Annotated in this window: 54 protein-coding genes and 2 pseudogenes (1 of these 56 running past the window's edge); 30 read left to right on the plus strand and 26 right to left on the minus strand. The window is 37.9% G+C overall.

The genetic code is table 11. The features are described from left to right. Positions 1-50: 50 nt before the first annotated feature. The 9 genes from DHD80_RS18010 (at position 51) to DHD80_RS18050 (ending at position 9,142) form a co-directional block, all read left to right on the plus strand. Positions 51-815 carry an SDR family NAD(P)-dependent oxidoreductase gene (locus tag DHD80_RS18010; protein ID WP_251742933.1) on the plus strand — a complete coding sequence of 255 codons (765 nt, stop codon included), beginning with the start codon at positions 51-53 and terminating at the stop codon, positions 813-815. A 148-nt stretch (positions 816-963) separates the two neighbouring features. Then, a complete protein-coding gene (locus DHD80_RS18015; RefSeq protein ID WP_251742859.1) occupies positions 964-2,541 on the plus strand; it encodes an NADP-dependent glyceraldehyde-3-phosphate dehydrogenase in 1,578 nt (525 codons plus the stop codon). Between the two features lie 8 nt (positions 2,542-2,549). After that, positions 2,550-3,554: a sugar kinase gene (locus tag DHD80_RS18020; protein ID WP_251742860.1), complete on the plus strand. Its 1,005-nt coding sequence runs from the start codon at positions 2,550-2,552 to the stop codon at positions 3,552-3,554. Positions 3,555-3,619: 65 nt separating this feature from the next. Continuing rightward, on the plus strand, positions 3,620-4,291 hold the full coding sequence (locus DHD80_RS18025) for a bifunctional 4-hydroxy-2-oxoglutarate aldolase/2-dehydro-3-deoxy-phosphogluconate aldolase (protein WP_251742861.1): 672 nt from the start codon (positions 3,620-3,622) through the stop codon (positions 4,289-4,291). Next, entirely contained in the window at positions 4,288-5,274 is a 987-nt protein-coding gene (locus tag DHD80_RS18030) for a TRAP transporter substrate-binding protein (protein WP_251742862.1), read from the plus strand. Before DHD80_RS18025 ends, DHD80_RS18030 begins: the two co-directional genes overlap by 4 nt. Before the next feature lie 2 nt (positions 5,275-5,276). Further along, a complete protein-coding gene (locus tag DHD80_RS18035; protein WP_251742863.1) occupies positions 5,277-5,744 on the plus strand; it encodes a TRAP transporter small permease in 468 nt (155 codons plus the stop codon). Further along, entirely contained in the window at positions 5,741-7,030 is a 1,290-nt protein-coding gene (locus tag DHD80_RS18040; RefSeq protein ID WP_251742864.1) for a TRAP transporter large permease subunit, read from the plus strand. Before DHD80_RS18035 ends, DHD80_RS18040 begins: the two co-directional genes overlap by 4 nt. A gap of 88 nt (positions 7,031-7,118) precedes the next feature. Further along, complete coding sequence (gene fbp / locus DHD80_RS18045; protein ID WP_251742865.1) at positions 7,119-8,114, plus strand: class 1 fructose-bisphosphatase; 996 nt, start codon at positions 7,119-7,121, stop codon at positions 8,112-8,114. An 8-nt stretch (positions 8,115-8,122) separates the two neighbouring features. After that, entirely contained in the window at positions 8,123-9,142 is a 1,020-nt protein-coding gene (locus DHD80_RS18050) for a LacI family DNA-binding transcriptional regulator (protein ID WP_251742866.1), read from the plus strand. Between the two features lie 29 nt (positions 9,143-9,171). On the opposite strand, the gene DHD80_RS18055 is transcribed toward DHD80_RS18050, so the two are convergent. After that, positions 9,172-10,209, minus strand: a complete 1,038-nt coding sequence (locus tag DHD80_RS18055; protein ID WP_251742867.1) for a formylglycine-generating enzyme family protein — start codon at positions 10,207-10,209, stop codon at positions 9,172-9,174. Between the two features lie 769 nt (positions 10,210-10,978). Further along, positions 10,979-11,131, minus strand: coding sequence for a hypothetical protein (locus DHD80_RS18060; RefSeq protein ID WP_251742868.1), 153 nt, complete (start codon positions 11,129-11,131; stop codon positions 10,979-10,981). Positions 11,132-11,679: 548 nt separating this feature from the next. Between DHD80_RS18060 and DHD80_RS18065 the strand changes: the two genes are divergently transcribed. The 4 genes and pseudogenes from DHD80_RS18065 to DHD80_RS18080 all read left to right on the plus strand — a co-directional run bounded on the left by DHD80_RS18065 (position 11,680) and on the right by DHD80_RS18080 (position 14,190). Beyond that, positions 11,680-12,027, plus strand: coding sequence for an Arm DNA-binding domain-containing protein (locus tag DHD80_RS18065; RefSeq protein WP_251742869.1), 348 nt, complete (start codon positions 11,680-11,682; stop codon positions 12,025-12,027). Positions 12,028-12,117: 90 nt separating this feature from the next. Then, a complete protein-coding gene (locus DHD80_RS18070) occupies positions 12,118-12,648 on the plus strand; it encodes a hypothetical protein (protein WP_251742870.1) in 531 nt (176 codons plus the stop codon). A 684-nt stretch (positions 12,649-13,332) separates the two neighbouring features. Continuing rightward, positions 13,333-13,662, plus strand: coding sequence for a multidrug efflux SMR transporter (locus DHD80_RS18075; RefSeq protein ID WP_251742871.1), 330 nt, complete (start codon positions 13,333-13,335; stop codon positions 13,660-13,662). A gap of 69 nt (positions 13,663-13,731) precedes the next feature. Next, positions 13,732-14,190: pseudogene (locus DHD80_RS18080) on the plus strand (GNAT family N-acetyltransferase). Between the two features lie 243 nt (positions 14,191-14,433). Here the strand turns inward: DHD80_RS18080 and DHD80_RS18085 are convergent. Then, positions 14,434-14,820 carry a DUF302 domain-containing protein gene (locus DHD80_RS18085; RefSeq protein ID WP_251742872.1) on the minus strand — a complete coding sequence of 129 codons (387 nt, stop codon included), beginning with the start codon at positions 14,818-14,820 and terminating at the stop codon, positions 14,434-14,436. 108 nt (positions 14,821-14,928) lie between these two features. On the opposite strand from DHD80_RS18085, the gene DHD80_RS18090 reads away from it, so the two are divergent. Next, positions 14,929-15,210 (plus strand): hypothetical protein, encoded by a 282-nt coding sequence (locus tag DHD80_RS18090; protein WP_251742873.1) that lies wholly within the window; start codon positions 14,929-14,931, stop codon positions 15,208-15,210. A 66-nt stretch (positions 15,211-15,276) separates the two neighbouring features. Here the strand turns inward: DHD80_RS18090 and DHD80_RS18095 are convergent, their stop codons facing one another. The 14 genes from DHD80_RS18095 to DHD80_RS18155 all read right to left on the minus strand — a co-directional run bounded on the left by DHD80_RS18095 (position 15,277) and on the right by DHD80_RS18155 (position 31,637). Next, positions 15,277-16,674 (minus strand): alkaline phosphatase PhoX, encoded by a 1,398-nt coding sequence (locus tag DHD80_RS18095; RefSeq protein ID WP_251742874.1) that lies wholly within the window; start codon positions 16,672-16,674, stop codon positions 15,277-15,279. Positions 16,675-16,954: 280 nt separating this feature from the next. Further along, entirely contained in the window at positions 16,955-17,101 is a 147-nt protein-coding gene (locus tag DHD80_RS18100) for a hypothetical protein (protein WP_251742875.1), read from the minus strand. A 283-nt stretch (positions 17,102-17,384) separates the two neighbouring features. Further along, positions 17,385-17,846: a PepSY-like domain-containing protein gene (locus tag DHD80_RS18105; protein WP_251742876.1), complete on the minus strand. Its 462-nt coding sequence runs from the start codon at positions 17,844-17,846 to the stop codon at positions 17,385-17,387. 103 nt (positions 17,847-17,949) lie between these two features. After that, positions 17,950-18,603, minus strand: a complete 654-nt coding sequence (locus DHD80_RS18110) for a DedA family protein (protein WP_251742877.1) — start codon at positions 18,601-18,603, stop codon at positions 17,950-17,952. A 3-nt stretch (positions 18,604-18,606) separates the two neighbouring features. Further along, positions 18,607-21,615 carry an efflux RND transporter permease subunit gene (locus DHD80_RS18115; protein ID WP_251742878.1) on the minus strand — a complete coding sequence of 1,003 codons (3,009 nt, stop codon included), beginning with the start codon at positions 21,613-21,615 and terminating at the stop codon, positions 18,607-18,609. Further along, positions 21,612-22,535, minus strand: a complete 924-nt coding sequence (locus DHD80_RS18120; protein ID WP_251742879.1) for an HlyD family efflux transporter periplasmic adaptor subunit — start codon at positions 22,533-22,535, stop codon at positions 21,612-21,614. The genes DHD80_RS18115 and DHD80_RS18120 overlap by 4 nt, the downstream gene beginning before the upstream one ends. A 3-nt stretch (positions 22,536-22,538) precedes the next feature. Further along, complete coding sequence (locus tag DHD80_RS18125) at positions 22,539-23,828, minus strand: TolC family protein (protein ID WP_251742880.1); 1,290 nt, start codon at positions 23,826-23,828, stop codon at positions 22,539-22,541. Between the two features lie 544 nt (positions 23,829-24,372). Then, the gene (locus tag DHD80_RS18130; protein ID WP_251742881.1) at positions 24,373-25,062 is read right to left on the minus strand and encodes a VIT family protein; all 690 of its coding nucleotides are present in this window, start codon (positions 25,060-25,062) and stop codon (positions 24,373-24,375) included. Between the two features lie 91 nt (positions 25,063-25,153). Then, positions 25,154-27,577, minus strand: coding sequence for a TonB-dependent receptor (locus DHD80_RS18135; RefSeq protein WP_251742882.1), 2,424 nt, complete (start codon positions 27,575-27,577; stop codon positions 25,154-25,156). Between the two features lie 71 nt (positions 27,578-27,648). Next, positions 27,649-28,884, minus strand: coding sequence for a HAMP domain-containing sensor histidine kinase (locus tag DHD80_RS18140; RefSeq protein ID WP_251742883.1), 1,236 nt, complete (start codon positions 28,882-28,884; stop codon positions 27,649-27,651). Between the two features lie 73 nt (positions 28,885-28,957). Next, complete coding sequence (locus tag DHD80_RS18145) at positions 28,958-29,632, minus strand: response regulator transcription factor (protein WP_251742884.1); 675 nt, start codon at positions 29,630-29,632, stop codon at positions 28,958-28,960. A gap of 310 nt (positions 29,633-29,942) precedes the next feature. Further along, on the minus strand, positions 29,943-30,539 hold the full coding sequence (locus DHD80_RS18150) for a type ISP restriction/modification enzyme (RefSeq protein WP_347709983.1): 597 nt from the start codon (positions 30,537-30,539) through the stop codon (positions 29,943-29,945). 172 nt (positions 30,540-30,711) lie between these two features. Further along, positions 30,712-30,882 (minus strand): hypothetical protein, encoded by a 171-nt coding sequence (locus DHD80_RS20025; protein WP_347709982.1) that lies wholly within the window; start codon positions 30,880-30,882, stop codon positions 30,712-30,714. A gap of 305 nt (positions 30,883-31,187) precedes the next feature. Continuing rightward, positions 31,188-31,637 carry a hypothetical protein gene (locus DHD80_RS18155; RefSeq protein ID WP_251742886.1) on the minus strand — a complete coding sequence of 150 codons (450 nt, stop codon included), beginning with the start codon at positions 31,635-31,637 and terminating at the stop codon, positions 31,188-31,190. 514 nt (positions 31,638-32,151) lie between these two features. Here DHD80_RS18155 and DHD80_RS18160 point away from each other — a divergent pair. Next, positions 32,152-32,385 carry a hypothetical protein gene (locus DHD80_RS18160; RefSeq protein WP_251742887.1) on the plus strand — a complete coding sequence of 78 codons (234 nt, stop codon included), beginning with the start codon at positions 32,152-32,154 and terminating at the stop codon, positions 32,383-32,385. A 342-nt stretch (positions 32,386-32,727) separates the two neighbouring features. Here DHD80_RS18160 and DHD80_RS18165 read toward each other — a convergent pair whose 3' ends face one another. Next, complete coding sequence (locus tag DHD80_RS18165; protein ID WP_251742888.1) at positions 32,728-33,018, minus strand: hypothetical protein; 291 nt, start codon at positions 33,016-33,018, stop codon at positions 32,728-32,730. A 230-nt stretch (positions 33,019-33,248) separates the two neighbouring features. Then, positions 33,249-33,533: an AraC family transcriptional regulator ligand-binding domain-containing protein gene (locus tag DHD80_RS18170; protein ID WP_251742889.1), complete on the minus strand. Its 285-nt coding sequence runs from the start codon at positions 33,531-33,533 to the stop codon at positions 33,249-33,251. 181 nt (positions 33,534-33,714) lie between these two features. Here DHD80_RS18170 and DHD80_RS18175 point away from each other — a divergent pair, with 181 nt between their 5' ends. Both DHD80_RS18175 and DHD80_RS18180 read left to right on the plus strand, forming a co-directional pair. Beyond that, on the plus strand, positions 33,715-35,502 hold the full coding sequence (locus tag DHD80_RS18175) for a tyrosine/phenylalanine carboxypeptidase domain-containing protein (RefSeq protein WP_251742890.1): 1,788 nt from the start codon (positions 33,715-33,717) through the stop codon (positions 35,500-35,502). 263 nt (positions 35,503-35,765) lie between these two features. Further along, positions 35,766-36,854 (plus strand): DUF2652 domain-containing protein, encoded by a 1,089-nt coding sequence (locus DHD80_RS18180; protein ID WP_251742891.1) that lies wholly within the window; start codon positions 35,766-35,768, stop codon positions 36,852-36,854. Between the two features lie 124 nt (positions 36,855-36,978). Here DHD80_RS18180 and DHD80_RS18185 read toward each other — a convergent pair whose 3' ends face one another. The 6 genes from DHD80_RS18185 to DHD80_RS18210 all read right to left on the minus strand — a co-directional run bounded on the left by DHD80_RS18185 (position 36,979) and on the right by DHD80_RS18210 (position 46,165). Beyond that, positions 36,979-37,656 carry a TIGR04283 family arsenosugar biosynthesis glycosyltransferase gene (locus DHD80_RS18185; protein ID WP_251742892.1) on the minus strand — a complete coding sequence of 226 codons (678 nt, stop codon included), beginning with the start codon at positions 37,654-37,656 and terminating at the stop codon, positions 36,979-36,981. Next, the gene (locus DHD80_RS18190) at positions 37,653-39,089 is read right to left on the minus strand and encodes an FAD-dependent oxidoreductase (protein WP_251742893.1); all 1,437 of its coding nucleotides are present in this window, start codon (positions 39,087-39,089) and stop codon (positions 37,653-37,655) included. The genes DHD80_RS18185 and DHD80_RS18190 overlap by 4 nt, the downstream gene beginning before the upstream one ends. 15 nt (positions 39,090-39,104) lie before the next feature. After that, on the minus strand, positions 39,105-40,136 hold the full coding sequence (locus tag DHD80_RS18195) for a phosphotransferase (protein WP_251742894.1): 1,032 nt from the start codon (positions 40,134-40,136) through the stop codon (positions 39,105-39,107). 14 nt (positions 40,137-40,150) lie between these two features. Further along, a complete protein-coding gene (locus DHD80_RS18200) occupies positions 40,151-41,296 on the minus strand; it encodes a nucleoside hydrolase (protein WP_251742895.1) in 1,146 nt (381 codons plus the stop codon). A 196-nt stretch (positions 41,297-41,492) separates the two neighbouring features. Then, positions 41,493-42,935, minus strand: a complete 1,443-nt coding sequence (locus DHD80_RS18205) for a SusD/RagB family nutrient-binding outer membrane lipoprotein (RefSeq protein WP_251742896.1) — start codon at positions 42,933-42,935, stop codon at positions 41,493-41,495. An 11-nt stretch (positions 42,936-42,946) separates the two neighbouring features. After that, positions 42,947-46,165 (minus strand): SusC/RagA family TonB-linked outer membrane protein, encoded by a 3,219-nt coding sequence (locus DHD80_RS18210; RefSeq protein WP_251742897.1) that lies wholly within the window; start codon positions 46,163-46,165, stop codon positions 42,947-42,949. A gap of 312 nt (positions 46,166-46,477) precedes the next feature. Between DHD80_RS18210 and DHD80_RS18215 the strand changes: the two genes are divergently transcribed. The 3 genes and pseudogenes from DHD80_RS18215 (at position 46,478) to DHD80_RS18225 (ending at position 47,774) form a co-directional block, all read left to right on the plus strand. Further along, positions 46,478-47,173 (plus strand): DUF547 domain-containing protein, encoded by a 696-nt coding sequence (locus tag DHD80_RS18215; RefSeq protein WP_251742898.1) that lies wholly within the window; start codon positions 46,478-46,480, stop codon positions 47,171-47,173. 219 nt (positions 47,174-47,392) lie between these two features. Continuing rightward, a pseudogene (locus tag DHD80_RS18220) lies at positions 47,393-47,512 on the plus strand (FAD-dependent oxidoreductase); the annotation flags it as partial. Beyond that, entirely contained in the window at positions 47,481-47,774 is a 294-nt protein-coding gene (locus tag DHD80_RS18225) for a hypothetical protein (RefSeq protein WP_251742899.1), read from the plus strand. The pseudogene DHD80_RS18220 and the gene DHD80_RS18225, both read left to right, overlap by 32 nt. Here DHD80_RS18225 and DHD80_RS18230 read toward each other — a convergent pair. Next, positions 47,762-48,445, minus strand: coding sequence for a Crp/Fnr family transcriptional regulator (locus DHD80_RS18230; protein ID WP_251742900.1), 684 nt, complete (start codon positions 48,443-48,445; stop codon positions 47,762-47,764). The two genes, DHD80_RS18225 and DHD80_RS18230, sit on opposite strands and share 13 nt — an antisense overlap. A gap of 171 nt (positions 48,446-48,616) precedes the next feature. Here DHD80_RS18230 and egtD point away from each other — a divergent pair, with 171 nt between their 5' ends. From egtD to DHD80_RS18280, 10 genes are all read left to right on the plus strand, one after another. Beyond that, positions 48,617-49,597 carry an L-histidine N(alpha)-methyltransferase gene (gene egtD / locus DHD80_RS18235; protein ID WP_251742901.1) on the plus strand — a complete coding sequence of 327 codons (981 nt, stop codon included), beginning with the start codon at positions 48,617-48,619 and terminating at the stop codon, positions 49,595-49,597. 60 nt (positions 49,598-49,657) lie between these two features. Further along, entirely contained in the window at positions 49,658-50,389 is a 732-nt protein-coding gene (locus DHD80_RS18240) for a flavodoxin family protein (RefSeq protein ID WP_251742902.1), read from the plus strand. Between the two features lie 30 nt (positions 50,390-50,419). Further along, a complete protein-coding gene (locus tag DHD80_RS18245; protein WP_251742903.1) occupies positions 50,420-50,803 on the plus strand; it encodes a DoxX family protein in 384 nt (127 codons plus the stop codon). Positions 50,804-50,830: 27 nt separating this feature from the next. After that, the gene (locus DHD80_RS18250; RefSeq protein WP_251742904.1) at positions 50,831-52,321 is read left to right on the plus strand and encodes a thiamine pyrophosphate-binding protein; all 1,491 of its coding nucleotides are present in this window, start codon (positions 50,831-50,833) and stop codon (positions 52,319-52,321) included. A gap of 15 nt (positions 52,322-52,336) precedes the next feature. Beyond that, a complete protein-coding gene (locus tag DHD80_RS18255; RefSeq protein ID WP_251742905.1) occupies positions 52,337-52,576 on the plus strand; it encodes a hypothetical protein in 240 nt (79 codons plus the stop codon). Positions 52,577-52,586: 10 nt separating this feature from the next. After that, complete coding sequence (locus DHD80_RS18260; protein WP_251742906.1) at positions 52,587-53,426, plus strand: formate/nitrite transporter family protein; 840 nt, start codon at positions 52,587-52,589, stop codon at positions 53,424-53,426. A gap of 126 nt (positions 53,427-53,552) precedes the next feature. Next, positions 53,553-55,271 carry a glycoside hydrolase family 15 protein gene (locus DHD80_RS18265; protein ID WP_251742907.1) on the plus strand — a complete coding sequence of 573 codons (1,719 nt, stop codon included), beginning with the start codon at positions 53,553-53,555 and terminating at the stop codon, positions 55,269-55,271. 101 nt (positions 55,272-55,372) lie between these two features. After that, the gene (locus tag DHD80_RS18270) at positions 55,373-55,828 is read left to right on the plus strand and encodes a peroxidase-related enzyme (RefSeq protein WP_347709984.1); all 456 of its coding nucleotides are present in this window, start codon (positions 55,373-55,375) and stop codon (positions 55,826-55,828) included. A gap of 14 nt (positions 55,829-55,842) precedes the next feature. Next, complete coding sequence (locus DHD80_RS18275) at positions 55,843-57,210, plus strand: FAD-containing oxidoreductase (RefSeq protein ID WP_251742909.1); 1,368 nt, start codon at positions 55,843-55,845, stop codon at positions 57,208-57,210. A 331-nt stretch (positions 57,211-57,541) separates the two neighbouring features. Next, on the plus strand, positions 57,542-57,671 hold the beginning of the coding sequence (locus DHD80_RS18280) for a cysteine hydrolase (RefSeq protein ID WP_251742910.1). Its footprint extends 590 nt past the window's final position; 130 of the gene's 720 nt are visible here — the first part of the coding sequence; it begins with the start codon at positions 57,542-57,544; the stop codon falls past the right edge of the window.

Consider the following 57,671-nt stretch of genomic DNA (forward strand, 5'->3'; position numbering starts at 1 on the left):
GGATTATGGTGATATGGATAAAGTAGCAGTTGACGAATTGAAATAAAGAAATTATGGACTTATTTAAATTAGAAGGAAAAACAGCTTTAGTAACCGGTTGTAAACGCGGAATTGGTTTTGCCATGGCCGAAGCTTTGGCCGAAGCCGGTGCCGATATCCTTGGCGTTTCAGCCAGCCTGGAGCCTAAAGGTTCAAAAATTGAAAAAGCCGTTCAGGCTAAAGGCAGGAAATTTAAAGGCTATCAATGTGATTTTTCAGATAGAAAGTCCCTGTATGCATTTATTGAAAAGCTAAAATCAGAGAATCCACAGATTGATATCCTGGTTAATAATGCAGGTACAATTATGCGGAAACCTGCAGCAGAACATCCCGATGAATACTGGGACAAAGTGATTGAGGTAAACCAAAATGCCCAATTTATCCTTTCAAGAGAGCTCGGCAAGGAAATGATAAAAAGAGGGAGTGGGAAAGTGATTTTTACGGCTTCACTTTTAACTTTTCAGGGAGGAATTACCGTACCAGGCTATGCGGCTTCAAAAGGAGCGATAGGTCAATTAACAATGGCTTTGTCCAACGAGTGGGCTTCTCATGGCGTACAGGTAAATGCCATCGCACCCGGCTATATAGCAACCGATAATACCCAGGCCTTAAGAGACAATGAAGAGCGAAGTGAGGCTATACTTGCAAGGATCCCTGCGGACCGGTGGGGTGAGCCCAAAGATTTTAAAGGTCCCATTATTTTTCTGGCTTCCAAGGCCAGTGATTATATGAGCGGTGCAATTCTTACCATTGACGGGGGTTGGATGGGTAGATAATCTTATTCATTATCATTGAATAATAGATTATATTCTACATATCAAACAAGAGTAAGTAATAATCATAGTATGCTGGTTTTTTCTAAATCTGGCATACTATTGATTTCTCAGAACTATAACGAATACCAAACCATATAAAACCAAAATTATGTCAATACCCACGGAATTTCAAATATCAGAAGGCTTGCACCAGGAAACTTATCTTTCCAATGGTGAACTTCTCCAATGGAAAGGAAAACAAGATGAGGTCTATTCAACAATTTCCTCAACAGAGGACTATAAACCAACCTTGTTAGGAACCGTGCCACATATGGATGAGAGTTCCGCTCTGGAAGTTTTAGAAGCTGCCACCAAGGCTTTCGCCAAAGGACAAGGAGATTGGCCAACTATGAAAGTGGCCGATAGGATAGCCTGTATGGAAAATTTTGTTGAACAGATGAAAACCAAAAGGGAAAAGGTTGTAAAATATTTGATGTGGGAAATTGGAAAATCCCTGCCAGATTCCCGAAAAGAATTTGATCGTACTGTTGATTATATAATAGATACCATTGCAGATTATAAGCAACTGGATCGAGATAGCGCTAAATTTCATGAAAAAGATGGGGTCTATGCCCATATTCGACGCGGGCCTCTAGGAGTAGTTTTATGTTTAGGACCTTATAATTATCCTCTAAATGAAACATTTGCGTTATTGATCCCGGCTTTGATCATGGGTAACACAGTGGTATTTAAACCTGCAAAACATGGGGTTTTATTATTGTCCCCATTATTGGAGGCTTTTCGAAGTGCTTTTCCGAAGGGAGTAGTTAATGTCATTTACGGAAGGGGAAGGGAAGTTGCCGCTCCAATAATGAAAACCGGGAAGATTGATGTTTTAGCTTTAATTGGAAATAGTAAATCGGCTATTGTATTACAGGATCAACATCCCCATAAAAACAGGCTTAGACTCGTTTTGGGATTAGAAGCAAAAAATCCAGGAATTATTTTACCTGATGCAGACCTTGATCTTGCTGTTGAAGAATGTATTTCCGGTACCCTTTCCTTTAACGGACAACGTTGTACCGCTTTAAAAATTCTTCACGTTCACGAAGATATTCAGGAGGAGTTCAATAAACGTTATGCAAAACGGGTAGATGAGTTAAAATTCGGAAATCCCTGGGATGAAAATGTGATGCTTACGCCACTACCGGAACCCGATAAACCGGCATATATTCAAGAATTGATAGATGATGCTAAAAAGCATGGCGCCAAAATCCTTAATAAAAGGGGAGGAGAGACAACCGATAATTATATTTTTCCGGCAGTTCTTTATCCTGTGACTGAAGAAATGCGGGTTTATAAGGAAGAACAGTTTGGACCGGTAGTTCCTATAAAACCTTTTAATTCTATTGAAAAATTGCTCGATGAAATTTCCGATTCCAATTATGGCCAGCAAGTGAGTTTATTCGGAACCGGAATTGAAAAGATCGCTCCACTTATTGATACTTTGGTGAATCTCGTATGCCGTGTAAACCTTAATAGTTCCTGCCAGCGGGGGCCAGACGTTTTTCCATTTACCGGTAGAAAAGATTCCGCGGTTGGTACTTTAAGTGTCCATGATGCTTTGCGTTCATTTTCAATTAGAACTTTCGTGGCGAGTAAAGACAAAGCTTATAACAATCAAATCTTGAAAAAATTATTGGATAGTAAAAGTTCCAATTTTGTAAGTACAGATTATTTATTATAAACCCTATTATGAGTAAAGTAGTCACATTTGGAGAAGTTCTTATGCGTTTGTCCCCTTCGGAAAACCGAAAGTTGCGACAATCTCATCAATTGGAATTCTTCTTTGGCGGAACCGAGATGAATGTGGCGGCATCTTTGGTCAATTTTGAAATGAGGGTGCAGCAAGTAACCGCAGTTTCAAAAGATTTTGTCGGAGATTCTGCAATTGCTGCGATGAGACATCTTGGAATAGAAGTATCTACGGTGACCAAAGTAGATCACCCATTAGGACTTTATTTTCTGGAAATTGGGGCGGGAATGCGCCCCAGCCAGATTTCCTATAACCGACTTAATGCGGCCTTTGCCAATATAGATCCAGATACCATTAACTGGGAAGAAATATTGGAAGATGGCAGTTATTTTCATTGGACGGGTATTACTCCGGGAATTTCAGAAGCAGCTTATCGAACTTTAAGAAATGGACTGGAGATTGCCCAGAAAAAAGGCATAACAGTTACCGCAGACCCTTCTTATCGCAGCAATCTTTGGAAGTATGGAAAAGATGGTCAGCAGGTATTAGCCGAGCTTACGGGGCTTTCAAATATTTTTATTGGTGGTGTTAACGAGATCAATGAGATCTTAAAAACCGATTTTGAATTTACCGAAAACGGGTTTGTTGAGGCCAGTAAAAGGCTTATTAATACTTATCCTTCAATAGAAAAAGTTTTCGATAAGGTGAGGACGGGCGTTAGTGCTTCCTGGCAAAAAATCTATGCACAGGCCTGGACCGGAACTGAGTATATCACTACTGTAGAGCTGGAAATATCTAATGTAATAGATCGTATTGGCACCGGAGATGCTTATGCTGCCGGAATTATTTATGGTCTTAAAAATTATGAAGACCAAAAAACTCTGGAATTTGCGAATGCAGCTTGTGCTTTAAAACATACTATTTTGGGAGATAACAATTTGGTGAAGGTGAATGACGTATTGGAAATACTGGAAGGAAATACCCGAGGAAGGATAAAACGATAAGGAAAGATCTCGCAGGATTTTAAATCTATGAGGTTTAAAGATTTTTAAACTTAAGAATAATACAGATGGCAATATTTACAAGAATAGAAGTGGCTCAGACCACTAAAGAAACGGGAATTGTTCCAGTATTCTATCATAAAGATTTAGAAACCTGTAAAAAAGTAGTTAAAGCCTGCTACGATGGCGGAGCACGTGTTTTTGAATTTACTAATCGTGGTGATTATGCCCATGAGGTTTTTGGAGAACTCAATAAATATGTGAAGGAAAATTTTAAAGAAATGATTTTGGGTGTGGGATCGGTAATCGATTCTGGAACAACTTCCTTATATCTCCAATTGGGAGCAAATTTCATTGTATCACCAATTATAAATGCTGAGATGGCCAAAACCTGTAATCGAAGAAAAGTTGCCTGGATGCCGGGATGTGGTTCGGTTACAGAAATTTCTTATGCCGAAGAACTTGGGGCTGAAGTGGTGAAAATATTCCCCGGTAGCCAGGTAGGAGGTCCTTCTTTTGTAAAAGCCGTAAAAGGACCATTGCCATGGTCAAGTATAATGCCTACCGGAGGCGTTAGCCCAACCAAAGAAAACCTTACTGAATGGTTTGAAGCCGGGGTGCATTGTGTAGGAATAGGATCTAAGCTTTTTATAAAAAAAGAGGATAATTTTTTTGATTATGAAGCGATTACCCAAAAAGTTGCATCGGCCATAACTATAACAGAAAGTCTCAAAAAATGAATTATATAAAAATACTTTGTGTTTTATTAGTAGGTTCTTTTATCCTGTTGTTTGCGAGTTGTGAAGCAGAAAAAAAGACTACAATTATTAAGCTGGGACACGGGCTGGATATAACTCATCCAGTTCATAAAGGCATGATGTTTATGGCCAAACGCTTAAAGGAGAAATCTGCTGGAAGCATGCAAATTGATATCTACCCGAATCAGCAACTTGGCTCAGAACGGGAATGTCTTGAATTGTTACAAATAGGTAGTCTGGGAATGACTAAAGTTTCTACTGCAATTATGGGAAATTTTGCTTCTGAATTAAAGGTATTCGGCCTTCCTTTCTTATTCAGGGACCGTGATCATCGTTTTGCAGTTATTGGAGGAAAAATAGGAGAGAAACTACTAAATGCCAGCCTCGATAAAAGATTAAAAGGACTCACTTTTTATGATGCAGGAAGTAGGAGCTTTTATAGCAAGACGCCAATTAAAGGACCGGAGGATCTTGAAGGGTTAAAATTACGAGTAATGGAGAGCCAAACAGCCATTCAAATGGTAAAATTATTGGGTGGTTCGCCTACTCCAATTTCTTCGGGGGAGCTATACACAGCTCTACAACAGGGAATTGTGGATGGTGCCGAGAATAACCCACCAACTTTTTACCTTACCAGGGATTATGAAGTTTGTAAATACTACATTTTAGATGAACATACGGCTATACCAGATGAACTGGTGATAGGCACACCTTTATGGAACAAACTAACTAAACAAGAACAAGAATGGCTCAAAGAGGCTGCTGTGGAATCAACCGAATATCAAAAGGAAATTTGGAGGAAAGCTGAGCTTCATGCACTTGAAGAAGTAAAAAAAGCCGGAGTAACTGTATTTGAAGCTAAAAAGGATGAATTCAAAGAATTGGTAAAACCTATGTATGTTGAATTCGCTTTAGATCCTAAAATGGAAATTCTCATAGAAGAGATACAAAATACAGAGCAATAATTATGAAGAAAAGTTTAGATAAAATATTGGGTGGGTTCTTAGTATTTCTCATGAGTATTATGGTGCTGGCAGTTTTATGGCAGGTGTTTTCAAGATATGTAATGCAATCTCCAAGTTCTGTAACTGAAGAGTTGGCCAGGTTTCTACTTATTTGGATTGGTATTCTCGGTGCAGCTTACACAGCCGGTCAGCAAGATCATCTGGCCATCAATCTGCTCGAAGAAAAATTGAATAAGCGAAACAGAAAGAGTTTGCGAATTGGAATAGATTTGCTTATTATTTTTTTCTGTATAGCCGCTTTAATTTTAGGGGGAGGAAATCTGGTATATGTAAATTATGATTTAGGACAAATTTCTGCAGCTTTGGAAATTCCCTTATATATGGTTTATATGGTACTTCCTTTAAGTGGACTTATAATTCTAGCATATAAAATAAATGAAATTTTAAACCCTGAAAAGTATTTCGCATGATTTCAGAAATTTTGATACTCGTTATTTCATTTATTGTTCTATTAGCTATTGGGGTACCCGTAGCTTGGTCTATTGGGCTGTCCTGTTTGTTTACCATGTTGGCGTCGTTAGATTCTTTAATCGCATTCACTACGGTGGCACAGCGAATGGCTACAGGTTTGGACAGTTTTTCTTTGTTGGCTATTCCATTCTTTATTCTGGCGGGCCAAATAATGAATCAGGGTGGGATTGCCCAACGTCTTATTAATTTTGCCAAAGCCTTAATTGGTTCTCTGCCGGGGGGGTTGGTGTATGTAAACGTTATTGCAGCTATGTTGTTTGGGGCAATTTCCGGTTCAGCTGTAGCTGCGGCTTCTGCAATTGGTGGCATTTTGGGACCACCTATGGAAAAGGAAAACTACTCTAGAGAATTTGGGGCTGCTGTAAATGTTACAGCTTCAACCACGGGGTTGGTTATTCCGCCCTCTAATGTTCTTATTGTTTATTCTCTGGCTAGCGGAGGGGTTTCTATCGCTTCTCTTTTCCTGGCAGGTTATTTACCGGGTATTTTAATGGGATTGGCGCTTATGTTGGTAGCGGCAATTTGGATTAAGAAAAAGAAGTATCCTGCCGGTAACTCCAGTAGTTTTGGGAAGATTTTATCTACATTTTTAAAAGCGCTGCCTAGTCTCTTATTATTATTAGTAGTAATTGGAGGTATTGTTTCAGGAATATTTACGGCTACCGAAGCATCTGGAATTGCAGTATTATATTGTCTTATACTCTCTCTTATTTATAGAGAACTGGACAGAAAGATGCTATACAATGTATTTCTGAGTTCTGTAGGGACAACAGCCATCGTAATGTTACTAATCGCGACTTCTATGAGTATGTCGTGGGTAATGTCTTATGAAAATATACCACAATCTGTAAGTGAAGCGCTGCTCGCACTGAGTGATAATAAATATGTGATATTATTAATAATCAACTTATTACTATTGTTTGTAGGAACTTTCATGGATATGACTCCTGCAGTGCTCATTTTCACTCCTATTTTTTTACCAGTGATGGAAAATTTTGGGGTAGATCCAGTACATTTCGGAATTATTATGGTGATGAATTTATGTGTAGGCCTTTGTACTCCTCCTGTAGGATCTGTACTCTTTATTGGGGTTGGAGTCGCAAAAACTACAATACAAAAAGTGATAAAACCTTTATTGCCACTCTATTTGGTTATGGCAATAGTTTTGTTGTTAGTCACTTTTATACCCGCGATTAGTTTATGGCTACCAGGTTTATTTGAATAATATAAAAAACGTAAGTAAAGTAGTTCTTGGATTTTTTAACCATTACATCATCTCTTTAAAATTTTATAGAGGGATTAAATTTCACAAAATGGAAAGACATATCACCTTAGGGGAATTTATCATTGAAAATCAAAAAGATTTTCCATACGCGAAAGGGGAATTAAGCGCTCTTTTAAGCTCTATTCGTCTAGCTGGAAAGGTTGTGAACCAGCAAATAAATAAAGCTGGTTTAGCAGAAATTCTTGGGAAAGCTGGTAAAGAAAATGTGCAGGGAGAATCCCAAGCAAAGCTAGATGTTATGGCCAACGATGTTTTTGTAGATACTCTCCGAAATCGGGGTGAGATCTGTGGTTTAGCTTCAGAGGAACTTGAAGATTTTTTGGTTTTTGATGATGAAATCCATAAAAAAGCCAAATATGTAGTACTCATAGATCCTTTGGATGGCTCCAGTAATATTGATGCCAATATCACAGTAGGAACTATATTCAGTATTTACCGTAGAGTTTCTAAAGAGGGATCACCTGCGACCTTGGAAGACTTTTTACAGCCTGGAACAAAACAAGTGGCTGCAGGTTATCTAATATATGGGACTTCTACAATTTTGGTTTATACAACCGGCAAAGGAGTAAATGGTTTTACTTTTGATCCCGGCATTGGTTCTTTTTTCTTATCTCATCCTGCCATCATTTTTCCGCCAAAAGGAATTACATATTCTATAAATGAAGGGAATTATGTGCATTTTCCTGATGGTATAAAAAAATATATTAAATGGGTACAACAATTTGATGAAAAAGAAAATAGACCTTTTACTTCCAGATATACAGGTTCACTTGTGGCCGATTTCCATAGAAATATGCTTTTTGGGGGAATATTTCTCTATCCCGAAGGAACCACCGCGCCAAAAGGCAAATTACGTCTATTATATGAAGGCAATCCAATGGCTTTTTTAGCCGAACAGGCTGGTGGTAAAGCTACAGATGGTTTTAATCGGATTATGGAAATTGAACCAGAAGAACTGCACCAACGAGTACCTTTTATTTGCGGAAGTAAAGAAATGGTAGAAAAAGCTGAAGAGTTTTTATAAGATTTTAGATGGAAACAAGAATTACACTTAAAGAACTAGCAGCATCTCTAAATTTGTCAGTGAGTACTGTTTCTAAATCTCTTAATGATAGTACGGAAATTAGTCCCATTACAAAGCGACGAGTAACAGAATTGGCAACTCTAAAACGTTATGTCCCTAATAACATGGCGCAAAATTTAAGAGGAAAAAAAACAAAAACTTTAGGGATAATTATACCTAATATCTTTTCAGATTTTTTTGCTGAAGCTTTGAGTTCTATGGAAGAGCAATCTGATAAAAGAGGCTATAACATTATAATTTCTTTTACCAATGATTCGTTGGAAAAAGAAATAGAATGTATTAACAAGCTTATCCATAGGCGTGTAGATGGAATTATTATTTCTCCTACTCTTACAGAATCCCAGTTCGGAAGCTCCACACATCTAAATAAACTTTCTGAATATAATATTCCATTGGTTCTATTTGATCGTATTTTGGACAATGTTGCTTGTGATAAAGTTGGTTTAAACGAAAGCCTTTTGGCTGAAGAAGCCACCCTAGATTTATGTAAATTAGGATGTAAAAAAATTGCTTATTTTTCCAATATATCTAACACCAGCATCGGTAACCAGCGCATAAGTGGCTATAGCGACGCCATCAAAAAAATCAAAGGAAAAAAGCAGATTATCAATTTTCATAAAATAGATTTAAAAATTAGCTTAAAGCATCTTATTGGAACTAACAGCATAGACTCTATATTGGCAGATGATGGGTTATCATCCATTTTAATTGTAAAAAGCATTTTGGAATTGGGTTATAGAATTCCGGAAGATATATCTATGTTAAATTTTTCCAATGGAATTTTTAGCCACTATCTTAGTCCGTCTTTAACCGCAATTGATTCCAAGCCCATAGAACAGGGTAAAATAGCTGTAGATATATTAATTGATAGGATAGAGGACAGGCTCTCGCCTGAACTCCTTGATTTCAGATTAGAAGTTTCCCTAGTCCACAGGGAATCTACCCGCAGGTTAGTGCCAAGTATCTAATATCAAATATATCTTTGAGCCAAAGATTTTTATTTCAAATTCCTTTTGAGCATTTGTGGGGTGGCTATAGTTCTAAATCCTAAGTGCTCCTGGGACGAATCCGTGCTGTTTGCCATTCTAGCAGAAATTCGATAACTGGCGCAATAGGAAGCACTACATAAAAAAGATCCTCCTTTAATTACTTTTTCAGAGGTTTGGGAAGCATTAGGATTAAATGCCTGAGATGCTCCCTCAGGATTTTTAACCACTCCATCATTTTTTTGATTCTCGTAATAATTGACATTATACCAATCCCGGGTAAATTCCCATACGTTTCCAGCCATATCATATAATCCATAGGGGTTGGATGGATAAGATTTTACAGGTGCTTTATTTTCAAATCCATCTTCCTTGGTATTTGCGGTAGGAAACTCACCTTGCCAGGAATTTGCCATTTCAGAAAGATTTTCCATGTCTTTTCCCCAGGTAAAAATTGCATCTGGCTGGCCAGCCCTGGCGGCATATTCCCATTCTGTTTCAGTTGGCAAACGTTTTCCAGCCCATTTGGCATATGCCTGAGCGTCCTCAAAAGCAATATGAACCACGGGATAATTTTCCTTCCTATCAATAGAGCTTTCTGGCCCTTCCGGGTGTTTCCAGCTGGCACCAATAGTCCAGGCCCACCATTGTGAATAATCGTAAAGATTTGGAACGCTGCTTTTTGTCTTTTTAAAAGTAAGAGAACCTGGTTGTAGTATGGAATCATGAGGCTTAGAAGTACCTGGTGGCAGTTGTTTTTTCATTTCTTCCCAATCTATTTCCCTTTCAGCTACGGTAACATAACCTGTTTCATCTACAAATTTTTGAAATTCGGCATTGGTGACTTCTGTTTCATCCATAAAAAATCCGTCTACAACAACCTTGTGAGCAGGCTTTTCATGAGCCATAGCCATATCATCATTTGCCACCGCACCTTGTATAAATGTGCCCCCCGGTATCCAAACCATACCTTCGGGCGTAGCTATATCTGCTGGTTTTTCTACAATAAGGTTTAAAGCAATTTCATTTTTGGATGAACCATTGTTCATTAGTCCAGAATTTTCCTATTTTTTTTTGCAGGAAAATAAGAGCAAACAGCTAAATATGGCAATCATTAATCTTTGATAAAACATTCGGTTTTTTTAAATCAGAAATATGCTGAAAAGTAAGAATATTTATCCTTTTTCCAAGCATGCGAGCAGGACTTCAAATGATAAAGATACATAGACTTTTTCCTGACTATCTTTCAAACTTTGGAAGGGAAGAATGGTTAACCTATATATTTTTTCAAATAGTTTTATTTAAAAAATTAAGTCTTTTTAAAATAGGCTTAAGCATCAGGTTATGATATTAAATGAGTTTTTTTATTTTATTGATAAATAAGTTTTATCCAATTCTTCTTTTATAATTTTTAATTTTGTTACATCTTTCTCAGAAGACTACGAAGATACTATACCCTCTAATAATTAATTTGCTATAGCAGGAATGTAGTAATTTTGAAAGTAAGGGGCATAAAACAAAGTGTACATTATATTTTTGTCGAATTTATACCGTGAGTATTAGTGTTTTCAATACTTCAAAGCGATTTATCGTAAAGATAAATAAAAAACCAATTGTGCATTCTCTTTAATTAGCCTTTAATCGGCCTTTAATTAATTTGTCGATTACTGTCTCTAACCGGACATTACCTTTAAACCATCTAATAGCTTATAACCAATAAGTGCTTATTTGGCTATTTTTAGGCATTTAAGCACTTTTCTTGATTTATGCCGGCACTATATTGCTCAACCAGTCTAAAGGACAGCTTCCCCGCTTCTTTTATAAATTACTTTTATCTAAAATGTGCAAATTTAACAACTGGGTATAGGTTAGGGCATAGGATTTACGTAAAAAACAGTTGTTTTCGAGGATACTTAATGCCGGTTGCAGTTTGTTTTTTGCAGTTCCGTTGGACTTTATTTTTGTTTCCATGATTAAAGATTTTAGATTAAACAATATTTGAGTATAGACCAAACGGAAGAAAAATTTGAAAGTAAACATTTTGCGGGTTTACCTTTCGGTAATATTGTATGAATACCATATAATCCCTATTTCAAAAAATATCTATTAAAAACATCAAACTTAGTTGATCTCTAGAATAATGGTATTTGGAATCATTTTGTTAGATTTGTTGTACAGAAAGCCTAAATGGCTCTCGTTGATGTCTTAATTGATGTCCTATTTTGGAAATTAAGATATAAAGTACTGGTTTTTAAGGGAATGTAAATAGGGTTTTAACCCTGTCATCCCGACAACTTTGGTGTTAAGCAACACCATAAAATAGCTAATCTTATGAAAATCAGTGATTTTCATTTTTTCTGAAATCATAATATTAGCTTTAATATCAATTCATAGGTTACCTATTCGGTTACCTAAATAAGTATCAATTTTTTCACTAAATTGGTAATTCAATAGACTTGACTTTCGCAACGATTTGACTTTCGTAAAACAAATCGATTATTCACCTAAAGCGAGAGGACATGAAGACTTCAAAGACTTTTAGTATTCATTTTTGGCTAAGTACGGCCAAGAAAAAAGATGATTCAGCACCCATTTATGCCCGGATTACGGTTGATGGAAAACGCGCGGAAATCAGTTTAAAACGATCTATATCGGTTACCTATTGGGATACCCGTTCCAAACGTGCAAATTGGAGGGTTCCAGCTGGGAAAGCCCTGAATGTCTACTTAGACCAGGTTTATGCCGATTTGCTGGCTTGCCACAAACAACTTTTGGGAGAATCCAAATACGGGACAGCCCAGGCTATTAAAGCAAAGTATCTCGGGGAAGACGACCGCATCCCTTCTCGCAGCTTGCATAAACATTGATAATCAATAACAAAATTTGACGATAGTCAGAATTTGACGCAACCATATAAATGAATTCCCATCTACTAGATAAAATATAAAAGGGGACTTATGAAAAACAAAATTTATTTTATCACATTATTGTTAATCACTAGCTTAATATCTTCTTGCTCGTCTGATGATGATTTGAACTACCAAAATGATCTCGAAAATAGCCAAAAAGCTTGGTCGAATTTTAAAGAAACATCAAACAATTCGTATAAGTATGTGGTATCTGGGGGTTCTGTTTTTGCCACTTATGGATGGGAAACAACTGTAACAGTATTAAATGGAATAATAATTCAACGTGATTTTGCATATATGGGTAATCCAGAAAATATTCCGGAGGACCAATTAGAATGGACAGAAAATGAAAATGAAATAAATAGTCATGAATATTCAGGTGCTGCAGACGCTTTAACATTGGACGAAATCTATATTAAAGCCGAACAAGAATGGTTAATTAAAAGGCAGGATGCAACGACATATTTTGAATCAGAAAATAATGGATTAATCTCCACTTGTGGTTATGTTGAAAAAGGATGTATGGACGACTGCTTTATCGGAATTACAATTAAAAGTATAACGGCTTTAAAAAACTAACTTGAGCAACATATAAAATAGACCCCCCAACCGAATCGATTACCCCAGAAATGTGCATCTCTACCGATACAATTACTATTTTCAATAAAGGTAAATCGGATAACCATTTCCAGCAATGGAAGGTCAATAATTATGAAATTAATCATGACACCTATAAAACTTACTATACTTACAATACTCATTTGATTCTGAATGGCGAAGGACATACCTCCGCGGCAATCTTTAGAGTAAATGAAAATATTTTTTTAGTCACTTTTTATAATACTAAGGCCTTAAAAAATTATATTTTTATAGGAAACAGTAAGGTTATTTTCTCGCGTTTATCCCGGAAAATTCGGACAAACATTTATATTTGGGTGGATATAATACGTTGTGCAAAATTGTAACAGAAAGATTTGTAATAGAAACTGAAAAGTAAAGTTTATATATACCTCATGACTTAATAAACTTCCAATAAATGTAAATAAAAGATCAATAATTTTTTGAATTGTACTTCAGCATAACCATTTCATAACATTTCACTCAATCAACTTAAATTCTATTAATGAAAAAATCAATTTTAATTTTTGCAATTTTAATTTGTTTAAGCTGAATAAGAGCAAGAATTAAATAAGCCTCATTTTTTATCATTTGTTAAATTTTTCCTCATACCAAATTCAGACCTTTGTCTAAAATTTAGAAATAATGAATTGGGTATTGTTAATTATTGCAGGTTTGTTTGAAGTCGCCTTTGCCTTTTGTTTAGGAAAGGCTAAAGAAGCGTCGGGAAGTGAAATGTACTTTTGGTATGCAGGCTTTTTGGTTACGCTTTTTATCAGTATGGGACTTTTAATCAAAGCCACCCAAACTTTGCCAATTGGAACAGCTTATGCAATTTGGACGGGTATTGGAGCAGTCGGAACTGTTATAGTCGGTATAATGGTATTTAAAGAACCTGCAACATTTATGCGAATACTTTTTCTTACAACTTTAATAGGCTCAATCGTTGGACTTAAAGCCGTTTCAACTCATTAAACAAATACATTCAATATGAAAATGTCAATCAGAAAAATTTCAATAAAGGATATAAATGAATTACAATAGATTACTCACATTTTCCGAAACTTTTTATTCCGAAAACAGTGAAGAAAATATAAAAAAATATTTGGAAAATGGTTTTTCCATAGAGAAGATGGAATATGAATTAACTGACAAAAATGCTGAATTTTATTTTGCCGAACTTGATAGAAAGGTTATCGGATATTTAAAAGTAAATGTTGAAGAATCTCAAACCGTAATTAAAGTAAGAACGCACTTGAGATTGAACGGATTTACGTGCTAAAAGAATTTCACGGAAAAAAAGTTGGAAAAATGCTTTACGACAAAGCGATTGAATTGGCGAAAGAGAAAAATATTGACAATGTTTGGTTAGGAGTTTGGGAAGAAAACTTGAGAGCAATCCGATTTTATGAAAAAAATGGATTTGTAGCATTTGACAAACATATTTTTAAACTCGGAAATGACGAGCAAACCGACATAATGATGAAACTAAAACTGAATTAAAAAAAGGCTACAGCTAACAATGTATCGCAAATGGTGGGTTTCCTAGAAAAGAACTAAATTAATTTCGTTAAAAACAAAATCGTTAAGTCGACAGCCGCATCCAAAATTCCGCACCACTTGTGTTATGCAAGACCGTAAGACTGTCTAAAAAGTTTTCCTTCTAGGGAAAGTCATGATGGCGGCATCGGAATCTCCTGAATAGCCATGAACTCTCCTGTATCAATCGAATTAGAAAATAATATTTTAAATCTGGCTTATCACTTTTTCTAACTTATCTCCAATTTCTATGGCGATCTCTTCTAAATCTTTGTTTTGCACAGCCTGCATGGATGCCATAGGATTTACCGCGGCAACTTCTATTTTCCCATTATCCAATTCCTGGACAATTACATTACACGGTAACATAGTTCCTATTTTATCTTCCGCTTTTAAAGCTTTATGTGCATAAGGAGCGTTGCAGGCGCCCAAAATTTGATATTTCTTAAAATCGATATCTAGTTTCTTTTTCAAGGTTGCTGTAACATCAATTTCTGTTAAAACTCCAAAGCCTTCTTTTTCCAGTTCATCGGTAACTTTTTTAATTACTTTCTCAAATTCTCCAGTGATCGTTTTATTAAAATAATATTTCATAACTCTTCTTTTTTATGATTTCTTATAAAGATAAGGTTATATGAAGAGACCCTCGGTAACAAAGGTTACATGGAGTAGAAATGAAAACTTATATATTGGAAAAATTCTATGCTAGGAAAGCAATTCATAGCGATATTTCTGGTGATGGTTTTTTCAGGAAAACTTATCACTGTGGATACTGATATACTTAGTTTTATACTGGATGCTGATCAGGTAGTGCTGCTAAATCCTTTCTGTGAAAAGAAAAGTAATAATATTAAGGAAACAGACAGCTATTTTAAAACCTCCTCTCCGGTTCAAATACTGAAACTGGCCAGGACCTGTTCCAATAATTATCAGCTGGTTACCGAAAAAGAAATCCCTACAGTCTTCCCTTCCGATTATAAGTGATTTTTATACAGAAAACATCTGGTCATTAGTATCCATCCCGAAAAATTATATCCTCCTCCTAAATATTTAGGATATAGTTTCCCAAGGTCCTGTAATCGCCAGGGTTTCTCCGTTTTCCTGAATATTCACAAAGAGCGTATTGCCAGATGGCGAAAAAACAATTCCTGCAAATTCAGAGTTGGAACTTTCATTTATAGCAAAAATATTTAAACTCCCATCCTGTTTGATTTGTAGTATTCTATTTCGGTGTCCATTATCTTCACAAACCATTAAATCTCCCCAAGGTGTGATGGTTAGATTGTCACACATATTAAGTACATCCTTATCGTTTGATTCCTTGAAGAGTTCGAGCGTTGCTGGACATGAGTTTTCTCCCTCCCTTCCTTCATCTGGAGATAATCTGTACCTGAAAATTTGCCCGCGTTTTTTATTTCCACCATTAGTGCAGGTAAAATAGAGTTCACCTTCCCCAAACCATATTCCTTCGCCCCTTGCAAATCGGGTTGCTCCATTTTCATAGCCCCTGTATCTTAAATCATCATCTGGTGCCAGCGGATTATCAATGTCTAACCACTCAACTTTCGTTTCTAAATTAATTTCAAATTCTACCTGTTCCCAGTTTCGCGTATCCACTTTAGGTTTACCCTTAATAGAGAGAACCTGAAGTCTGCCACCTTGTGCCAACGCTTCCGGTGTGTTTGGAATAAATCTGTAGAACAGGCCATCTGATCGATCCTCGGTCATATAGACAATACTCGACTTAGGATCTACAGCAACTGCTTCATGATGAAACCTTCCCATTTCCAAAATAGGTGCAGGTTCTGTTAAGCCCATATTATAGGCAGGAACCTCAAAAATAAAACCATGATCTTTTTCTGTTTTATCGCTCATTTTTGTTACATCTTCTTCACAGGTGAGCCAACTACCCCACGGTGTGACTCCACCAGCACAATTGCGGTAAGTTCCCGCCAGGCTCAAATATTGAGATTCTACTTCTTGAGTAGATTCATTATATATAAGGGTGGTCGTGCCACCTAATCCCGGGTTTGTCCTTCTACCTGCGTCGTACAACATGTTCTCATCGATACTATCAAGTAATTCATTATAAGGCCCAAAAGGACTATTTTTATGAGGACGGGGACTGTTTTCGTGATTTCTAACGATCACTACCTTGTTGATGACATCACCCTGAAAAGTTCCCATTCCGTCAGCTCGCCCCGGTACAAAGAAGCCATCGTCCATAATATCACCAGATTTGGAAATTATCTTATAGGAGAAGCCAGGGGGGAGGCCTAAGTAGTTATTAGGATCTGGAGGAATACTATCAAAAGATATATTTTTCTCATTAAGTAAATCCAAACAAGAGCAGCGTGTAAAAATAGCAAAACCGAAAGATGTCAATGTGATATTCTTAATAAAGCTTCTTCGGTTGGGTTTGAAGTCTAATTTTTTAAGTTCTTCCATGATTTTAATTTAGAACTCGTATTTAAATCCGATTAAATGATTCCCTTCAAAGTTAGTATAAGTAAAGATAATCTCCAGAGAGCAACATTTCACGGCTAATTTCAGCATAACGGGCTTCACTGGTTTTGGCGAGGCCATAGGGATCCCAAATCCTAGAGCAATATTATAAATACCAAACAGATAAAAAATAGGAAATACCGATCGGTAGAATTCTTTAGGGTCAAAATGGGAATCTTAGAAAGCAAAGATTAAAACAGAATCTAAAGAAATTCTAAAGGCTTCAGAAATCCTTTTTTAGGATAAATATATTTCTAATATACAGAAAAGTACCTAATGAATGCCCCAATAGCAGGACAGGATCCCCGCGGAAATGGTATAAATCAGGATAAGCATGGATCCACAAAGGCTCAATGCCCCAAAAGCCCATAGGAAGCGAGGATTTTTTCCGCCGTTCTGAATAAAACCACTGGTTAAAACTACTATTAAGATTACTGACAGTCCTGCTCGCAGTGGCGATCGGGTAAGGACTAAAGCAGTTATTGACAAAGCAAGAACATTACTTAACTACAATCCCTCTGTAAACCTTAAAAATGCTGTACAGGAGCAAATTGACTGGACTAGGTCATGGGATAATATTCAATAAAAACACCCGAAAAAGGGCAATTTTCCGGGCGTTCTCAACCTAACTATCCAATATAAAAAACTAACACTTAATCCTTATCTTCATCTTCTTCCAATTCTTTATTCAATACTTTACCATTGGAGTCTATTGTTATCTCCATTTCTTTTTTACCCTTTTCCATTTCAAATTCATATACTTTTCCTTCAGGGGTTTCGGCCATTTCTGCTTCTTCGATTTCATAACCTGGGAAGTTTGTCTTCAATGAAGAAAGAATATTTTGAGGAACATCAGAGATTTTAATTTCGTGTTCGGTTTCCTGCCAGATACCATCTTCCAGAAAATTGGCTGAATACGCTACTTTATTCATTTTAAACTCGGCTTCCCATTCGATATCATTTTCTTTTTCCCAATCTACTTTTTGAACGGTTGGAAATTTTTTTGCGAAAGCGTCCTTGACGGCTTGAGGTACTTGATCCTTGTTTTCGGTTGTAAATGCGACTGTGGTAATAGCAGCAAGTACAAGAGCAATACCCAAAATTGCTTTTTTCATCATTTTATTTTTTAAGATTATAAAGTAAATGTAACCCACCATTCTAAAGATATGTTTAAGTAAATCTTAAGGGAATTTATACAAGAAGGTTAGATCGTGACATTTATGTTTTCTTCCGAAAAAACTGTAAAATAACCGGGATGAGCGACAGGGCCACGATGCCCAGAATAACGTATTCAAAATTGTTTTTTACGAAAGGAAGGTTTCCGAAAAAGTAACCGGTAAGGGTTAAAACCAGTACCCATACACCGCCACCAATGATATTAAACCGAATAAACTTGCCATAATGCATATCACCAATACCTGCTACAAATGGGGCGAAGGTCCTAACAATGGGAACAAACCTTGCAATAATAATGGTTTTGGAACCGTGCTTCTCAAAAAAAGATTTTGTACGATCAATATGCTTTTGACTTACTAGATTTTTTCCACCTATTTTCCAGGCCAATACCTTTAAGCCAATAGTTTTTCCCAAATAATAATTCAAGCTATCGCCTAAAATGGCCGCAGCGGTTAAAGACAAAATAATGATCCAGAGGTTGAGTTGTGCTAAATCGCCAGCCTCGTTTTGTACCCCGGCACAAAAAGTACCCGCGGCAAATAATAAGGAATCACCAGGTAAAAATGGCAAAACCACCAGTCCGGTTTCAACAAAAATGATCAAAAACAAGATGGCATATACCCAGGTCCCATAATCGAGGATCATGGTAAACAAATGGCTGTCCAGATTTAGGAAATAATCTAAAATATTTTGCATTTTTTATTCTTTTATAGTCTTTAATAAAGTCGGCAACACCACGAGCAATAACGGCAGGGCAAAAACTAACCCACCTATAACAGCGATCGCAAGCGGCTGATGCAATTGAGCTCCGGCACCTATTCCCAAAGCAAGTGGGGTAAGGGCCATAATCGCCGCAAATGCGGTCATTAGCTTAGGCCTTAAACGAGCGGCAATAGCATATTCAATTTTTTCTAGATGGCTTAAAGACCCCTCGGTATCCTGATATTGCCTATAGGTAAAAATGGCGTTTTCACCTATAATACCTACAATCATTATTATTCCGGTATAACTGCCCACATTCAGGGCAGTCCCGGTAAGAAACAAGCTCAATAAGCTTCCTGCTACGCCCAATATGGCAATCATAATAATAGCAAAGGCGACTTTAATTTTTCTGAAAAGGAACAGGATCACAATGAATACCAATAAAATGGCTGAAACCAGGATCATCATTAATTCTTTAAAGGCTTGCTGCTGTTCTTGATAAGCTCCTCCATATGCTATGGTATAACCCGCAGGAAGGCTTAAGTTTTTACCTAAAGTGGATTGGATTTCCTTTAACGTTGATCCTAAATCCCGATTATCCAGTCTCGCCGTAATCACCCCCATGGACTTCTGGTTCTCCCTATTGATTTCAGCGACCCCTTTTTCGGTATTAATAGTTGCTACGTTATTGATAGGAACCGAGTTGCCATTAGGTAATAGGATGGAAGTATTCTTCAAATTTTCAATTGATGTCTGGTATGCATCTGGATAAATTAGACGGATGTCAATGATTTGCTCCCTATCTATCACCCTGCTTAAAACAGTCCCTTCAATTTGTGTTTGTAATTGCAATTGAAAGTCAGCCACGGTGAGTCCCAACTGCGCTAATTTTGCTGCATTGGGCTGAATGTTTAAAACAGGGCCGGGCACAATGATCCCGTCATTAACGTCTGCGGTTCCTTTTACATTTTCGATTTGGGAGGCAATTTCCCGGGACAAAGTTTCCAGTTTGTTGACATCATCGCCAAAAACTTTTACTTCAATGGGTTGTACCGAGCTCATCAAATCGCCCAGCATATCGCCTATAACCTGCCCAAAATCAATGGTCAACTGAGGCAGTTTTGCTTCTATTTGGCTCCGAATTTCATCGGAAACTTCGGACGTGGTCGTGTTGCGTTTGTCCTTCAGTTTTATCAAATAATCACCCCGGTTAGGTTCAGTAATAAAAAAGCCAAGTTGTGTACCCAATCTCGCAGAATAGGCTTCTACTTCAGGCTGATTGTCCAGCACATTGTTTACAATTTGCAACATCCTATCGGTCTCTTCAAGTGTAGTGCCCGCCGGACTGTTATAATCCAGAATAATGCTCCCTTCATCCATTTCTGGTAAGAAACCTGAAGGCAGTTTAGAAGGGATTATCACAATGATAACCACACAAATAGCCAGGAAAGCAAACCCGATAATGGGTTTTTCCAAAACCTGATGGATCCATTTGGTTTTAGGTTCCTTCTTCTTCTTCTGTTTTGAGTGCGAATTTTTTCGGCTAAATAAAATGGAAAGTACGGGCACTACAAGCCAGGTCACAAGAAATGAAGCCGCCAGGGCAATCATCATGGTATAAGCCATTACCTGGAAGTACGCCCCGGCCACCCCTGTCATCAGAACAAATGGAATAAATATTACCAGCGTGCTCAATGAGGAGCCTACCATCGCGGGAAATAGATGCTGAATCGCTTCGTGGGCAACCCAACCTTTGTCTTCTTCGGGATGCTCTTCTTTTATTTTATGTATCTGTTCTATGATAATGACCACATCATCTATCATTAAGCCTATAGCGGCGGCAACAGCGCCCAAAGTCATAATGTTGAACGTATAACTGAAGGCTTCCAGAATAATGAGCGTGAGCGAAAGCGAGACCGGAATGGTAAATAGTACGACCAGACTTGCGGAAAAAGAACGGAGAAAAATAATGACCACAACCAATGCGAGCGCCAGCCCAATCCAAAGCACGTCTTTGATGCTGGAAATGCTCGTGTTTACAAAATTAGCCTGTTTATAATAGGGCTTTATAACCACCCCTTTCGGAAGGATATCTGCCAGCTCTTTTACTTTCTGCTCAATGGTATTATTTACATCAATGAGGTTGGCTTCAGGTTGCTTGATTACGGCAATTGTGGGAACATTTTTCCCATTCGCCCGAATTTTCACATATTCTTTTACTTCTGAGACTTTAATAGTTGCCACATCCTTTAATCGAATTAACCGGGTGGGGCTGTTGATAATCGTTAGATCCTCCAATTCTGAAATGTCATCAACCGCATTGTCGGTAAGGGTCAGGTACATCCGGTCATAATCGGTTATATAGCCATTGGATTGTAACAGATTGGCATTGGTCACCGCATTTTGAATAGTGTTGAGGGAAATCCCCAGCGATTTTACAGCGACCGGATTGAGTTCTATTCGATATTCCTTGTCCTTTCCTCCAATAACCACGATATCCGAAACCCCTTGCGTAGCAGCCAGATAAGGCTTAATAGTATATTTTGCGATTTTTTTCAACGCTACCTGCGAAAGCCCATCGCCTTCTACGGAGTAGCCCATAACAGGAAGAATGGACGGGTTCATTTTTTCTACTGAAAAAACGGTATTTGGTAAAATACTTCCCTGCGCCTGGTTGATAAAAGATTCTATCTGTGATTTGGCGGTATTGATATCCATATTCCAATCTAGGAATACCGAAATCTCACAACTGCCCCGGGAGGTTGTACTTCGTATGTATTGCAGCCCTTCGGTACGACGAATGATGTTTTCCAGTGGGATGGTTACCGTGGTCATCATTTTGTCCACAGGTTGCTGCCCGGCATCTGCAATCACTTTTATTTTGGGGAAAGTGATATCAGGAAAAAGCCCGGTTTTTAAATTTTGGTAAGAAAAAAAACCACCTGCCAGCAATAAAATGGCAATGGCCAGAATAGGGTATTTGTATTTAAAGTGCAGGTTCCTCATCGTTGTTGCACTTTTACAAGGGTGGAATCCTGCATCTGGTAAGCTCCTGTGCTAATGACCAGTTCCTTCAGCTTTATATTACCTGATTCAATCTGTACCAGGGAATCGTTTTTTAATCCAGGGGTTACTTTGGTTTTTAATGCCAGGGAATCGTTTACGACCTTCATCACCCAATATTCGGTAAGGAGTTCGTTGGTCTGTAAGGCTTTTTTGGGAATGCTAAGTGAATTAGAACTTTCCTTTTGCACTAATTTTACCTGCACGTTCAGGTTTTCGGGCAGGTCTTCTGCATCGGGCAAATTGATTAGAAATGTTTGCGCCTGGGATACCGCATCTACAGTGGGCAAGATATCGGTTATTTTCGCCTTCAAGGTTTCGCCATTGGGCAATAATACTTCACAGTTGGCGCCCATTTGCACATCGTCTTCGTATTCATAGGGCACATTTACCTGTACTACCAGGGATTTTGGCTGTACCACTGAGGCGATGATATCGCCTTCTGCCACATAATCATTGGTATTAACATTCAGGGATTTTATAACCCCCGTAGCATTACTTCTAATGCTGATTGGGCTGATAAATTTAGCCAGCGAACTGTCAATCTCTACCGCATCGCGCAGGGCATCCTGTTCTTTGGTGCGCACATAGGCGAACACCTGACCTGAATTGATTTTATCCCCAATTTTAAAGCGCATATTTGAAATAAAGCCCGTGACATTCGAACGTATGTCTTCTTTGCGCTGATACACTGTAACCCCATTAAAAGTGAGATATTCTTTAATTCCCTGCCGTGTAACCGGAACAGCCGTTACTTCTATAGCCGCTTTTTTGGTGGATGCAGACGTGGTGGTTTTTTTGCAACCGGACAGCATTACCATAATAAGCAATGTGACGGGAATTAAAATGGAATTTACTTTCATAGGTTACCAGTTTATAAAGTTGTACTGGCTCTGTAAAAGCCACATATTGGTCTGCATTTGCAACTGGGTATAAACATTCTGTTTATAATTCTGGATGACGTTCAGATAATCTACGATAGACACCTGACCCTGTACCAGTTTGCCTTTATAAATTTCAAGAATTTTCTCTTGTTTTTTGAGCTGTTTGTCCAGCAAGATCCTGTTTTCTTTTAATGCCGAAATTTGATTTTGGATACTTTCAAGATTGTTTTCCAGTTGAATTTTTGCATTGTTCCTGTAGAACTGAAGATTTTCCTCCTTGAACTTACTTTGTTGGGCATTGTATTGACGTTGTTTGCCGTTATAAATAGGGATGGTTAAGCGAAAACCCGCGCTCAAGCCTATTCTATGTTCAATATTGGGGATTTCAACGGCATTCAACCCAGTATTGCCATAAGCCGTAAGTTGCGGTTTATAGGCATTTTCAAAAACATCTTCATCAGCTGCGATTTGCAGACTGTCGTTGATAAATTTACGTTCAAAGAAACGTGTGAGTTCTTCCGAAGCTATTTCAGTAAAAATTTTTGGTTCCTCCAGTTTTCCTGTTTCCTGGGCTCTCGTTCCGCTAAGGCTGTGGAGCTGACTAATAGCAATCTGTAAATTGTTTTGGATTTGCTGTAGTTCCAGCTTTTTGCTTTCAATATCAAGTTGCAATAATAAATAATCACTTTCCTGAAGGATCCCCCGTTTTACCAGGAGTTCCAGTACTTCAAGCCGTTTTTCAAGATTCTTTAAAATTTCTTGCGTGAATCCCTCCTGTAATTGAAGCTGATAAGCCATCACATAGGCATCGGTAATATTCTTTGTGAGATTATGAGAAATTTCTTCGGAAGAAAGAATGATAGCATCATTTTTCACCTGGTTCTGAAACAGCAGATTGTCAAGAATGGCTTGATTGAATAAATTTTTGGTAACATTAATTTGAGCAGAATAAAGTCCGCCATTGGTAATGCCCACATCATACCCATAGGCGGTAGGCGAAGGTGTGGTGGTAATATCTATAATACGACCATCGTTGTTAAAGTAAGGAGCAAAAAGAACCTCTGAGGTGGCATTGACCTGAAAAGCATTCTTCTGAGCACGAATGATATCGTCCTGGATTTTACCAATCTGTTTTAAGTTGCCATTTTCCCGCAAATTAGGTGCATTCTGCCTCGCATTTTTCAGAAAAATATCCAGGCCTGGATTGTTCTGAGAAAATGAAAATTGGCAAAAAGAAAATAAACAAATAAGAAATAATCGATTCCTAAACATTGCTTTACGCTAAAATGTATACAAAAGTAGAAGGTAATTCTAAAGAAGGTCTAAAGGATAAATGATATTCAGTTGTGCCTGATAAAGGAAGGATAATGTTCAATACGCTATATGTAAGGATGATCCTTCCTTTCCAGGGCTTATTATCTAGGTTTGCAACCAATCAGTGAAGGCTAACCCACCGGCCGGACAGGCAGGTTCAAATAAAGATTTCTTGCCTAAAAAGTAGTTGTTGCCTATAAGCCCTGAATATTAAAAATGATGATTACTTAAATTTAAAAAAATGTGCTTATCCGTTTAGACACCTGACATAAGTTTTTGTCAACTTAGCGCAGTCGAAAGGTCAAACAAAAACGTCTCGACTTGAGCCTGTATTGAGCGAAGTCGAAATGCTGGACGTGGCAATTTTAGCCATGATTTGCCTATTAGGTACTTTAACGTACAAGCATATAAAAAAAATTACTATTTATAAAGTAAATGTAGGATGCTGTTCTTAAGAAAATCTAAAGTTATCCTAGGCATTTATAAAAGGGCAATGTTTTTTTTACAAAGCATTCACACCAAATAAATATCCAATTAAGGCAGTCATTCCCATGGCAATGGTTCCCCAAACTGTGATTCTTACAACTGCTTTCGCTACACTCGATCCACCGGTTTTTGCAGCTAATGCACCTAGTAAAACAAGAAAAATGATTGCCGAGAAATATTGTAAATATTCCATCTTTTCAAGAGGGGCAAATAGCAGCATCAGTATAGGTAAAAACCCGCCTACTGTAAAGGCACCGCCAGAAGAAAGTGCGGCTTGTAATGGTTTTGCCGTTGTTATCTCGTTGATGCCCAATTCATCCCTTGCGTGTGCTCCCAGAGCATCGTGGGCCGTAAGTTGTACAGCTACTTGTAAAGCCAGATCTTTGCCCACGCCACGATTTTCATATATTTCTGCAAGTTCCTTTAATTCTTTTCCAGGAGTTTCTTCTAGTTCTTTGCGTTCCCTCTCCAAATCGCCTGTTTCAATATCGCTTTGAGAACTTACGGAAACATACTCCCCAGCAGCCATGGAGAATGCTCCGGCTACCAGGGCAGCAACACCTGCAATCACAACAGGTTCTCTTGTAGTGCTAGCCGTAGCGACGCCTATAATTACACTTGCCGTAGAGAGGATACCATCATTTGCACCCAGGACCGCAGCTCTTAACCAGCCACTTCTGCTGCCGTAATGTTGTTCATGTTGCATAATTTTTTAACTTTTATCTTTTCGCCATTAGAATTATAATAGGATAAACTTCAATTTCGTATTTCTAACGAAAACTAAATTATCTATAAACTTAAAATTTATAATTAAAGCCAAGCCTTATAATCTGAGTTTCATAATAATTCTCATAGAGTGCCGTAAAATTTTCTCCAGTTATCCTTTGGCGCATACCAAAACGATTGAACACATCTGTTGCAGATAAGGTAATTTCCCCTTTCTTCTTCCAAATATATTTTTTGAAACCAATATCTATGGAAGATCTGGCAAGTTCTTCCCCTTGTGGGATATTACGTTTCGAATAATAAAGTCCTGTTATCTGTGTTTCCAATTCCCATGGCAGCTGAAATGTATTTGTCATCTTGAAATCCCCAGCAATATCTGTCGATTGTTGTATAACAAAGGGGCGCTCATATGGAAACAATAGAGTTCCCTGATAATCATCAATGCTATTGCGATAGATGTTGAAACTTGACGTAAGTTTCCAATAATCTGCAATATCCTGACTGAACAATACTTCCAGACCGGTATTGGTACTACTCCCGGTATTTTGATAAATCCGGTTTACAATATCATAATCGGAATTGCTGTTATCTATACTGAAAATACGCTGATAGGCACCTTTGATCTCCCGATGGTAAATTGCAGAAAACAGCGAACCCGCACCCCAGGAGTACCGGTGCGCCACTTCCACCGAATTTGTGAACTGTGGCCTCAAATAAGGATTCCCCACCTTCAACAGTTCGGGGTCGTCATATTTGGGGAAAATACGCAATTCCGGTTCTCCCGGCCTATCCACACGGCGGTTGTAGAAAGCTGAAAGTTTGTTTTTGCTATTCAGTTTATAGGTAAACCGGATGCTGGGGAACAATTCAAAATAATTATAGCGATCATTGGTATCGTAATAGGTGTTTTCCGGGTCCAATTCATAGGAAACATCGGTGTGTTCAGCCCTTAAGCCAGCTTCTATATCAAAAAGGTCTTTTTCCAACAGGTAATTTGCATAGGCGGCATACAAATTTTCAGACCATTTTGAAAAATCACCCAAATTGGGATAGATGATGGATTCATTACCCCGCACAACCCTATAATCTACCGGCAGTCTGCGGAAGCGTGTCTTTGCCCCTAATTCAATTCTTCCATTGCTCAAGGCACGGGCATAATCTGTGGAAATACTGGTGGTATGTTCAACAGCCCTAATATTGGTCATGTCACGACCAATGCGCACAGCGGAACTATCATTTAAGAAATAACTTTCATCTTCCAGCCCACGTGTGTATTGAGCATTGGCAGATAGTGAATGTCCTGCCTGTACGAAATTATGCTTATAGGCCACGGCCGCATTTATGTAGCTGGTCACTTCTTCTTCCTTCCATGTGTATAGGCGCTCACGAACTTTATTAATGAAATCAATGAAAGCCACCTGCGAGGTATCAATATGTTTTTCCCTATCAAACATTCCAGAAAAAGTTATAGCGTCATTTTCGCTAATTTCATAATCTATTCCTCCGGTTATTATCGAGCGGAATTGCTTTCGGTTTTCAGGAACCTGGGAGATGATGGTACGACCATCGTTGTAGAAACGGGTGGTAAATTCATTATTGGGCAAAGCTTCCTGAAGGATAAATTCCGTCTGTAAAAAATAATTTAGTTTTCCGGTTCGATAATTAAGGTTTAAACTGGGAATGAGTTTTGGATTGACCGAAAAACTGCCAAAATCGGTTGGGGTATCTTTTTTTCTTTTGGATAAGGCACCCAGGCCAAAAGACAATCCCAGGTCGCCATTAAGTCCTGTTTGTTTTTCTTTTTTGTAGATAATGTTAACGATACCTGCAAAGCCATTGGCATCATATTTTGCCGAGGGATTGTTGATGATTTCAATACGCTCGATATTTGCAGCGGGAATATTGGACAGCCCTTTTTGATTACCAAATCCGGTTAAACTGGATTGCTTTCCATCAATGAGAACTACTACTTTATCGCTACCGCGCAATACTATTTTCCCTTCTTGGTCAAAAGCCACCCCTGGCATTGTTTTCATCGCATCCAATACAGAACCTCCAGACTGAGCTAGATTATCATCAAGACTAAAAGATTTCTTGTCAAGATGAGACGAGATTGTTGCTCGTTCTGCAAGAATGGCCACTTCATCCAATGCTTCTGAGGATGCTTTAAGTTCTATCTTTCCTAAATCAAATATAGGATTGAGGCCACCAGCGGTAATTTTCTTCTCCACTGTTTCGAAACCAATGTAAGATATGATCACCACATAAGTACCCGTAGGCAATTCAATAGTAAAGTGACCGATATCATTAGTTACTGTTCCCGTAACTATTGCCTGTGTAGCAATATCTTTAATCGCTACCGTTACGAATGGCAATGCTTCTTGTGTGGTTTGCTCTATTACCTGGCCTGTAATTATTATTTCCTGGGCCAGGGTAATTTTAAAAAACAATAAAAAGAGAAGAATAAAAGATCTTCTTAGCGTGATTCCCAACATCTAATAAATTTTTCGGGAAAATAGTTGATGGTTCTTAAGGAAATTTAAAGTTTTTGAGCCATCATACAATCTTATTTATTAAAGTCAACGCTGAATATATGTTGTCCTTGGGAAGTAAGCTCGCGCTGGGTTTTGATAGCGGTATCAGTTTCTGTTGAAGTCCTAAAACTATAAGATGGTCCAAACCTGTAATAATCACAAATTTTCTTTACAATAGAAAGACCTAAACCTGTGGAGTCGGCTTTTTTGCTTTCCTTATAGAAACGTTCAAAAATACTTTCCGGTTGTTTTAGCGCTACGTTTCCATCGTTGATTATGCTACAATTATTCCCTTCAATAATGACTTCAACAGCATGGTTGTCTACGTTGTGTTTTACCGCATTAGCTAGAAGGTTATTAAACAGTATGACCGCTAAAGTCTTATCCATTACTACACTTATCTTACTATTTTCAACGAATATAATCCGGGTCTGGATCAATTCCCTAAAATTTTCAATGACCTGTTGAATGATTTCATTGATCGATATCGTTTCTTTTGCGGTAAATTGGTTGTTATCGATTTTGGCCAGCAATATTAACCTTTTGTTGAGTTGTTTCAGCCTTTGGATGTCGCCCTGTAAGGAACTCAATTGTTCATATTGGCTTTCGTTAATCTTTTGGTCATTGATGAGCGTTTCAATTTTCGCCTGCATGATCGCCAGTGGCGTTTGCATTTCATGAGAGACATCTTCTGTAAACTGTCTCAGGTTACGGTAATCTGTTTGGATTTTGGCAGTGAGTGATTCCATCTCGCGGTTGAGTTCGTGGAATTCCAATATTTCAGATTCTTCAAAGTTTAGTGGTTTATCAGCCTTTACAGAAAATTCTTTTAGTTTATTTAAATTGATAAAGAATGGTCGCCACAATTTTTCGTTCCGGGATTTATTCAGATAAAATAGAAAGATAAAACCCAGAAAAATGATGACCATAAAAGTAAAAACGATAGCAAAAAGAATATCTTCAGATTCAATTACCATTGCCCGTACCGTAATTTTATATTGCTGTCCGTTAATGTTTTTGGTTCCGGAGAGTTGCTTAAAAAGTTCTATTTCATCCTGGAGGGGATCATATATGAGGGTGTCAATTAGTTCATTGTCCTGTGGGATTTCTGTTTTTTCAGCCATCATAATGGGAGGGATGCCCACCAGGTCTGGATTCTTTTCCAATAAACGCTCTACGCGATCTTTATTTGAATAAAGTTCTTCTTCTATCTCGTTCTCTAAAAGCGATCTTGTATATAAATAAAGTGCTATACCAGAGAGTATCATGATGATGATACTGGTAATCAAAAAGGTTTTAGAAGCCTTTCTGAGAAGTCTTGTTTTATTTTTAGTTGAATTTTTAATCGGCTATAAATTTATAACCGCTCCCATAAGCAGTCTGTATATATTTTGCACCTTCATTAGTAAGCTTCTTTCTCAGGTTATTGATGTGTACATAAATAAAATCAAAATTATCCAGCAGGTCACTATCATCGCCCCAGAGGTGTTCTGCAATAATGGCCTTTGAAAGCACACGTCCCTGATTGGTTATAAAAAATAATAGTAAATCGTATTCCTTTCGGGTAAGCGCGATAGGCATATCATTTACGTAAGCACTACGTGCTAAAGTATCCAGTTTAATTTCGTGGAAGTAGATACTATCATCGCCTCCAAACTGCCCACGCCTTAGTACAGCTTTAATTCGTGAATTCAATTCTGCCAGATGAAAAGGCTTGGTAATATAATCATCGGCACCCAAATCGAGGCCTTGCAGTTTATCCTCTAAAGAATTGTTTGCAGAAATTATGATAACCCCTGCTTTTTTATGTTGTTGTTTGAGTTTTTTAAGTAAATCAAGCCCGCTACCGGTAATTAAATTTATATCAAGGATCACGATTTCGTAATCATATAGTTCCAGCTTTTCAGAAGCTTCGTGATAATCAGATGCCGTTTCGCATATGTTTGCGTCCTGACTTAAATAGGTCGCGATGGATTTTTGCAAATCCTTTTCATCTTCGGCAATTAGATATTTCATCTTTATAAAGTTAATCCAATAAATCTAGTGTTGGATTCTTAAGTTATTCTAAAGTATAGCTAAAGTAAAAATGAACTTCAATTTGTCTTTAGATTATATTTTTATCGATGCACCTAATTCTATGCTTATGGGTAAAATTACTTTTTTACTCTTTTTAATCATTTCAATTCCAAAAAGTTACAGTCAGTGTACAACTACTCCGACAGTAAATATCAGTGCAAATACGGAAACTATTTGTGAAGGAGAAGAAGTGTTGTTTCAATCCAGCATTACCGGTGGAAATGAATGGGAAGCTTCTTACCAGAAATTTTCAATCTTCATGAATAATTTCAATTTTATCAATCTCCTGCATCAATCTATGAGTTTCAGTTAGGGCGACAATAATTTTCTGGTAATGCAGAATATCTTCAAAACTTAGTTTTCGCCCTTTACGATCTTTTAACCATTTTTGAGCAGGCTGGTAACCGCCTATATAGAATTCCCAGGCTGTTTTGGGAACGTTTTCAAAATATTGGGTATCGTTGATCCAGACCTTGCCGGTTTCTGCAGTAACAGACTGCTTCGTCACTTCACTCCTCGCAGAGACGTTTTGATTGCTGGTCTTGTTCTCCTCGTCAATGGTAACTTGTTTCAGTATCTCTTGCTTTGGTTCATAACCCGGACTTGTCCTGGTGATCTTGCGAGTGATCACATTATCCCCATCTATAGGATAAGAAGTTATAAAATCTTCTACCAGCGGACTTTCCAATAAATGTATACTCCTTAATTCGCCGCCCAGTTTTACCAGTTTCCAGAATTTTTCTGCATCCTCAGGATAAGGCACTCGGGGAAAATCAATTTTTAAAAATTCTTTATAGGTTTCACGATAGGTGGGTGAATGCAGCACCGCGTAGATATAATCCAGCAGGTTGAGAGGCGTAAACCAGGTTTTATACTCCTCCCGTAATTCACGACTTTCTGAAAAACAAACTTCGCCTTCTCACGGTTCTTCAGCTAAAAATTCCAGGTCCAGCCTTTTTTCTAGTTGTTCAACAATTTTCTTATTAAGATTCGGCTTACGATCTGGAGAATCATCAATTTTAGTCTGATCTGTTTTTTCGGGATATATATAGAGGGAAAACCTGATTTTGCTCTTTAGTTTTATTAGAAATTAGACAAGCATCCGCAATATTATTACAAAGAAAAACATGAGTGTATCCAATTTTTGACAATTGCTTTGGTAATAATAATGTTATATTTCTATTCTTCATTTGTTCTAAAACCTGTATTCTTGGCCTATAGGAAGCGGGCAGTGTTATTTCATTAGGAATCTGGTTAGCGTTAAAAACTGCAATACTAACCAGTAGGGTAGGAGTAAGTAGATTTTAGGAAGGTAAAGCTAATAAATAATCTTAAAAATTTTAAGAGTTCAATAGATTAATCTGATTCCGATCAATCAATCGCTTATTTTTAGGACGCGGTATTGTCAACTTAGACCTGGTTTGTTGGGAAAGTTAATTATTTCTTTAAAATTTCACCGCTTATTTGGATACGTGGTTGGCAATTGGCTTTTTTCCTAGAATTTAGTTAGGACTATTCCATTCTGCTCGTTATTGTAATAAATCGTCAATTTGTTGGAATCAATTTTATATTCTTCTGCCAGTCTTATTGAATGAAATAACCTGCCCCATTCAGGTTCATTTATTTCTGTCCAATTGGTATTATCAATGGATAAATTTTTTTTCGAGTCAATCGTAAAATCACCATAAAAAGTGTTCGTAACATTTTTACCCGAAATATTTCCTTTTGAATTATCGGAAAAGATGAAACTTATTGTAATATCACCATTATTAAAGTCAGGCCAAGTATTATCTTCTGTTTTGGTTATTGATGTTGAGTCTTGATAATTTTCAAATGAAATTACTTTCCATTCACCTTCTAATTCATTGTCAATATTTTCTTCTTTTGAACAAGAAATAGATATAAATGTTAGAAAAATTACTCCGATATATTTTAGTACTTTCATATTATTTCTTTCTTACTAGATACGAAAATTTAAAATAAGTTGCGTGAACTTCGTTAAAAGCTTGTTGCCAACGATTATGATCCTCAAATTGCGGAGGTAAGGACGCGGACCTTCTAGGCAATGTGTCTTTTTTTTTCGGTTTATGTAATTTTGTATTGACTATATAAATCAATTGGATTTTATAAAATCAGTAGAGCGAGGATGAAAGTCATTAAGCCTCGTTTTTTTGTGAAATTTCCCCCAATAAAACTCGATTGTACCTACTAAATTCAACTTAAAATAGCCAAAAGCTTTTGTCCACATTGTTTTGTTTTGATTGAAACCTGTAAGCTTGACCACTATTAAAAATTATACTTAACCCCCAAAAACTTTTTGAAAAATATTAGAATATTTTTCTATTTTTAACATAGGAAAACACATTATTTCCTGCTCTGTCAAAGGTTAGATAGGAATCAAACTCGTTCAGGGATACACTGTAGTTATAGACTGTTTAAAATTTAATCAAGAGTTGTATATGATCAAAAGGATCTTATTGGCCTTTACCGCTATCCTTATTCTGGTAGGCTGCTCAAAAGATGATTGTACAAAAACAATCATGACTCCTGAATTCCAGGTTGGAGGGGGGTACTATCCTTCACAAAAGTTAGAGATCCCATGCGACGATCCGGGACCCATTGGAAAAGCTCATGATGATGTTATCTTTTGGCTAATAGATTCTGGACAATTGGCCAATTTGAAGACTTATTAACAGGAAACTGCATACCTGATTGCAAAACATAATGGCTCAATTAAACATTTCTGGTACCACTTCCATTCTAGCCGGCATACTACACAGTTAGATATTCTTAGAGTGACATTTCTCACTTATTTCAACGCATGTCACTTGTTAATTCATGTAAAACACCGGGATCTGCCGTCAATGATATTAAGAATATTTAAATGCATGAAAAGCTCTATCCCGTTGAAAAAGCTTTTGGTGTTGATTTTGTCCACAGCTTAAAGGCACGGCGAAAAGAGGACATTTCCGAGTAACCTAATATTTGAGCTACCTCTGACAGTTTCGTTTTTGGATTTTTCATCAGTTGCAACGCTAATCCCTTCGAACCCCGTTTGCTATTGTTCTGAAATTTGTGTCTTCCTCAAGCAGCTTACGTTGCAAGGTACGTGGTGTAAGGTTTAAAGCTTCTGCTGCTTCTTTGATAGTCGGAACCTGTCCTTTAAACTGGTTAAACAATGCTCCTTTCAGCGCAATATCAATACGTTCTGATTCAAGTATCGCTTTTTTCCCCGCCAACACTGAATTGAATAATTGGAACAATGAAAGGTCACCCATTAACACAAGAAGTTCAACGTCTTCTTTCCGAAAAATTATCTTAGTCATTTCAGCACCAAAAAACACTTCACACCCGCAAAGTCTGTGGTACTCGGATATGTTCCGTCTTTCATAAATTGACTCAATACGAACAGGAATAATTTTTTTACCGGACAATGCTCTTGCTGATCTGATGGTCGCAGCGATGCTTAATCCATTGCTTGACGGGCGGGCTCAGGGTAACGATGTATCCACATTTTGTTTTGCCCCAGTTCTACCGTTGCATTACTAGTCTTGTACTATCTAAAGTCAGCCATAGGTGCGACCATCTTACTGTAAGTACAAAATGATTGAAAAGCGTCGTCAATATTTTTACTGCTTTCCATTAAAAATCCTACCATACCTGTTTGCCTGTCATTCAGTTCCATCCCTAAATGCAGCTCTATGACGGGATCACCGGTAAGTTTCATTAATGGCTCCCAAATAAGAGCTGCTTTTTCCCATTCTAACATTACTTCGGAATCGCTCATTTCCTCAGCTGTGACGCCTGTTAGCTTACACAACTCATCGTATGCAACTCCCATTGAAGCAAAATGAAAAGAACATCAACAGGAGACTAATAATAACACCACCTAAAATACTGCTTCGTATTTTTTTGTAATTTTTGGTTGTTTCTGCCAACTAAAATATTTCTATGTCTGTGTTAATGTAGAAGAATTGGCCCGAGATGATCATCAAAATATAATTGCTAATAAAATATTTGGAATGAAGAATTATGAAAAAATAAAAGGAAATATAGAAAAAAAGATCACCTCCCAACAACCAATTAATCTAGATGAAACAAACCTGAAATTACATATGCAGGGAACCCTGCCTTATTTGTTGATTTACAGATACAGGAACGATCCTCATAAGGGAGTTAGAAAATTAATTCAATCCTTTTCCTCCGGCCTCATGGCTAATAATGAATATAAGCAACTGGAAAAGTTGGTTGAAGTGATCTCGCATTCCATTTCGAAAATCTTCAATTCTTTCCTAATTATAGAACTCATTCCTCTTACTAATAACGGAAATATTGAAATATCTAGTTTTTATGATGAAACCCATATCACCATTGCCACCCTTAAGAAGGCTCTTGAGCATTCCGGGTTGAATGAGGTAGCGGTAAAAATAAAGAAAGTGAAGGAATCTATGGCAGACCCTCTACTGAGTAAGGAAACTAGAAAGGATAAGGGAGTATTTTGGATAGGACTTAGTTTTCCGGTATCATTGCTTGAAGGCCCTAAATCTGATACCTGGGTTGAACACTTCACCGATGTATTTAAAAAAGTAGGATTCAATTTTATGAGAATTCAAACATCAAACCATTTTTCTCCTTATTTGATGCATGAGCACGATAAATTGGATAAAAAGGTGGAAGAAATAGACCAGGAACTGGCCGATATTTCTGATGAAATGAGCTTTTTATTAAATACAACACCCGTGAATGACAGTCTTGCCTGGGAAGAATTTAAATCTTCCAATTATGAGGAAAAACCACAATTCACTTACAGAACGATAAAATTCGACCCCGAGAAATTAAAAGAAAGGCTCTTTCGTCTTGATATGGATGGTGTAAAAGGTACAACTGTAGATTATATCCTTAGACAAAAGCGTATCCAGCTGGAAATAGAATTAACCTTGCTGCAAAGCAGAGAAGCGGTGGGTGCTCAATATTTGGGGCATTATCTCTATGGGGCGCCAAATAATAAAGAACTTAAGCAGGCAAAGGAAATCCTTAAGAAAGTAAAGGTCCTCTCTAATGATGATGAAGAGAGCGTAAACTGTCATGAATTTGCCGAAATAGCCCAATCTGAAATAGACTATTTGAAAAAGGAATTCCAAAATGAAAATATTGCGGCTGAAGTAAGAAATGATATCGTCGGAATTATGGTCGACAAAACAAAGGTTTATATAAGTGAAGGTATGTCAATCAAACGTTCACGTGTAGAAGCTCTGATTCAACATGAAATAGGCACCCATATCCTAACTTATTGCAATGGTTTAAGACAACCTCTTAAACAATTATATGCGGGTTTTGCCGGTTATAACCAATTGCAGGAGGGACTGGCAGTTTTATCGGAATATTTTGTGGACGGCTTATCAGGCTCACGACTTCGAACACTTGCGGCAAGGGTAATAGCAGCCGACTGTTTGGTGAAAGGGAATTCATTTAATGAAACTTATAATTTGTTAGTGGATACATATAATTTTCCCAAAAGGATTTCCTTTAACATTACATTGCGTATATTCCGGGGAGGAGGACTAATTAAAGACGTGGTTTATCTTCGAGGAGTTATTCTTCTTTTAGATTATTTGCAAGATGGAGGGAACATAGAATTATTATATACAGGAAAATTCGCCCTGCATTATGTTCCACTCATTTCAAAACTTCTGGAACAGGGAGTATTGAAACAACCAATATTACCTAATCACTTCAAAGAGGAAGACTTTCAAAACCGAATTGAAGCTCTTAGAAATAAAAAATTTGAATTAATAGATCTGATAGACTAAAACCCGGTAAGTCCAAATTATGAATCTACCGAAGGGCATCCATATTTCAAAATTTAAAAAATTAATTTTGTTGTCCGTAAAGCATGCTAAACTGAAAAATGATGTCATTCTGAACTTGTTTCAGAATCTCATTTCAATGTAAATCAATGTATATGGAGACCCTGAAATAAACCCGCCTGAATGACGAAGTCGGGCAGGTTCAGGGTGACGAAAGAACTTTAGGGCAGAAAACGGATATACATTAAATTTATCTATAGAATCAAATGGAAACAAGAAAGCTTCCCCCAGAAAGAAAGGCCTTTTATTTTATTCCGGATATTAGTGGATTTTCTCAATTTGTGGAAAATACTGCTATAGAACATAGTATTCACATAATTTCTGAATTACTTGAAATTCTATTGGACAATAATGTTTTAAACATGAAACTTGCAGAAATAGAAGGGGACGCGCTTTTTATGTATACAGGTCAGGATTTATCCTTTTCTCAAATGGAGAGCCAGGTAACTTCCATGTTAAATAGTTTTCGGAAACATCTCCTAAAATATGAACATCAAAGAATTTGCAATTGTGGAGCTTGTGCCACGGCAATCAATCTTAAAATTAAATTTCTTTTTCATAGAGGTAGGTTAGATTTTATAAGGGTAAAAGACATACAGAAACCTTATGGACAGGACGTTAACCGTATTCATCGTTTATTAAAAAATGACGTGCCCTGTGATGAGTATTTGCTCCTGTCCCATCCCACAATGGAATATTTAAACATACCTGCAGGTGACTTAGGTTTTAATAGGATAGAAAGTAACTATGACATTCAAATTCTACCCTATTATTACAAAAATTTAGAAAAGTATAAAACAAAATTTGATAAAGAATCCAATAGGGGCGCTATTTCACTAGATGAAGATCCGGATTTTATCGTGGAACAAATTATCCATGTTCCTATTGATAAAGCATTTGAGCTTATAAGTAATTTTAAATACAGGAAACTTTGGGATACTTCCTTAACTGAAATTGATTTTAATGAAGCTCAGGTAAACAGGCCGGGATCAAAGCACACCTGCATCATTGGAAGCCGTAAAATTAAATTTGAGACCGTTGGGTTAGATAGTAAGGCCGACCTTTCTTATGGAGAAAGGACCTCCAATTTACCTATGGCCAATAATTACAGGTTTTATATCCTTTTAGATAAGTCAGGTCCCGGTACAACAAAGGTCAAAATTCTTAATTATTTGAATTTAAATTGGATTGGGAAAATGATGAGAAAATCTATGCACAAGAAGCTTGAAACAAAATGGAAAAAAAAGTTGAAAAAGCTGGAGGAAATTGCTTTGAATAGGTTTGAGATAACATGACAATTTTTTTCCCTTAAATGGATACGTCTTTTGGAAGAAATGCATAATTTGATAAGATCAAATCACAAATTCTCCCAATTCATTATCTAAGGAATTAGCAACAAATGCTTCCATGATAAAATTGCTAAGCATGATCTTTATAAAATCGTTTTAATGTGCGGGGAGCTACCCTGAAATTATACAGAAAAATTAAAAACACATCAAGGAGTAGTTGATATTTGATACCATTTTTTTCAAATCTACGTCCCGAAGTTAAGACATAACTTTTTAGCTTTTTGAATTTCCCTTTTTTTCGAAGCCTTTTTTGAATTTCAATATCCTCCATAAAAGGAATAGACTTAAAGCCCCCAATTAAATTGTAAATTTCCTTTTTTACAAAAATAGCGTGATCGCCATACGTGAAATATTCCAGGTTAAAACGGCTACACCAGCTATATAAATTGAGAAAGGGATGGTATTTGTCAAACCTTAACCTAAAGCTTCCGCCAATATGTCCAGGTTTTCGTAGCTGTCCGGTAATTTCCTGATAAACGTTTTGGGGCAATACCGTATCGGCGTGCAAAAACAAGAAGATTTCCCCCTTTGCATGCAAGGCGCCGTGATTCATCTGGTTTGCCCTGCCTTTCCCCGCCACCAATGTTTGGACCGGGTTAAAACCTTCTGCTATTGCTTGGGTATGATCGGTGCTTCCACCATCTACGACAATAATTTCAAAGTTCCCTTTCAGTTTCAGGGTATGGGATAAAGTTTTTTCCAGATAGCCTTCTTCATTTAGTGCTGGTATAATAATGCTTATTTTCATTCTTTAAGACGGTACCATTTTTTAATGATTTCCTTCATCCACGGCTTTAGCTGACTCACCATTTTTTCCCGTAGCAGGCTTTTGTGGATATTGGCCGCCGTAGGATAGGCGTAAATTTTATTCATAAAGGTACTTATTATTATCCCTGCCACCCCGGCAAGCACCAGTTCCTGGGTAATTTCCCCCGCATTTGGGGCAATCATACTGCCGCCCAGTATTTTCGCATTGCCGGGATTAAATCGTTTTTTTTCGATAAAAACAATTAAATTTCCGTACTCGAAATTATCGGTAACGGCGCGGTCATCTTCTCTAAAATTGGTTTCCAGGCGTTCATAATTTATACCTTTCTCCTTCAGTTGAGCTTCATTTTGTCCAAACGTAGCCACTTCAGGGTCGGTAAAAGTAACCCAGGGAAAATGGTCAAAATCGAGCTTCTTTTTAAAGGGCGATAAAAAGTTGTTGATCAGCAACATATTATGCATCTCGGCTGCATGTGAAAATTTTAAATTATCTGCTGCATCCCCGCTTACATACACCTGTTTGTTAGTGGTTTGAAGTTTTTCATTAAGTATAATTTTACCTTTTTCTGTTTTTATTCCTGCTTTTTCAAGTGCGAGGGAATCAAAATTCAAAGTGCGTCCTAGTCCCATAAAAATGGCATCAACAGGAATGCTTTCTTCTTCGCCGGAGTTCTTTTTTAGAATTGCACATTTTCCTTTTACCTTAGAAACTTCGGTATTGAAAAAGCACTGAATATTTTCCTTTTCAAGTCTATCTTGTAGAATGGTTGAAATTTTAGGGTCTTCCTTTTTCAAAATACGGTCTCCACGGTCTATGATGCTTACTTTAGATCCTAATCTTGAAAAAGCCTGGCCTAATTCTAAACTTACCGGGCCGGCACCTATAAAAACAAAATTCTTCGGAATAAAATCGATTTCAAAAATAGATTCATTGGTGAATTTGGGAAGGCTCTCTGCACCGGGAATGGTAATTATTCTGGGAGAAGAGCCTGTGGCAATAACAATATTTCTTCCTTGAAAGATTTTCCCGTCAATTTTTATAGAATCCTTTGAATAAAATGAAGCTTCACCCAGTTCAATATCCAAACCTTTTTTTCTTAGGTAAGTTATATTTTCGTGATCTTTTATGGATTCTTGTTTTACCTTGATATACTCCTTTATTTTCTCAATATCCACTTGCCCAGAAACTTCCAGCCCCAGCGATTTTGCAAGTTTTGCCTGATGCAATTGTTTTCCTAAATGAATTAAGGCCTTACTGGGTACACAGCCGGTATTTAAACATTCCCCACCAATATTTTCTGGATTTCTATCAATGAGCAATACATCCATACCCATTTGCTGCATTCCCAGGGAAGCACCAAGACCGCCGGAACCAGCGCCTATTACAATGAGATCATATTTTTTATTAATCATAGCTTTTGATTTTTACTAGCGATATACTACCGAATGATTAATTTCATTTTCCATCGTAATCAATACTTCAAACGATTCAGCAAGCAAATTTTTACGTTTTTCTAAAGCTATAGTTAGGGGTAATTGGGCCAATCCCAGGATGCGCCTGAATATTTCAACCGCGGTAAATTGTTGCTGCAATTCTTCGTTAAGTGGAGCCCTCTCTTTGTAAAACCTTATTGCTTTAGTAATGATTTCTTCTGGTTGATTAGCCATTTTTAAGTGGGCGATAGTAACCCCTATTTCAAATTCCGGTTCGCCAAAAAAGCAAAATTCAGGATCTATTATTTTAATACCATTTTTAGATTTTAACCAGCTCCCCGGGAAATAATCGCCATGCAAAAGGCTATTCCCGTCCTGTAAATAGCGTTTCCCTAATTTTTCAATATTGCCCTTAAGACGCTCATTGGTTTTGTAAGGCTCGGCAATTCCTTGTAAACCGGGCAAGATGGCATCTAAATCCAGGCCGTTTTCTTTTAAATAAGGATATATGAAAATATGTTTGTGGTTTAACTCCCGCATTTGGCAGTTAGGAAGGGTGATTTCAGTTTTTTGACGGGTGAGATCAGAATGCAAATCGGCAGCAAAAGTTATGATTTTAGATAATTCTTCATCTTTTAAAACCCGCCCTTTTTCATATAAAAAAGTATAGTCGGTCCCGTTACCAAGATCTTCAAGATATAAAACATAGTTCTGGTTATCTACCCCCAAAAGATTTGGCATTTGATTTTTTAAACTACTGTAGTGAGATATGAACTCGTAAAATTTCGCTTCTCCTAAAGCCCGCTCAATCGGTGCTTCAACTTGCGGATATTTTTCTACATATTCCCGACTTTGCTTTATAATAAAACTTCTTTTGTTAGTTTTTACCCGAAGGGTGAAATTCATATTTCCATCACCGGGTACTTCTATTGCAGTGACTTTTTCATCTGTTTTCAGCCAGGATTGAGAATCCAGGTATTTTTCTATTGTTTTTATATTGGCTGTTAAATGGATTATATTATTCAAAATCGTAGGTTTTTCTAGTTATTAATCAGGCTTTCCATCATCTTTTCGTGATAGTCTTTTACAATATCATAACAGTAAGTTACCGGATATCCGTTGTCTGAATCGCTAATTAGATATTGTTTGAAATTGTTTTCTGAAGAGTCCAGAAGCATATCGTTGGGATGAATTTCCAAACGGACATTTAGCTGCTCTGAAACTATATCTTCCGGAGCCATAAGATAATGGCTTGCCAATAAATCGAAAGGGTTAAATCCAATTTCGCCAACTTCTTCCCACTGTTTGAGCCAGGGCTTAGATTTTCTGGCCAGCCAGCTAGTAGCTGAATCCCCTGTTTTCATCTTTTCCAAATCTTCAGTCGTAATCCAAACTTTATTTGAGATTTCAAACGGACAAAGAACAACTTTAACCTCGTTCTCAAACAGAATTCTGAATGCGTCATTATCAAGGTCAAAATTAAGATCTGGTGCATGATGCGCTGTTAGTTTACCTATTTCAAAATAAGAGGTAGCTGTACGCCTTCCCGCAACCAGGACCACTTCTTTAATTTGTGATTTGAGTTCTGGATAGAGTAATAACAAGGTTCCAACATTGGTCGCGGGGCCTATAGCCAGGATGCTCATAGATTCTTTTCTTAAGGCCTGCGCTAAAGCTTCAATGGCTTCGTTACTTTCTACTTTTTCCAGGTTGATTTTTGCCCCAGCTCCTTTATAAACCGGAATTTCATAGGGGGCAAATTCGCTTACCATTTCCTGACTTAGACGGAAGGCATCTTCAATTTTAGTATTGCCAAAAACAGCGCTTATCCCTTTAATATTTATATTTTCTGCTTTAAAAAGTTGTAAAAGTGCGTAGGCATCATCTACATCGCTATAGCCTTCCCGATGGTATCTTTTCATGCCAACAGCAAGGTCTGCATCCACCCAAATATTTTTTTTAGAGTTTTTTATTCCAGTACGTTCTAAAAGTTCTCTACTCTCCAGATCAATACCAGAACTTTCCTGCATCAGCACAGGCCTATCTGTCTTGCCGAAACTTTCTGTTGATATAGTTCCCAATTTAGCAAGTTTTGGAGAGTCGCTGTTCTTTTTTAAATCAGAACCACAAGCGGCCAGTAATCCAATGAGTGTTATACTTAAGAATATCTTTGTTGTTTTAATCATACTTTGAACCATTAATTTAAATTTTAGCTGTTTTAAGAACTTCTTACTACGTAGTTGAGATTTGGCCCCGATAACCATCGAGACTCAGCGGTTTGTCTCGAAATCGAATAAATAATTTCATTTAGTGCCTCGTTGGCCTGCTCCGTTCTAGTGTCTTTATCTAAAAAATTCTGGAGCATTCTATCTGCTACTTTAACTACATTTCCCACCAGCCTTCGCTGTTGATATTATCTCCGCCAATACGTGCTGCGGCCTCTTCATAATTTTTCCTATTGGTCGCCTGCTCAGATTCCGGATAAAGATATCGCACAGGATAACGCCCGTCATTTAAATTATCCGGTCCCGGTTTAAGGTTTGGAATTCCCGTTCTACGCACATTGAACCAGGCTTCATGGCCGTTATTAATCAGGCTTAGCCATTTTTGCGTCAGAATTTTGGTAAGATTATCCTCACCAAGGGCGATCGCCTCCCTACTCAAATAATCTTCCGGAAATTCTACATCCAAATAGTCGAAATTAGCTTTAATTCCTTCTTTATAATAAGGCCCAGGATCCTGAGAAATATAACCGCGTTCAGCAGCTTCGGCCAGGGCAAACTGAACTTCAGCGTATTGCATATACTGCCCGTTTACGGCATCGGGCACATCCCGGAACATGGCTCCAAAAAGGGAAATATCGTTTAGGTTAATGCCTTTTGAACTAATGGTCTCGCGACTCTGTCCATTAAGCAAACCTTTGTAGTGCGGATTTCCCTCATTTACACTTTTTTGCGTTGGTTTGTAAAGTACTTCTACGCGAGGATCATTCCACAGCCTAAGTAGCGAGTCTACGGTTTTCGTCATACGATGTTCCTGGTACAATCCAAGCCCTGCCAAAAACATAGGCCACTGGTTTGGTGCTGTGCTAAGGTAAGGCACCACCGCATTCTGTGCGTTGGATTCAATTAATTTACATGAATCTGCCAATTCCTGAATTTCTGAATAATTGCTGAGTCGTTTACTAATTCGCATGAGATAACGCAAACGCAATGAATTGGCGAATCTCACCCATTTGTCCAGATCATTCTGAAACATCACATCGCCTTTGATCGTTGCATTGGTATTCTCCAGGGTAGTGGCAGATCTTTCCAGTACTTTCAGAATTCCGGTTTCAGGATGGGTGTAAATACTTTCCTGGGTGTCATATTTCGGGGTGAAATTTCCGTCTAGTGCCTGGATAGCTTCGGTATATGGCACATCGCCCCATATATCTGTTAACTGGGAGAAGAGGTAACTTCTTAAAATATCGCCCACCGCAACGTAGGCTTCATTGGAACCAGGAAGTTCTTTCATTGATCGAATATCGGTTTGTAACCTAAAAATATTATTCCAGTAACCGCTATTAGATCCCATTTCGTAACGATCTATTCTTTCAAATTCTACGCTGGCCGCAAATTGATCCAGGTAATTTGCCAAACGGAATCCCTGATCATACGTGTTCATATTCGCTTCTACAGAAATGACGTTGGCCAGTAGGAACTGTGGATCTACATTTTCAGGGGAATTGGGATTTTCATTGATCTCTTCAAAATCATTGGTGCAACCTGCCAGCACTAAACTAAATATGCCGCATCCAAGAATGATAAATTTTATATTTTTCATGCTAATGCTTTCTAAAATTGTGTTTTTAAGCTCATCCCGAAACTACGGGTAGAGGGATACGACATGTCTTCTACTCCATAGACTATATTTCGTCCCTGCAGGGCGTTCAATTCCGGGTCAAAATGAGGATTTTCTGTAAAGAGCAATAAATTGCTTCCTACGAAACCTAGTTTCAAACTCTGGAAACCTATAGATTTTACAAATTTGTCTGAAAATGAATAGTAGAGGCTTAGTTGCCTCAGTTTTACGTAGGAAGCACTGTAAAGCGCACTTGCCTCATTGCCACGGTCATAAAAATTATTGTAAAACCGGCTTGCAGGAACCGGGGTCGTATTAGGTTCGTATTGGGGGTTTTCAGGAGTTCCAACATTGGTTACCCCGTCGCCCACCACACCATTTTCACGACCTTCCAGGGTTTCTTCCAATACGCCGGAAGTACTTCCCAGCGCTTTAGTTCTCGAAACAATAGTACCGCCCTTGCGCCAGTCGAATAAAATATTCAGGTTAAAATTTTTAAAGCTGAAACTGTTGTTAAAACCCATAATAAAGTCTGGATTGTAATTCCCCAGCAATTTCAAGGTTCCATCCTGTACCGGGAGCCCATTGGAATTGAAAAGCGTTTCACCGTCAATTTCAACAAAACCAGTACCGTACATATCCCCAACTTTACCTCCTTCACGAGCGATATAGAATACAGAGTTTGAACCGCCTGAACCGCCAAACACATCAGCGGTGCCGGTAACAAATTGGGTAACGCCTTCGGGAAGCTCGGTGACTTCGCTTTCATAAGTAGAATAGTTTAAAGAAGATTTCCAGCTAAAATCCTGTGCCTGGATAATTTCACCACTTATTGCCGCTTCAAAACCCCGGGTGCGCACTTCCCCGCCATTCACGTTATAGTTGAGAAATCCGCTGGTAGGGGAGATAGGCCTGGAAATTATCTGGTCTATACTCACATTTTGGTAGGCTGAAAAATCGGTTTGTAGTCTTCCGTCGAAAAACCATGCTTCCAAACCGGCTTCATAGGCATTGAGCCTTTCCGGTTTTAAATTGATATTCTTGAGAACGGTTTCATTGGTTACCCTGAAGTTGGAACCGTAGTTTTGATTGAAGAGAAAGTTCTGTGCATTTTGATAAGGATCGGTATCGTTACCAACACTGGCTACACTTCCCCTTATTTTCAGAAAAGAAATCGCTTCCGGGATCTCAAGCATATTGGAGATTACATAGCTGAAGCCTGCTGAATAATAAGCAAAAGAATTGTTATCTGCAGGCAAGGTACTACTCCAGTCATTTCTAAAAGTAAGATCCAGGTATACCTGATCTTTATAGGATAAGTTTCCGGTTCCGTAAAGGCTATTGATCCTTTTTTCAAAATTCTGACTGTCACCTTTCAACGGGGTTGCAGAATTCGCGAGGGTATATATTCCGGGAAGTGCCAATTGCGAAGCTTCAGCAAATTGATATTTAATATGCTGATCGAATCTGTTTCCCCCGGCAGTGATCGTATAATTCCAGTTCTCATCAAAACTGTCGGCATAAGAAAGAAGAAAATCGGTGTTTAGTTCCTCAAAATTCACATTGTCTTCCCGATATGTTCCCTGTGGGTTCCGGTTGGTACTCACTGCCCTACGAAACTCGCGATCATCGTTATATGTATCGATTCCAGCTCTTATTTTCAGGCTTAATTTATCGGTAATATCATAGGTAGCCGAAAGGTTTCCCAAAACCCGATTTTTGTCAAAGCTATTGGTATTTTCGTAAAGGCTGAGGTAAGGATTGGTAAGCCACAAATAATTAAAATCGAAATGCTGAACACCTTCCTGCCCGGCCTGCCAGTAATCCCTTAGAGAAGAAATATTGGTTTGTCTTCCTGTCCAGTTAAAACCATACATCACATTTTCATAACCATAACCCAGGTTCGGGCGGTTCCCGCTTCTGGTATTTATATAATTTAAAAATGTATTAATGCGGAAATCTTGAGATAACTCCTGTTCCAGTCTAATGGAAATCCCATCCCTTTTTAGATCGGTATTGGGAAGAATCCCTTCATTTCTTAGGCTGCTGTAAGAAAGCCTGGCGCTTCCTTCTTCCCACCCTGAACTGATCGCAATATTATCCTGATAAGTTACCCCTGTTTCGAAGAAGTCCCTCACATTATCTGGCCTGGAGACCCAGGGCGTAGGGGTGATTTCAGTAAAAGAACCATTTGGGAAGGTACGGGCAATCACATCCCCACCACGAACCGGATTTCCATTGATGTCTACAGAAGGACTGTCAAATTGAGGAATTAAAAGGCCTTGATCCAGTCTGGGGCCATAACTACTAATTCCGCCATCGTTAATACCGGCACCAATCCCGTTTTCAAAGGCATATTCACCATTGGAACCGCCTCCATAAACATTCTGATAATCTGGGAGGGTCAATAAAGTTTCTATAGTAAAGGAACTGTTGGTACTCACCCCGAATCCACGATTGTTTTTTCCGCGTTTAGTGTTGATAAGAATTACCCCGTTAGCGGCCCTTGCGCCGTATAAAGCTGCAGAACCTGCTCCTTTTAAAACTGAAATAGAGGCGATATCATCAGGACTAATTTCTGAAGCACCATTTCCATAATCTACTTCCTGCAAGGCACCATTATTTACCAGGTCGCTGGTAATTTGTTCGTTATTAATGGGCACCCCATCTACTACAAACAGCGGTTGATTGCTGCCTCCCAGCGAATTTTCCCCACGAATAACAATGCGGGAAGAAGAGCCCACGCCAGAAGAACCATTGGTGATCTGTACTCCTGCGACCTGCCCTGCGAGACTATTTACCACATTTGGGGCAGTGACATCGGTTAATTTTTCAGAATCGATTTCGGTAACTGAAGAAACCAGGGATTGTCTTTCCTTTTCGATTCCCAGAGCGGTTACGATCACCTCATCCAGTGCTTCATAGGAGCGTTGCACTATTATTTGTTCCGGGAAATTTCCATTGATAATTTTTATTTCCACAGGTTGTATACCTATAGATGATATTCTGATGGTGAAATTCTTTGAATTGGTATTAAAGCTGAATTTTCCGTTCTTATCAGTAGTAGCATGATTTTCAGTTTCCAGCTCTTGTATTAATGCAAAAGCCACGGGTTCGCCATTTATATCCAGAACAAAAGCTTCATAGCTTTGTATTTGCCCCTCCATGATCATTGTAGAAAGCAGGGCGATTGCCGTCATAAATAATTTCATATTAGTAAGTTAGGTTTTAAGAAAAAGAAAGCTTCAATGTGAAAATATTTTTAAATCACACTCCTATATTCTTTATATATACCATAACCGGAAAAAAATCACCCAATATTTTATTTTTTCTTAAAATTCTTTTCTCTCAAATTTGTCCTGTAATAGTTATTGGAATTTAGAACCGGTTTTCATCAGGTTTTTATGTCTTTAAAACTCTTTTATTTAATTAAAAGATGTGAAGGAAGTCTACTGAATGGGAAAGGGGTTTAAATTAAATTCTAGGACTTTAAAATCAAATATTCACCTCAAATGTCTGTAAAAATGAAATATGTATTGATTTCCGTTTTAGGAATTTTTATTCTAATTCCAGGTTATATTTTACTAAATAAATCTGGTCTGCTTGGTATGGCGGGCCTGGATGATGCAGGTTTGCATTGGGATAAAAAAAGTAGTGATTTTAATGCTACAGAAAATCCTATTTTAGATCATACAGAATGGAATGATTTGTTGAAAAAACATGTAGCAAATGATGGTGACGTCAATTATAAAGGCTTTGTAAAAGAGAAAGAAAAGCTTGAAGGCTATCTGGATTATTTATCCAAAAAACAACCTAAGGAGGCCTGGCCGGTTGCAGAACAGCTCGCCTATTATATTAATCTATATAATGCAGGGACAATATTATTAATTGTAGATAATTATCCAGTGGCCAGCATTAAAGATATTAAGAAGCCATGGCGCCAGGAATTTATTCAGGTAGGAGATAAAATGGTTGCATTGGGAACTATAGAACATAGTATTTTAAGAAAAATGAACGAACCCCGAATTCATTTTGCCATTAATTGTGCTTCATTTTCCTGCCCCAAATTGCTTAATGAAGCTTATGCGGCGGCAAAATTGGAAGCCCAGCTTCAAAAAGTCACTGCTGGGTTTATTAATTCCGATAAAAATAAAATCAGTAAGAATGAGGTGGTTTTATCAAAAATTTTTGATTGGTATAAAAAGGATTTCCCCAGATAGTGACTTAATTTCTTATATTAATAAATACAGCAAAGTAAAGGTAAATGGGGATGCTAAGGTTAATTTTATGGATTATGACTGGCGGCTAAATGAGCAATAGTCAAAAGATACGTAATATAATCCCTGTATTTGAAGAAGCTGATACTATTTAAAATTTACCTACTATGATTTTTTAAGTGCTGATCTGTAAACTTTCTAAAAATAGTATAAAAAACAATTTTGAGCTTACCACATAAAGAACACATTGTAATAATTGGAAACGGGATAGCAGGAATTACCTGCGCACGACATGTCAGGAAAAATTCGGATGCTAAAATCACGGTTATTTCCTCGGAAAACCGGAACCCGAAATCAAAATAATGCCGAAGCTTTAAAGGTTATTATTCCGGACTATAACGAAGAAGATTCCATAGCTAAAGTCATTGCAGAAATTCCTGAAATTGTTAAGGAAGTAATTGTGGTAAACAACAGTTCTATCAATATTACTAAAACAAACGTTAGCAATACGGGCGGCACTGTGCTTCAGGAAAATCGCATGGCTTATGGTTTTGCCTTTTTAAAGGAATGGATTATTCAACACCGCCGAATTTATAAATTTTGAAGTTGCTCAAGATCAAGGATTTTTATTGTTTTTCGGTCATAATCAATTATTTGTTTCTTCCTAAGATCACTAAACACCATTGAGACTTCCTGCCTGTTCGTAGAAGTAAGTTGTGCAATTTTTTGATGTGTAAAACAATCATTTAAAACAATCTCTCCATTAACCGTGGCATTATTGTTTACTATAGGCTCTTTTAAAAAATCAATAATTCTTTGTTTATTATTTTTTAGCGCAAAATCCTTAAGGCGGTTTTTAGTTTCCAAAAGGTTATTTACACACATTTGGCTGAATTTGAAATTTAATTCGGGAGCCATTAACAATAAACTTTTAAAGTCTTCATCCTTCATCACACAATAGGTTAGGTTTTCTTCAACAATGGCTGCTTCCTGCCTCGATGAGTTTTCAGTAATAGAGGCTTCTCCAAAAATTTCTCCCTTTCCCAGGATTGCAACTAAAAATTCATTTCCACTTTTATCAAATTGTGATATTCTCACTTTACCTTCTTTGAGAAAATAAATACTGTTGGCAGGATCATTTTGAAAGTAAACCATTTCATCTTTTTTCAGAGATTTCATTATAGTACGTTCATGTATATAATTTTTGTATTCTTCTTTAAGTTCTTTAACAAGAATGAAATTATTTAAATACCAAAACTTTAAATTTTGATCCATACATTTTGCGTTAAATTATTAGAAAGGTAGCTAAAAGCAACAAGAAATAAATTGATAATAGTTAAAGGTATGTGTCGTAAAGTTGACATTATAATTACTGAAGCTTCTTTATTTTTATTACTTATACTTTAAAGTTATAATTTTTTAAGGTTATTAATAATCTCAAATTAAATGAATAATGAAATTAAAGAAGTTGAGCCTTTAGCGCAACCCATTTCAGTATTTGAATCTGATGTTACTGAAGGTTTAACTGCAAGCCCAAAGTTTTTAAAATCCAAATATTTCTATGATAAAACCGGAGATAAATTATTTCAGCAAATTATGGAATTGCGGGAATATTATCTCACCAATTGTGAGCTGGAAATACTTAATTCTCATAAAGAGCACATAGCTGCTTATTTTAAAGGTTCACAAGAGCCATTTCAGCTTGTTGATCTTGGTGCGGGTAATGCCTATAAAACTAAAATCCTCTTACAACATTTTATAAAGAAGAATGTGAATTTTGAATATGTACCTGTGGATATTTCTGAAAATGCCATAGAGAAATTAACTTTTGATTTAAAAAAACATTTTCCAAAAATTCAAATTTCAGGCTATTCAAAGGAATATCTGGATGCTCTTCGCTTAATTAAAAATGAAACACCAAAACTAATCCTGTTTTTAGGGGCAAGTATTGGTAATTTTTCTCGAACTGAAGCTGAGGATTTCTTTAAACAAATTTCCAGACAAATGAATGCCGAGGATTTACTATGTATAGGTTTTGACCTTAAAAAAGATACTCAAATAATATTAGATGCTTACAACGATGCCCGGGGGATAACGAAAAAATTTAATTTAAACTTATTAACCAAGATTAACAGGGAGTTTAATGCCGATTTTAAAACTGATACGTTTGAGCATGTCCCTTCTTACGATCCACATTCTGGTGAAGCCCGCAGTGCTTTAAGAAGTAAATTTAACCAGAAGATAGCTATACAAAAGCTGGGAGTTGTTATAGAATTAAAGGAAGGGGAGCTAATACATACCGAAATTTCAAAGAAATATGCCCTTTCTGAAATAAAAAGTCTGGCGGAAAATTCAGGTTTCCAAATCGTCGAAAATTTGTTTGACAAACATCATTATTTTACAAATTCGGTATGGCGAAAAAATTAAAAGTAGCGTAGTTTTAATATCACTATATTTCATAAACGACTAATTTTAAACACATTTTTCATGAAAAATGAATTTACCGGCCTAAAAGCCATCTATGTAAACTGTACCTTAAAAAAATCACCTTCCCACAGTCACACCCGTGATTTAATGGATGTATCCATTAACATCATGGAATCTGAAGGGGTAGCGGTAGAAGTGATCCGGTTGGCAGATTATGAGATACCCGTTGGGGTACAGCCCGATATGACAAAAGAAAGGGAACCTAAAGACGATTGGCCCAAACTTTACGAAAAAATAATTGCAGCCGATATTCTGGTAATTGGCACTCCAATTTGGTTGGGTGAGCGTTCTTCCGTTGCTTCAAAATTGATAGAACGCTTGTATGCCATGAGTGGTTACCAAAACGCTAAAGGCCAGTACATTTATTATGGAAGGGCGGGAGGCTGTATTATTACCGGAAACGAAGATGGCGTAAAGCATTGTTCCATGGGCATTCTGTATGCGCTTCAACATCTGGGTTACAGCATTCCCCCACAGGCAGATGCCGGTTGGATTGGCGAAGTAGGCCCGGGTCCGAGTTATGGAGATAAGGAATGGAACGGAGAGAAAATAGACCCGCCAACAGGTTATGATTCAGGTTTTACCAATAAGAACACCACTTTTATGACTTATAATTTACTTCATCTTGCCAAAATGTTAAAGGCGAATGGAGGTTATCCCGCTTATGGGAATTCCCGAAAAGAATGGGACGACGGTACGCGATGGAATTTTGAAAATCCGGAATATAGATAAAATGAAACTTTAATTTAATTCTTTAAAACTATGATACTGGAAACTTCTTCTTTCACAGATTATTCCTTACTGTTACTTAGGATTATAGTAGCTATTATATTGTTTTCCAGCGGGAAGGGCCATATCCAAAACCCTAAAGAACGGGCTCAAAGTTTAGGACTCTCTAAAGAAATAACAATCTTTCTGGGTATTGCTGAAATTTTAGGCGCTATTTCTATCGCATTTGGGATTTTCACCCAAATAGGTGCAGTACTTGTAATGGGGGCTATGATAGGGGCCATTTATAAGAAAATCTTTAAATGGAAAACAGGATTTTATGCAGAAAAAGGATTTGGATGGCATTATGATGTACTGATCTTACTGGCCACTCTGGTAATTTTTACTACAGCCGGAGGTGCTTTTGTTCTCCTTTAATTATAAAACTTTATAAAAAAATTAGAAATGGCTAAAAACGTTTCAGAACAATTATTGGATATTTTAGTAAGTGTAGGTGTAGAGCAGGTATATGGAGTAACCGGAGATGCCCTTAATTTTTTTGTAAAAGCAATTGAAGAACGGGAGGATGTTCAATGGATTGGGATGAAGCACGAGGGCAATGCTTCGTATGCTGCCTTTGGTCACAGTCAGACCACCGGAAAACTCGGGGTTTGCGCCGGCACTGTTGGGCCTGGCGCACTTCATTTAATAAACGGACTTTACAATGCCAAAAAAGAACGGACACCGGTAATCGCCATAACAGGGCAGGTGCCCCAAAGGCAGCAGGGGACCAATTTTTTTCAGGAAGTAGACTTAAAAAAAGTGTTCGATGACGTTTGCGACTATCAGACCATTATTGAAACTCCGGAGCAGGCTCCTATGTTAATTCAGCGTGCCATAAAAATAGCACTTGCCAATAACTCCGTTTGTCGAATAGAATTACCCGCAAATGTAGCCGAAATGGAGGCCGAAAACGAGGTGTTTGTGCATCCTATTAAAAAGTATGTTTCTTCCCTGGTTCCAGACAGGTCTGTAGTAAGCGAAACGGCCGCACTTTTAAATAACGCAAAAACCGTGGGTATTCTAGCCGGTGATGGATGCCGTGCAAGCAGGGAACAGGTGCTTGAGCTGGCAAAACGTCTGAAGGCGCCCATTACCCATAGCTTGCGCGCCAGTGATATTTTTGACCACGATGCGACAAATGTGGTAGGCCTAACAGGACTTATAGGAAATCCTTCGGGCTATAATGCGGTGATGAAATGTGACCTGTTGTTAATGTTGGGGACTGATTTTCCTTATATCGATTATCTTCCGCATAAGACTAAAACCATCCAGGTAGATATACGGCAGGAAAATATTGGTAACAGAACGGCTGTAGATTTGGGGGTATGGAGTGACATAAATTCATTTTTGGAACTTCTTCTTCCTCAAATTGAAGAAAAAACAAATACGGCTTTTCTCGATAAGTTGGTAGATAGTTTTAAATCCTGGAGAAAAAATATGTTGAAACAGGCTTCGGCTGAAAGGGACAATGAACCTTTACATCCGCAGATTTTTGCCGGTTTTGTAGATAAGCATGCTGCCAACAATGCTATTTTTACCGTAGAGACCGGTACTTCGGCAATCTGGGCGGCACACCATATCTCTTTTCACTCCCAAAGGCGAATGATCGGCTCTTTTAACCACGGCTCTATGGCCGTAGGCCTCCCTTCTGCGCTGGGGGCACAAATGGGAAATCCCGGCAAGGAAGTATGGAGCCTTAGCGGCGACGGGGCCTTTAATATGGCCATGCAGGATTTTATAAGCGCTGTAAAATATAAATTACCGGTTAAAATCCTCATTTTTAACAATTCTGAACTCAGTTTCGTAAAATTGGAAATGGAAGAGGTGGGATTGGCCCCTTCCCTGAAAGCTTTAAAACAGGACAATGTCAATTTTGCCGAATATGCAAAATGATGCGGTGGCGATGGAGTGAGGGTTACACGCGCTGAAGATATAGAAGCGGCCATTCTTAAGGCCAAAAACAGCAGGAAACCCTTTATCATCGATGCGGTGGTAAACAGCGGCGAGCTTTCATTGCCCCCACATATTGGCTGGAAAGAGGTGATAGGTTTTGGAACTTCAAAACTTAAAGAAGTAGGGCAGGTCATTAACGGGGATAAGAAACAGTGGGAAAATCTCAAAAAGGAACTTGAATCCTATTTCGATTAAATCAAGGGATATGGAAAATAGATTTCTCGATGTACATCTGGTAGTGAAAGAAATGAGCAGGCAAACCTGGTATCATTTAAAAGAGCTCACCCTGCTCAAATCGTTTATCCTGTCGGTTATGGCCGGCGCTTTTATAACCTTTGGGGCATTGTTTTCGGTACTGATCTCTGCGGGTGTGGAAACTACCGGTCTCGCACTCTTGTTACAGGGTTTTGGTTTTTCGGTAGGGTTTTTTATGGTAATCCTTTCGGGTGCCTTGCTTTTTTCTGAAACCAACGTGGTTTTGCCCGCATCTTTGTTGAATTGTAGTACTAAAGAACTCTTGCTCGGTGCTTTAAAATTTTGGGGGATTACTATTGTGGGAAATGTTATCGGTGCTTTTTTAGTGGGCTGGTGGATCAATTATGCGCACGAATACCCTCAGGATGTGGCAGATATCCTCGCGCATATCATTCATAAAAAAATGCATTATTATAGGGGAGGTGATCTACAATACTGGATGCAGGCGGTAGTTTCAGGAATGTTCGGGAACTGGCTGGTGGGAATGGCCGCAATTTTTGCCATTATGGGAAAAACGATTATAGGAAAATATATCCCCATTTTTCTCGCGGTAAGCCTTTTTGTTGCGGCAAATTTTCAACATAGTCCGGCCAATATGGGTTATTTTTCCCTGATGATGCCTGCCGGGAATGGCCCTGGATGGGAAAATGCTATTTTATGGAACCTTCTTCCTGCCGCCCTCGGCAATATTTTGGGAGGCATTATATTGGTTGCCCTCCCTTTTTGGTATGCCTTGAGCCCTTCAGAAAAAGAAAAAATCAAGAACCTCGGTTCAGGTTCAACGAAATGAGTTTGTCCCGATAACCATCGGTAAATAGAAATATACTTTTAATCAGGATCAGAATAAAAAGGATCTGGGGCATCGATCATTATAAAATGGAATAATTGTATTTAAAATTTATATAATACAAATATCATGTCAAAAACAAAAGAATATAACATAAGGGATTTAGGGGTAATCGGCGACCGGAAAACCTGTGCCCTGGTAACAAAAGATGGTGAATTTGTATGGTATTGCCCGCAACGTTTCGATAAACCCGCTTTTATAAATTCCCTGATAGATCCTGAAAAAGGGGCGTATTGGTCTTTTCAATTCAAGGACAAGAAATATAAAAACAGGGAATATACACAAAGAAGTGCCGTGCTATCTACCCAATTTGAAGGTTTAAGTCTTACAGACTTTATGCCATTGAACGATAGGATCAATGGTATTTGCAGGATGTTTTCAGAAGGACCCGAAGACGTGGAAAATGATATTTTTTTAAAACCCTATTACGGCCTGGGCTTACCTGAATATGAAATATTGCAAAATAATGTCATTAGTATTTCAAGAAGCCTTTATTTAACGGCATCGCACGGGCTCAGCATTGATAAAGGACATATAAAATTTACAATCCCGAAAGGGAGCAAAGGCTGGGCAATACTTTCTGATACTGCTTTTGAAAAAGGAATAACCGAAGCAAATCTAAATTCGTTAAAGCTTAAAACATTGAAAGGATGGGAAAAAATTGCCAGCCAGATAGAATATACCGGTCCTTACGAAAAACAAGTACAGGATTCTTTGCGGGCGATACAGTTGGTTACCTATCAGGAAAATGGAGGGATCATGGCAGCAGCCACTACCTCGTTGCCAGAGGTGGTTGGCGGCTCAAGGAATTACGATTATCGCTACGTCTGGCTCAGGGATTCCGCCATGATTATAAGTGCTTTGATAAGGGCGGAGAGCACAGGGGAAGAAGAAAGCAAATTTCTGAGTTTTTTATGCGATGCCAAATACCGCAACAGCCAAAAAATACTTTTACCCTTTTATTCATTGGATAAGCTGGTGGCGCAACCTGAAACTGTACTGCCTTTAGCTGGATATAAAAATAGCAGGCCGGTACATATTGGCAATAATGCCATGGATCAGTTACAGCTGGATGCCAATGCCAATGTGCTTTTGGTCGCGAAGATGATATACGGCAGGACCAAAGAAAAATATCACTGGGATACTGTTGTGGGTATTGCCAATTTTTTGGCCGAAAACTGGCACAGGGAAGATCATGGCATTTGGGAAGAACACCTTCAGAAGCATTTTACCTCCAGTAAGGTAATTGTGGCGAAATCCCTGGAATTTATAGCTGAACATGCCGAAACCGAAAAACAAAAAAACAAATGGCTGAAAGCTGCCGAAAAAATACGTGATTTTATAAAAACCAACTGCCTTACCAAAGATGGCGCCTATGCCAGCTATGCGGGAAGCGATGAGGTGGATGTGACGGCAGCGCTATTTCCGGTATGGCTTTTTACCAAACCCGATTCCCCTGAAATGTTAAAAACCATGGAACTGCTGGAGAAAAACCACAGAAAAGGAAAACTTTATCACAGGACGCTCGAAATGTTCAATGCATTTGAAGAAGGTGTTTTTCTGGCGGGTTGTTTTTGGGTGGCACAGTATTATATTATGCTGGACAATTTTGAAAAAGCGCGGGAAATTATCGATACTTCCCTGGAATATAGCAATGACCTTGGGTTTTTTGCCGAAGAGGCCGATACCGATAAAAATACCATGCTGGGGAATTTCCCCCAAACCTTTGTACATGCATCTTTTATTGGCGCAGTCATAGACCTGAGACAAAAAATGACTACACGATGAGTAGAATAAAAGTAATACAACCTAGGGAGGCAACAGGAAGGTTAAAAGAAATCTATTCGGCCCTGGAAAAGCAGCGCGGGTAAATTGCCGAGGTCCATAAGATACAGAGCTTAAGGCCAGAAAGCATTGTAAAGCATATGGAATTGTATATGGAAATTATGTTTTCCAAATCTGAATTAACCAGGGCGCAAAGGGAAATGATGGCCGTGGTAACTTCTACCACCAATAATTGTAGTTATTGTATAGAGCATCATGCCACTGCCCTAAATAAGTATTGGAAGGATGCGGGTAAAATTGAGGATCTAAAGAGAAATTTTTTAAGGATTAACCTTAACCCGGAAGATTTGGCTTTATGTATTTATTCCAAAACCCTGACCAAAAATGAAAATGGCCAAAATTATGGAACTGTAACGCAAGAATTAAGAGAAGTGGGTTTTAGTGATAAGGCTATTTTAGATGCCGCCCTGGTAGTCTCCTATTTCAATTTTGTGAACCGGATGGTCCTCTCGTTAGGGGTTGAACTGGAAAAAGATGGAGGTAGAAATTATAAATATTAATAAAATTATATAAAATGAAATTTGATGCGATTATAATTGGTACGGGCCAGGCAGGGCCTTCACTTGCGGCAAGCCTTGCCAAAAACGGATATAAAGTAGCCATTATTGAAAAAGGACATTTGGGCGGCACCTGTGTGAATGTAGGTTGCACGCCAACCAAAGCATACGTAGCCAGTGCCAGGCGTGCTTTTATTGCTAAAAACAGCACTGCTTTAGGGGTTGAGGTGAATGGAAGTATTGCCGTAAACCTTAAAACCATTAAAGCGCGTAAAGATAAAATCATCGCAGATTCCAGAACGGGATTGAACAAAATGTTCACTAGCAATGAAAATATTACACTTGTTAAAGGAAAAGCCCGTTTTCTGGATAACCACAGTGTAGAGGTAAACGGGAAAACCTATGAAGCTGATAAATTTTATATCAATGTTGGCGGTAAGCCAAGGATTCCTGAAGGTTTTGAAGGCGTAAACTATCTTACCAACGAGAGCATTCTGGAACTTGAGGAAATCCCTGATCATTTAATTATTGTGGGAGGTGGCTATATTGGTTTGGAGTTCGGACAAATGTTCCGTCGTTTTGGAAGCAAAGTAAGCATCCTGGATCGTGGAGATCACTTGTTGAAAAAGGAAGATCCCGAATTTGGGAAGGCCATTGCGGATATTTTTAAAGACGAAGGCATTGAGGTTCGGTTAAACTCCGATTGCATCAGCGCAAAAAAATCGGGAGACGAAATTGAAGTGAGTATTAATTGCAAAGAAGGAAGCCCCACAATTAAAGGCTCACATCTGTTGCTTGCGACAGGTCGCATTCCCAATACCAGGGATCTGGGGCTTGAGAACACCGATGTAAGCCTGGATGAGAAAGGGTATATTTGGGTAACTAACGAATTACAAACTAGTGCACCCAATATTTGGGCATTAGGTGATTGTAACGGGGAAGGGGCTTTTACCCATACCGCATACAACGATTTTCAAATTGTGAATTCTCATTTGTTTGAAGATAAAAAACGAAAATTATCAGATAGGTTTACCTGCTACGCAGCATTTATTGATCCTCCGCTGGCCAGGGTAGGTATGAACGCTTCCGACATTGAAAAGGCGGGAATCAAAGCCAGGGTTGCCACCAGGCCCATGGCTAAAATTGCGCGTGCTAAAGAAATGGGGGAAACCCAGGGAATGCTTAAAATCTACATTGAAGCCAAAACCGAAAAGATATTGGGGGCTACTTTTTTAGGTACAGGCGCCGATGAATATATACATACGATAATAGATCAAATGTATGCAAGGCAGCCTTATACCGTAATTCGTGATGCGGTGCATATTCATCCCACCGTAAGTGAATTGATCCCTACGATGCTGGAAAATATAAAATCCTTAGAATAAGTATACTTATTCTTTATGCGTAGGTTAGATTATAATCTCAATTTGAGATCTTATCACTATTCTTATTAAGAAGCGGGAAGAGGATGAGTTTGTATTTGTTTTATCCCTCATTATCGAACTAATGTGAGTATTTTATCAAGCATTTGTATTTATTCCAAATGCTTGAACCCATTATTTTAAGAATGTTCGGGAAATCGGTTTTATACAGCCCCAAGTACCACAAACTTCCCTAGGTGTAAAGTTTTGTTAACTGTCAGAAAGCTGACAATAATCCATGGCTTCGTTACCTAAATTTGGTTGAATGAGAATATAAACCAAAATAAATAAAGTTATGAAAAGTACAGACTGGGAAGTAATAAAAGCGGCAAAAGAAGCTGGAATTCCCGATCCGGGATTTGAAATTGATAAAAACACCGCAATTGTTATAACAGATCCTCAGAACGATTTTTTAAGAGATGACG

Source organism: Gramella sp. AN32 (assembly GCF_023718305.1).
GTDB lineage: Bacteria > Bacteroidota > Bacteroidia > Flavobacteriales > Flavobacteriaceae > Christiangramia > Christiangramia antarctica.

What these genes read in the sequence shown, in the direction of transcription:
- DHD80_RS18100 (WP_251742875.1), bottom strand. Translation starts at nt 17,101, where the DNA reads ATGGGCTTTTGGGGCATTGAGCCTTTGTGGATCCATGCTTATCCTGAT.
- DHD80_RS18055 (WP_251742867.1), bottom strand. Translation starts at nt 10,209, where the DNA reads ATGAACAATGGTTCATCCAAAAATGAAATTGCTTTAAACCTTATTGTA.
- DHD80_RS18215 (WP_251742898.1), top strand. Translation starts at nt 46,478, where the DNA reads ATGAAATATGTATTGATTTCCGTTTTAGGAATTTTTATTCTAATTCCA.
- DHD80_RS20025 (WP_347709982.1), bottom strand. Translation starts at nt 30,882, where the DNA reads ATGAAGAATAGAAATATAACATTATTATTACCAAAGCAATTGTCAAAA.
- DHD80_RS18225 (WP_251742899.1), top strand. Translation starts at nt 47,481, where the DNA reads ATGCTAAAATCACGGTTATTTCCTCGGAAAACCGGAACCCGAAATCAA.
- DHD80_RS18090 (WP_251742873.1), top strand. Translation starts at nt 14,929, where the DNA reads ATGCTAGGAAAGCAATTCATAGCGATATTTCTGGTGATGGTTTTTTCA.
- DHD80_RS18180 (WP_251742891.1), top strand. Translation starts at nt 35,766, where the DNA reads ATGGAAACAAGAAAGCTTCCCCCAGAAAGAAAGGCCTTTTATTTTATT.
- DHD80_RS18210 (WP_251742897.1), bottom strand. Translation starts at nt 46,165, where the DNA reads ATGAAATTATTTATGACGGCAATCGCCCTGCTTTCTACAATGATCATG.
- DHD80_RS18030 (WP_251742862.1), top strand. Translation starts at nt 4,288, where the DNA reads ATGAATTATATAAAAATACTTTGTGTTTTATTAGTAGGTTCTTTTATC.
- DHD80_RS18040 (WP_251742864.1), top strand. Translation starts at nt 5,741, where the DNA reads ATGATTTCAGAAATTTTGATACTCGTTATTTCATTTATTGTTCTATTA.
- DHD80_RS18140 (WP_251742883.1), bottom strand. Translation starts at nt 28,884, where the DNA reads ATGATACTCTCTGGTATAGCACTTTATTTATATACAAGATCGCTTTTA.
- DHD80_RS18190 (WP_251742893.1), bottom strand. Translation starts at nt 39,089, where the DNA reads ATGATTAATAAAAAATATGATCTCATTGTAATAGGCGCTGGTTCCGGC.
- DHD80_RS18155 (WP_251742886.1), bottom strand. Translation starts at nt 31,637, where the DNA reads ATGAAAGTACTAAAATATATCGGAGTAATTTTTCTAACATTTATATCT.
- DHD80_RS18160 (WP_251742887.1), top strand. Translation starts at nt 32,152, where the DNA reads ATGATCAAAAGGATCTTATTGGCCTTTACCGCTATCCTTATTCTGGTA.
- fbp (WP_251742865.1), top strand. Translation starts at nt 7,119, where the DNA reads ATGGAAAGACATATCACCTTAGGGGAATTTATCATTGAAAATCAAAAA.
- DHD80_RS18260 (WP_251742906.1), top strand. Translation starts at nt 52,587, where the DNA reads ATGGAAAATAGATTTCTCGATGTACATCTGGTAGTGAAAGAAATGAGC.
- DHD80_RS18250 (WP_251742904.1), top strand. Translation starts at nt 50,831, where the DNA reads ATGGCTAAAAACGTTTCAGAACAATTATTGGATATTTTAGTAAGTGTA.
- DHD80_RS18110 (WP_251742877.1), bottom strand. Translation starts at nt 18,603, where the DNA reads ATGCAAAATATTTTAGATTATTTCCTAAATCTGGACAGCCATTTGTTT.
- DHD80_RS18175 (WP_251742890.1), top strand. Translation starts at nt 33,715, where the DNA reads ATGAAGAATTATGAAAAAATAAAAGGAAATATAGAAAAAAAGATCACC.
- DHD80_RS18060 (WP_251742868.1), bottom strand. Translation starts at nt 11,131, where the DNA reads ATGGAAACAAAAATAAAGTCCAACGGAACTGCAAAAAACAAACTGCAA.
- DHD80_RS18165 (WP_251742888.1), bottom strand. Translation starts at nt 33,018, where the DNA reads ATGACTAAGATAATTTTTCGGAAAGAAGACGTTGAACTTCTTGTGTTA.
- DHD80_RS18115 (WP_251742878.1), bottom strand. Translation starts at nt 21,615, where the DNA reads ATGAGGAACCTGCACTTTAAATACAAATACCCTATTCTGGCCATTGCC.
- DHD80_RS18050 (WP_251742866.1), top strand. Translation starts at nt 8,123, where the DNA reads ATGGAAACAAGAATTACACTTAAAGAACTAGCAGCATCTCTAAATTTG.
- DHD80_RS18205 (WP_251742896.1), bottom strand. Translation starts at nt 42,935, where the DNA reads ATGAAAAATATAAAATTTATCATTCTTGGATGCGGCATATTTAGTTTA.
- DHD80_RS18120 (WP_251742879.1), bottom strand. Translation starts at nt 22,535, where the DNA reads ATGAAAGTAAATTCCATTTTAATTCCCGTCACATTGCTTATTATGGTA.
- DHD80_RS18240 (WP_251742902.1), top strand. Translation starts at nt 49,658, where the DNA reads ATGAAAAATGAATTTACCGGCCTAAAAGCCATCTATGTAAACTGTACC.
- DHD80_RS18145 (WP_251742884.1), bottom strand. Translation starts at nt 29,632, where the DNA reads ATGAAATATCTAATTGCCGAAGATGAAAAGGATTTGCAAAAATCCATC.
- DHD80_RS18105 (WP_251742876.1), bottom strand. Translation starts at nt 17,846, where the DNA reads ATGAAAAAAGCAATTTTGGGTATTGCTCTTGTACTTGCTGCTATTACC.
- DHD80_RS18185 (WP_251742892.1), bottom strand. Translation starts at nt 37,656, where the DNA reads ATGAAAATAAGCATTATTATACCAGCACTAAATGAAGAAGGCTATCTG.
- egtD (WP_251742901.1), top strand. Translation starts at nt 48,617, where the DNA reads ATGAATAATGAAATTAAAGAAGTTGAGCCTTTAGCGCAACCCATTTCA.
- DHD80_RS18095 (WP_251742874.1), bottom strand. Translation starts at nt 16,674, where the DNA reads ATGGAAGAACTTAAAAAATTAGACTTCAAACCCAACCGAAGAAGCTTT.
- DHD80_RS18265 (WP_251742907.1), top strand. Translation starts at nt 53,553, where the DNA reads ATGTCAAAAACAAAAGAATATAACATAAGGGATTTAGGGGTAATCGGC.
- DHD80_RS18020 (WP_251742860.1), top strand. Translation starts at nt 2,550, where the DNA reads ATGAGTAAAGTAGTCACATTTGGAGAAGTTCTTATGCGTTTGTCCCCT.
- DHD80_RS18035 (WP_251742863.1), top strand. Translation starts at nt 5,277, where the DNA reads ATGAAGAAAAGTTTAGATAAAATATTGGGTGGGTTCTTAGTATTTCTC.
- DHD80_RS18015 (WP_251742859.1), top strand. Translation starts at nt 964, where the DNA reads ATGTCAATACCCACGGAATTTCAAATATCAGAAGGCTTGCACCAGGAA.
- DHD80_RS18200 (WP_251742895.1), bottom strand. Translation starts at nt 41,296, where the DNA reads ATGATTAAAACAACAAAGATATTCTTAAGTATAACACTCATTGGATTA.
- DHD80_RS18065 (WP_251742869.1), top strand. Translation starts at nt 11,680, where the DNA reads ATGAAGACTTCAAAGACTTTTAGTATTCATTTTTGGCTAAGTACGGCC.
- DHD80_RS18245 (WP_251742903.1), top strand. Translation starts at nt 50,420, where the DNA reads ATGATACTGGAAACTTCTTCTTTCACAGATTATTCCTTACTGTTACTT.
- DHD80_RS18275 (WP_251742909.1), top strand. Translation starts at nt 55,843, where the DNA reads ATGAAATTTGATGCGATTATAATTGGTACGGGCCAGGCAGGGCCTTCA.
- DHD80_RS18170 (WP_251742889.1), bottom strand. Translation starts at nt 33,533, where the DNA reads ATGGGAGTTGCATACGATGAGTTGTGTAAGCTAACAGGCGTCACAGCT.
- DHD80_RS18075 (WP_251742871.1), top strand. Translation starts at nt 13,333, where the DNA reads ATGAATTGGGTATTGTTAATTATTGCAGGTTTGTTTGAAGTCGCCTTT.
- DHD80_RS18025 (WP_251742861.1), top strand. Translation starts at nt 3,620, where the DNA reads ATGGCAATATTTACAAGAATAGAAGTGGCTCAGACCACTAAAGAAACG.
- DHD80_RS18070 (WP_251742870.1), top strand. Translation starts at nt 12,118, where the DNA reads ATGAAAAACAAAATTTATTTTATCACATTATTGTTAATCACTAGCTTA.
- DHD80_RS18230 (WP_251742900.1), bottom strand. Translation starts at nt 48,445, where the DNA reads ATGGATCAAAATTTAAAGTTTTGGTATTTAAATAATTTCATTCTTGTT.
- DHD80_RS18135 (WP_251742882.1), bottom strand. Translation starts at nt 27,577, where the DNA reads ATGTTGGGAATCACGCTAAGAAGATCTTTTATTCTTCTCTTTTTATTG.
- DHD80_RS18125 (WP_251742880.1), bottom strand. Translation starts at nt 23,828, where the DNA reads ATGTTTAGGAATCGATTATTTCTTATTTGTTTATTTTCTTTTTGCCAA.
- DHD80_RS18130 (WP_251742881.1), bottom strand. Translation starts at nt 25,062, where the DNA reads ATGCAACATGAACAACATTACGGCAGCAGAAGTGGCTGGTTAAGAGCT.
- DHD80_RS18085 (WP_251742872.1), bottom strand. Translation starts at nt 14,820, where the DNA reads ATGAAATATTATTTTAATAAAACGATCACTGGAGAATTTGAGAAAGTA.